General features: G+C 64.5%; 52 protein-coding genes (1 of these 52 only partly in view). 23 read left to right on the forward strand and 29 right to left on the reverse strand.

Going from position 1 to position 56,172, the window contains the following annotated elements:
• Positions 1–1,198, forward strand: a 1,198-nt coding sequence (locus Q0C17_RS13780; RefSeq protein WP_291207454.1) for a hypothetical protein, incomplete at its 5' end; no start/stop codon positions are given.
• A 215-nt stretch (positions 1,199–1,413) separates the two neighbouring features.
• Here the strand turns inward: Q0C17_RS13780 and Q0C17_RS13785 are convergent.
• The 6 genes from Q0C17_RS13785 to pdeM all read right to left on the reverse strand — a co-directional run bounded on the left by Q0C17_RS13785 (position 1,414) and on the right by pdeM (position 6,898).
• Entirely contained in the window at positions 1,414–2,316 is a 903-nt protein-coding gene (locus Q0C17_RS13785) for a LysR family transcriptional regulator (protein ID WP_291207457.1), read from the reverse strand.
• A 57-nt stretch (positions 2,317–2,373) separates the two neighbouring features.
• Complete coding sequence (locus Q0C17_RS13790) at positions 2,374–3,846, reverse strand: pyridoxal-dependent decarboxylase (protein ID WP_291207460.1); 1,473 nt, start codon at positions 3,844–3,846, stop codon at positions 2,374–2,376.
• 19 nt (positions 3,847–3,865) lie between these two features.
• Positions 3,866–4,483 (reverse strand): helix-turn-helix transcriptional regulator, encoded by a 618-nt coding sequence (locus tag Q0C17_RS13795; protein WP_291207463.1) that lies wholly within the window; start codon positions 4,481–4,483, stop codon positions 3,866–3,868.
• 58 nt (positions 4,484–4,541) lie between these two features.
• The gene (locus tag Q0C17_RS13800; RefSeq protein ID WP_291207466.1) at positions 4,542–5,804 is read right to left on the reverse strand and encodes a SulP family inorganic anion transporter; all 1,263 of its coding nucleotides are present in this window, start codon (positions 5,802–5,804) and stop codon (positions 4,542–4,544) included.
• A gap of 98 nt (positions 5,805–5,902) precedes the next feature.
• Positions 5,903–6,112 carry a hypothetical protein gene (locus Q0C17_RS13805; protein ID WP_291207469.1) on the reverse strand — a complete coding sequence of 70 codons (210 nt, stop codon included), beginning with the start codon at positions 6,110–6,112 and terminating at the stop codon, positions 5,903–5,905.
• 57 nt (positions 6,113–6,169) lie between these two features.
• Positions 6,170–6,898 carry a ligase-associated DNA damage response endonuclease PdeM gene (gene pdeM / locus Q0C17_RS13810; RefSeq protein ID WP_291207472.1) on the reverse strand — a complete coding sequence of 243 codons (729 nt, stop codon included), beginning with the start codon at positions 6,896–6,898 and terminating at the stop codon, positions 6,170–6,172.
• 131 nt (positions 6,899–7,029) lie between these two features.
• On the opposite strand from pdeM, the gene Q0C17_RS13815 reads away from it, so the two are divergent.
• Complete coding sequence (locus tag Q0C17_RS13815) at positions 7,030–7,755, forward strand: 2OG-Fe(II) oxygenase family protein (protein WP_291207474.1); 726 nt, start codon at positions 7,030–7,032, stop codon at positions 7,753–7,755.
• Positions 7,756–7,819: 64 nt separating this feature from the next.
• Positions 7,820–8,533 carry a hypothetical protein gene (locus Q0C17_RS13820; RefSeq protein ID WP_291207476.1) on the forward strand — a complete coding sequence of 238 codons (714 nt, stop codon included), beginning with the start codon at positions 7,820–7,822 and terminating at the stop codon, positions 8,531–8,533.
• Here Q0C17_RS13820 and Q0C17_RS13825 read toward each other — a convergent pair whose 3' ends face one another.
• On the reverse strand, positions 8,534–11,041 hold the full coding sequence (locus Q0C17_RS13825) for a ligase-associated DNA damage response DEXH box helicase (protein WP_291207479.1): 2,508 nt from the start codon (positions 11,039–11,041) through the stop codon (positions 8,534–8,536).
• A 98-nt stretch (positions 11,042–11,139) separates the two neighbouring features.
• On the opposite strand from Q0C17_RS13825, the gene Q0C17_RS13830 reads away from it, so the two are divergent.
• Both Q0C17_RS13830 and Q0C17_RS13835 read left to right on the forward strand, forming a co-directional pair.
• Positions 11,140–11,823, forward strand: coding sequence for a hypothetical protein (locus Q0C17_RS13830; RefSeq protein WP_291207482.1), 684 nt, complete (start codon positions 11,140–11,142; stop codon positions 11,821–11,823).
• Positions 11,824–11,927: 104 nt separating this feature from the next.
• Positions 11,928–13,823 (forward strand): hypothetical protein, encoded by a 1,896-nt coding sequence (locus Q0C17_RS13835; RefSeq protein WP_291207485.1) that lies wholly within the window; start codon positions 11,928–11,930, stop codon positions 13,821–13,823.
• A 7-nt stretch (positions 13,824–13,830) separates the two neighbouring features.
• Here the strand turns inward: Q0C17_RS13835 and Q0C17_RS13840 are convergent, their stop codons facing one another.
• On the reverse strand, positions 13,831–15,336 hold the full coding sequence (locus tag Q0C17_RS13840; RefSeq protein ID WP_291207488.1) for a serine hydrolase: 1,506 nt from the start codon (positions 15,334–15,336) through the stop codon (positions 13,831–13,833).
• Positions 15,337–15,492: 156 nt separating this feature from the next.
• Between Q0C17_RS13840 and Q0C17_RS13845 the strand changes: the two genes are divergently transcribed.
• Genes Q0C17_RS13845 through Q0C17_RS13860 form a run of 4 tightly spaced genes read left to right on the forward strand, consistent with a single transcriptional unit; the run spans position 15,493 to position 18,956 of the window.
• The gene (locus Q0C17_RS13845; protein ID WP_291207491.1) at positions 15,493–16,644 is read left to right on the forward strand and encodes a trypsin-like serine protease; all 1,152 of its coding nucleotides are present in this window, start codon (positions 15,493–15,495) and stop codon (positions 16,642–16,644) included.
• A 20-nt stretch (positions 16,645–16,664) separates the two neighbouring features.
• On the forward strand, positions 16,665–17,423 hold the full coding sequence (locus tag Q0C17_RS13850; RefSeq protein WP_291207494.1) for a hypothetical protein: 759 nt from the start codon (positions 16,665–16,667) through the stop codon (positions 17,421–17,423).
• Positions 17,420–18,598: a mechanosensitive ion channel family protein gene (locus Q0C17_RS13855; protein WP_291207497.1), complete on the forward strand. Its 1,179-nt coding sequence runs from the start codon at positions 17,420–17,422 to the stop codon at positions 18,596–18,598. The genes Q0C17_RS13850 and Q0C17_RS13855 overlap by 4 nt, the downstream gene beginning before the upstream one ends.
• Positions 18,591–18,956, forward strand: coding sequence for a hypothetical protein (locus Q0C17_RS13860; protein ID WP_291207500.1), 366 nt, complete (start codon positions 18,591–18,593; stop codon positions 18,954–18,956). The genes Q0C17_RS13855 and Q0C17_RS13860 overlap by 8 nt, the downstream gene beginning before the upstream one ends.
• Before the next feature lies 1 nt (position 18,957).
• Here the strand turns inward: Q0C17_RS13860 and Q0C17_RS13865 are convergent, their stop codons facing one another.
• Together Q0C17_RS13865 and Q0C17_RS13870 are read right to left on the reverse strand one after the other, a co-directional pair.
• Positions 18,958–19,995, reverse strand: coding sequence for an NADP-dependent oxidoreductase (locus tag Q0C17_RS13865; RefSeq protein ID WP_291207503.1), 1,038 nt, complete (start codon positions 19,993–19,995; stop codon positions 18,958–18,960).
• A 64-nt stretch (positions 19,996–20,059) separates the two neighbouring features.
• Positions 20,060–20,476 carry a DUF2147 domain-containing protein gene (locus Q0C17_RS13870; protein WP_291207506.1) on the reverse strand — a complete coding sequence of 139 codons (417 nt, stop codon included), beginning with the start codon at positions 20,474–20,476 and terminating at the stop codon, positions 20,060–20,062.
• A gap of 64 nt (positions 20,477–20,540) precedes the next feature.
• Here Q0C17_RS13870 and Q0C17_RS13875 point away from each other — a divergent pair, with 64 nt between their 5' ends.
• Both Q0C17_RS13875 and Q0C17_RS13880 read left to right on the forward strand, forming a co-directional pair.
• On the forward strand, positions 20,541–21,443 hold the full coding sequence (locus Q0C17_RS13875) for an SDR family oxidoreductase (protein WP_291207509.1): 903 nt from the start codon (positions 20,541–20,543) through the stop codon (positions 21,441–21,443).
• Between the two features lie 58 nt (positions 21,444–21,501).
• A complete protein-coding gene (locus Q0C17_RS13880) occupies positions 21,502–22,503 on the forward strand; it encodes a hypothetical protein (RefSeq protein WP_291207512.1) in 1,002 nt (333 codons plus the stop codon).
• On the opposite strand, the gene Q0C17_RS13885 is transcribed toward Q0C17_RS13880, so the two are convergent.
• From Q0C17_RS13885 to Q0C17_RS13900, 4 genes are all read right to left on the reverse strand, one after another.
• Positions 22,504–23,475, reverse strand: coding sequence for an NADPH:quinone oxidoreductase family protein (locus Q0C17_RS13885; protein ID WP_291207515.1), 972 nt, complete (start codon positions 23,473–23,475; stop codon positions 22,504–22,506).
• Positions 23,472–24,521, reverse strand: coding sequence for an alpha/beta hydrolase (locus tag Q0C17_RS13890; RefSeq protein WP_291207518.1), 1,050 nt, complete (start codon positions 24,519–24,521; stop codon positions 23,472–23,474). Before Q0C17_RS13890 ends, Q0C17_RS13885 begins: the two co-directional genes overlap by 4 nt.
• 97 nt (positions 24,522–24,618) lie before the next feature.
• A complete protein-coding gene (locus Q0C17_RS13895; RefSeq protein WP_291207521.1) occupies positions 24,619–25,242 on the reverse strand; it encodes a TetR/AcrR family transcriptional regulator in 624 nt (207 codons plus the stop codon).
• A 68-nt stretch (positions 25,243–25,310) separates the two neighbouring features.
• Positions 25,311–25,943, reverse strand: a complete 633-nt coding sequence (locus Q0C17_RS13900; RefSeq protein ID WP_291207524.1) for a trimeric intracellular cation channel family protein — start codon at positions 25,941–25,943, stop codon at positions 25,311–25,313.
• Between the two features lie 166 nt (positions 25,944–26,109).
• Between Q0C17_RS13900 and Q0C17_RS13905 the strand changes: the two genes are divergently transcribed.
• Entirely contained in the window at positions 26,110–26,454 is a 345-nt protein-coding gene (locus Q0C17_RS13905; protein ID WP_291207527.1) for a metalloregulator ArsR/SmtB family transcription factor, read from the forward strand.
• A 27-nt stretch (positions 26,455–26,481) separates the two neighbouring features.
• The gene (locus Q0C17_RS13910) at positions 26,482–26,955 is read left to right on the forward strand and encodes an ArsI/CadI family heavy metal resistance metalloenzyme (RefSeq protein ID WP_291207530.1); all 474 of its coding nucleotides are present in this window, start codon (positions 26,482–26,484) and stop codon (positions 26,953–26,955) included.
• 33 nt (positions 26,956–26,988) lie between these two features.
• On the opposite strand, the gene Q0C17_RS13915 is transcribed toward Q0C17_RS13910, so the two are convergent.
• Genes Q0C17_RS13915 through Q0C17_RS13930 form a run of 4 tightly spaced genes read right to left on the reverse strand, consistent with a single transcriptional unit; the run spans position 26,989 to position 30,298 of the window.
• A complete protein-coding gene (locus tag Q0C17_RS13915) occupies positions 26,989–27,681 on the reverse strand; it encodes a DUF6498-containing protein (RefSeq protein ID WP_291207533.1) in 693 nt (230 codons plus the stop codon).
• Positions 27,678–28,268 carry a hypothetical protein gene (locus Q0C17_RS13920; RefSeq protein ID WP_291207536.1) on the reverse strand — a complete coding sequence of 197 codons (591 nt, stop codon included), beginning with the start codon at positions 28,266–28,268 and terminating at the stop codon, positions 27,678–27,680. Before Q0C17_RS13920 ends, Q0C17_RS13915 begins: the two co-directional genes overlap by 4 nt.
• 21 nt (positions 28,269–28,289) lie before the next feature.
• A complete protein-coding gene (locus Q0C17_RS13925) occupies positions 28,290–28,970 on the reverse strand; it encodes a peptidoglycan DD-metalloendopeptidase family protein (protein ID WP_291207539.1) in 681 nt (226 codons plus the stop codon).
• A complete protein-coding gene (locus tag Q0C17_RS13930) occupies positions 28,967–30,298 on the reverse strand; it encodes an NAD(P)-binding domain-containing protein (RefSeq protein ID WP_291207541.1) in 1,332 nt (443 codons plus the stop codon). The genes Q0C17_RS13925 and Q0C17_RS13930 overlap by 4 nt, the downstream gene beginning before the upstream one ends.
• A 99-nt stretch (positions 30,299–30,397) precedes the next feature.
• Between Q0C17_RS13930 and Q0C17_RS13935 the strand changes: the two genes are divergently transcribed.
• Together Q0C17_RS13935 and Q0C17_RS13940 are read left to right on the forward strand one after the other, a co-directional pair.
• Positions 30,398–30,877 carry a PaaI family thioesterase gene (locus Q0C17_RS13935; RefSeq protein ID WP_291207544.1) on the forward strand — a complete coding sequence of 160 codons (480 nt, stop codon included), beginning with the start codon at positions 30,398–30,400 and terminating at the stop codon, positions 30,875–30,877.
• Positions 30,874–31,302 carry a PaaI family thioesterase gene (locus Q0C17_RS13940; protein WP_291207546.1) on the forward strand — a complete coding sequence of 143 codons (429 nt, stop codon included), beginning with the start codon at positions 30,874–30,876 and terminating at the stop codon, positions 31,300–31,302. Before Q0C17_RS13935 ends, Q0C17_RS13940 begins: the two co-directional genes overlap by 4 nt.
• A 270-nt stretch (positions 31,303–31,572) precedes the next feature.
• Here Q0C17_RS13940 and Q0C17_RS13945 read toward each other — a convergent pair whose 3' ends face one another.
• Positions 31,573–32,724 (reverse strand): serine hydrolase, encoded by a 1,152-nt coding sequence (locus Q0C17_RS13945; protein WP_291207549.1) that lies wholly within the window; start codon positions 32,722–32,724, stop codon positions 31,573–31,575.
• A 57-nt stretch (positions 32,725–32,781) separates the two neighbouring features.
• On the opposite strand from Q0C17_RS13945, the gene Q0C17_RS13950 reads away from it, so the two are divergent.
• Positions 32,782–33,099, forward strand: coding sequence for a hypothetical protein (locus tag Q0C17_RS13950; protein WP_291207552.1), 318 nt, complete (start codon positions 32,782–32,784; stop codon positions 33,097–33,099).
• On the forward strand, positions 33,096–33,536 hold the full coding sequence (locus Q0C17_RS13955) for a DUF6265 family protein (RefSeq protein ID WP_291207555.1): 441 nt from the start codon (positions 33,096–33,098) through the stop codon (positions 33,534–33,536). The genes Q0C17_RS13950 and Q0C17_RS13955 overlap by 4 nt, the downstream gene beginning before the upstream one ends.
• Before the next feature lie 9 nt (positions 33,537–33,545).
• On the opposite strand, the gene Q0C17_RS13960 is transcribed toward Q0C17_RS13955, so the two are convergent.
• From Q0C17_RS13960 to Q0C17_RS13970, 3 genes are all read right to left on the reverse strand, one after another.
• A complete protein-coding gene (locus Q0C17_RS13960) occupies positions 33,546–34,436 on the reverse strand; it encodes a DUF3298 and DUF4163 domain-containing protein (RefSeq protein ID WP_291207558.1) in 891 nt (296 codons plus the stop codon).
• A gap of 15 nt (positions 34,437–34,451) precedes the next feature.
• Positions 34,452–37,586 carry a bifunctional proline dehydrogenase/L-glutamate gamma-semialdehyde dehydrogenase PutA gene (gene putA / locus Q0C17_RS13965; protein ID WP_291207561.1) on the reverse strand — a complete coding sequence of 1,045 codons (3,135 nt, stop codon included), beginning with the start codon at positions 37,584–37,586 and terminating at the stop codon, positions 34,452–34,454.
• Positions 37,587–37,716: 130 nt separating this feature from the next.
• Positions 37,717–38,490, reverse strand: a complete 774-nt coding sequence (locus Q0C17_RS13970) for a GGDEF domain-containing protein (RefSeq protein WP_291207564.1) — start codon at positions 38,488–38,490, stop codon at positions 37,717–37,719.
• 260 nt (positions 38,491–38,750) lie between these two features.
• Between Q0C17_RS13970 and Q0C17_RS13975 the strand changes: the two genes are divergently transcribed.
• Positions 38,751–39,860, forward strand: coding sequence for a glycosyltransferase family 1 protein (locus Q0C17_RS13975; RefSeq protein WP_291207567.1), 1,110 nt, complete (start codon positions 38,751–38,753; stop codon positions 39,858–39,860).
• Positions 39,861–39,941: 81 nt separating this feature from the next.
• Here Q0C17_RS13975 and Q0C17_RS13980 read toward each other — a convergent pair whose 3' ends face one another.
• Positions 39,942–41,048 (reverse strand): substrate-binding domain-containing protein, encoded by a 1,107-nt coding sequence (locus Q0C17_RS13980; RefSeq protein ID WP_291207570.1) that lies wholly within the window; start codon positions 41,046–41,048, stop codon positions 39,942–39,944.
• A gap of 266 nt (positions 41,049–41,314) precedes the next feature.
• Between Q0C17_RS13980 and Q0C17_RS13985 the strand changes: the two genes are divergently transcribed.
• On the forward strand, positions 41,315–42,508 hold the full coding sequence (locus Q0C17_RS13985; RefSeq protein WP_291207573.1) for a type III PLP-dependent enzyme: 1,194 nt from the start codon (positions 41,315–41,317) through the stop codon (positions 42,506–42,508).
• Here Q0C17_RS13985 and murI read toward each other — a convergent pair.
• The gene (gene murI, locus Q0C17_RS13990; protein WP_291207576.1) at positions 42,454–43,323 is read right to left on the reverse strand and encodes a glutamate racemase; all 870 of its coding nucleotides are present in this window, start codon (positions 43,321–43,323) and stop codon (positions 42,454–42,456) included. The genes Q0C17_RS13985 and murI overlap by 55 nt on opposite strands.
• Before the next feature lie 124 nt (positions 43,324–43,447).
• Here murI and Q0C17_RS13995 point away from each other — a divergent pair, with 124 nt between their 5' ends.
• The 3 genes from Q0C17_RS13995 to Q0C17_RS14005 all read left to right on the forward strand — a co-directional run bounded on the left by Q0C17_RS13995 (position 43,448) and on the right by Q0C17_RS14005 (position 48,407).
• A complete protein-coding gene (locus Q0C17_RS13995) occupies positions 43,448–43,771 on the forward strand; it encodes a hypothetical protein (RefSeq protein WP_291207579.1) in 324 nt (107 codons plus the stop codon).
• A 49-nt stretch (positions 43,772–43,820) separates the two neighbouring features.
• Positions 43,821–46,205, forward strand: coding sequence for a transketolase (locus Q0C17_RS14000; protein ID WP_291207582.1), 2,385 nt, complete (start codon positions 43,821–43,823; stop codon positions 46,203–46,205).
• Between the two features lie 351 nt (positions 46,206–46,556).
• Positions 46,557–48,407: a diguanylate cyclase gene (locus tag Q0C17_RS14005; protein ID WP_291207585.1), complete on the forward strand. Its 1,851-nt coding sequence runs from the start codon at positions 46,557–46,559 to the stop codon at positions 48,405–48,407.
• Between the two features lie 7 nt (positions 48,408–48,414).
• Here the strand turns inward: Q0C17_RS14005 and aguB are convergent, their stop codons facing one another.
• The 3 genes from aguB to Q0C17_RS14020 all read right to left on the reverse strand — a co-directional run bounded on the left by aguB (position 48,415) and on the right by Q0C17_RS14020 (position 53,556).
• Positions 48,415–49,257 carry an N-carbamoylputrescine amidase gene (gene aguB, locus Q0C17_RS14010; RefSeq protein WP_291207588.1) on the reverse strand — a complete coding sequence of 281 codons (843 nt, stop codon included), beginning with the start codon at positions 49,255–49,257 and terminating at the stop codon, positions 48,415–48,417.
• 13 nt (positions 49,258–49,270) lie between these two features.
• Positions 49,271–50,254 (reverse strand): agmatine deiminase family protein, encoded by a 984-nt coding sequence (locus tag Q0C17_RS14015; RefSeq protein WP_291207591.1) that lies wholly within the window; start codon positions 50,252–50,254, stop codon positions 49,271–49,273.
• A gap of 92 nt (positions 50,255–50,346) precedes the next feature.
• Positions 50,347–53,556, reverse strand: a complete 3,210-nt coding sequence (locus Q0C17_RS14020) for a TonB-dependent receptor (protein WP_291207594.1) — start codon at positions 53,554–53,556, stop codon at positions 50,347–50,349.
• Between the two features lie 355 nt (positions 53,557–53,911).
• Here Q0C17_RS14020 and Q0C17_RS14025 point away from each other — a divergent pair, with 355 nt between their 5' ends.
• Positions 53,912–55,375 carry a glycosyltransferase family 39 protein gene (locus Q0C17_RS14025; protein WP_291207597.1) on the forward strand — a complete coding sequence of 488 codons (1,464 nt, stop codon included), beginning with the start codon at positions 53,912–53,914 and terminating at the stop codon, positions 55,373–55,375.
• A gap of 11 nt (positions 55,376–55,386) precedes the next feature.
• Here Q0C17_RS14025 and msrA read toward each other — a convergent pair whose 3' ends face one another.
• Positions 55,387–56,028, reverse strand: coding sequence for a peptide-methionine (S)-S-oxide reductase MsrA (gene msrA / locus Q0C17_RS14030; RefSeq protein ID WP_291207600.1), 642 nt, complete (start codon positions 56,026–56,028; stop codon positions 55,387–55,389).
• 141 nt (positions 56,029–56,169) lie between these two features.
• Positions 56,170–56,172: the 3' end of a penicillin-binding protein 1C gene (pbpC, locus tag Q0C17_RS14035; RefSeq protein ID WP_291207603.1), read on the reverse strand. It continues 2,094 nt past the right edge of the window; 3 of the gene's 2,097 nt are visible here — the last part of the coding sequence; the start codon falls outside the window, past its right edge — the gene reads right to left on this strand; its stop codon occupies positions 56,170–56,172.

Genomic DNA, 56,172 nt, shown 5'->3' on the forward strand with positions numbered 1-56,172 from the left:
CGAAGTGCCGGGCCTTGTGATGCCGGTCTCGCGCCTCCTCTTCTTCTTCGAAGACAAGACATTCTTCCGCCGGCTCTTGCCGGAGGTTGATCCGGTCACTGAAAAACCGACGCCGCGTTCATTGATGGTTCAGGAAGGCTGTTATGCGCCCTACGAGACCGAGCTGGCCGGCTGCGAGGTCAGCGCGCCGGACGGCGTGCCGCAATTCGAACTGGGCGGGAAGTTTTGGGACTGGGTGATCAACCGCCCGGATTATGACGGGTTTACTGATGCGCAGATTGCCGAGAGGCGCAGGAGTATTCCCGCGATGGAGAGCCGCAAGCGGGAAGACTGCCTGCAATACCTGTTCCTGGCCGGGTTCAACCAGAACATCATCGATTTCATGAACCAGGACCCTTCCGAGATCCTGGATTCGACCGATCCGATCTATCCGTCGACGGAGGAACAGGCCGCCGAACGCAAGTTTGCCCGCTTTGCCAACCCCCGAGCTCTGATCACCTTCGTCGAAAAGGCCCGCAGCCTGGAAGCGGCAAATGATTTCATTGGCACCTGCCCTTATGCCTTCATGATCCACGTCGTCTCAATGCACAACGAGTTCATGACCCGCGAGTACGAGCGCTCGGCCTTCGAGCTGATCGACGAGGTCGAGGCACTCGGCAACAAGGGCAAGCTCAAGAGCGCGGCTGGCAAGTTCTACGCCTTCCGCACAGGCGACTACGCCGCCTATTACCGCGACCGCTATACCAACATCTTCCGGTATGACACTGAACGCGACGTGTTCGAATCGATGATGCAGCTTCGCGGTATCGAACGACGCAATGAATACATCGAGAAGCTGATCTCTAACCTCGAAAGCCAGACGCATGACCGCGAAGCGCGGATCAAGCAGGATGACGAGAAGCTGCTGACGGCGGGCCTCGGCGCGCTGGGCATCTTCGGTTTCTTCCAGGTGGCCTTCGACTGGGCCGAGAAGCTCAAATACTTCGCCGACCCGGCCAACCTGCCAGGCGACGCCGAAGGGCCAGGCGTGCAATTCTCTCTGGTACCGCCCTGGGTGCACCTGTCGCCCAACGCCTGGCGGACGCCCTGGGACGTGTTTTCGGCCGCGATGCTCTACACCTCGCTCGCCGCGACGGTGGCCGGCGCAGTCTTTGTCCTCTACCTGCTCTTGCGGGGCCGGTTCCGGCGCCGCAAGTAGGCCCCGGAAAAAAGAAGGCCCGGCAGCATCTTGCGACGCGCCGGGCTAAAGTGGGGTCCTGTTAGGGGGGAGGAAACGCCCAATCGGAGGAATGATCGGGTTATGCGCAGGACCCATCGCATGAGCCCTACATAGGTGGGTTACGCTGCAATGCAACATGCGGGACAGCAGGTCACACATGCAATTCTGCATGAATTACGCAGAAGTCATGATCGTTAACGCATGGACAGTTTGCGCAGCGGCTCTGTCTCAGTCGTCAGAAAATCGCGGAACGCCGCGACGCGCTTCGAACGACGCAAGTCACTGGGATATATGAAATAAAGATCGAAAGTGGGTCCCGTAATCTCGGGCAGCACGCGCACCAGGCGGGGCAACGCACTGGCCATGTAGTCGGGTACATCGGCGATGCCGAGCCCCGCATCCACGGCGCGCATCATCGCAAACACGTTGTTCACCTTGAGGGTGGCCGGACGGGGAGGTGCGTCATCGCGCCCTACCCGGCAGGCGAAGCTCATTTCCTGCAGCGGGGAGCTATCATCCCCATAGGCGATGATCCGGTGGTTATCGAGGTCCTGCGGGGTGCGGGGCACCCCGTGGATCTTCAGGTATTCGGGCACTGCATAGAGGTTGGTCGCCACGGTACCCAGCTTGCGCTGGATCAGGTCTGCCTTGTCGGCGGCCCAGAGGCGGATGGCGCACTCGGCCTCAAGCTTCAGCAGGTCGTACTCGCGCTGGTCATCAAGGCGAAGGTCCAGATGCAGATCCGGGTGGCGGCGCACGAAGCCGCCGAGGCGGGGCACCAGCCAGACCGATCCAAACGCCACCGGCGCCGAGACGATCAGTTCGCCCTGCGGGGTTTCCTGCTGGTCTTTCAGGGCCGTATTTGCCGAAAGCGCGGCCGTCGCCATATCCATCGTGGAGCGGTAGAGCGTGTGGCCGCTATCGGTCAGCACAAGGCCGCGCGCATGGCGCTGGAACAGGGACACGCCGAGCTGTTCTTCCAGCGCCGCGATCTGGCGCGAGACGGCAGACTGCGAAATTCCAAGCCGTTCGCCCGCGAGCGTCAGGCTCCCGGCTTCGGCGGCGGCGTGAAACGATCTGAGCTTTCCCCAATCCATGGACCCTTGTGGCACGGCCCGGACTCGCGCGGCAAGAGTCTGCTTGGCCAGATTTGGCTAGGTTCGGTTGCGGGCCGCGAACCCGCGCACGTCGGCATCCTCCCCGAGGACGAGAATTTCAGCGAGGAGGAGGTCAAGGTCGCCGGTCGTGGTGCGGTGGTTGGTAAGGTTCACGCGGATCACTGTAGAACCGCGCAGGCGCGTGGTGGAGGGGGCGGCCACTCCACGCTCCTGCAGGCGGATGACGATTTCCTCGTTCAGCGCATCGCGCGCGTTGGCCTCTACGTCCGAGCCGACATAGCGGAAACAACAGATGTTGAGGGCCACTGGCGCCATCAGTTCGAGCCGGTGGTCGGCAGCGACCTTCCCGGCGAGATAAGCGGCTTGCGCGCAGTTCTCGGCGATGGCAGCGCCGAGGCGCCCGGTGCCAAAGCCCGCAATCTGCGACCAGACCTTGAGGGCACGGAAGCTGCGCGAGAGTTCCGGGCCATACTCGACCGGCCAGGGATTGCCCGCCGCGAGGCCGCGGGTGGCGGCCTGCAGGTAGTCTGGCCGATCGGTGAAGGCATGCCGGTGTTGCGTCCCGTCGCGCACAAGCACGCAGCCCGCGTCATAATTTACGTGGAGCCATTTGTGGAAATCGAAGGCGAGCGAGTCGGCACGGGCAATAGCGGAAAATCGCGGCGCAAGGTCTGGTACGAGGATGCCGAGCGCGCCAAACGCGCCGTCGACATGGAACCACAGCTGCTCGGCGGAAGCGATATCGGCAAGCTCCGTGAGCGGATCAGTGGCGCCGGCATTCACCGTCCCGGCCGTGCCGATGATGACGAAGGGCTCGAAGCCCCCTGCGCGGTCCGCCGCGATCGCGGCGCGCAGGGCGGCGGTATCCATCTCGAACCGGTCATTCACCGGAATCTTCCGCAGCGCATCGGCGCCGAGGCCGAGAATATCGAAGGCGCGCGGATTGCACGCGTGCGCTTCGGCGGAGGCGTAGCCGACGAGGCGCGCGCCCGAGAGGCCCGTCTTGCGGGTGGCAAAGCCCAGCCGTACATCACGCGCCACCTTCAGCGCCACCACTGTGGCGAGCGAGGTGCCCGAGACGATAAGGCCGCTGGCGGTTTCCGGAAAGCCGAAGAGTTCGCGGCACCAGCGGATCACCTGCCTCTCGACATGAATCGCGCCATGGTCGCGCCCACCGGCATTTGCGTTGATCGCGGCGCCGGCTATCTCGGCAAGCAGGTTCTGCGGCGTGCCGGAGCCGTGCACCCACCCGAAAAAGCGCGGATGCGTGTTGCCGACCCCGTAAGGCAAAAGCTCGGCAAGGCGGCCGGCGAGGGCGCTGTCATCGAGCCCCTCCGCCGGCAGCGGCTGGTCGAATGCGGCTTTCATGTCGGCCGGGAACGGCGTCCACACCCTGCCTTCGCGTGCCTGCTCCATCTTGTCGATGGCCGCCTCCAGCAGCGCATGCGCCGTCTTGCGGAACGCGGCCCAGTCCTTGGGGTCGAGGCCCGTTTCCGGATCGTCTGACATCGGATTATCTTTCAAGAAGTTACTGGCTAGCCCAGAGGATCCTGGCGACCCAGGCGATTTCGGCAGGTTTGAATTCGCGGGAGGGATCGTCCGGATTAAGCGAGGCAAGCTCAATGACGCGGGTATTCTTCCGGGCAAGAATTTTCGCCATCACTTCACCCTTGGCCGTCTTCGCCACCACCCGGTCGCCCGGTTTCACCTCGGCGCCGGGCGCAACGATGATGCGATCGCCCGCGCGGTAGGCCGGCTCCAGGGAGTCGCCGGAGATCTGCAATGCGTAAACCGTCTCGGTGCTGAGGCCGGGAAAGCGCATCTCGTCCCAGCCCGCACCGACCGGTAAGCCGGCATCATCGAAAAAGCCGTCCTGTTCGGCCTGAGCAAAGCCGATCAGCGGCGCTGAGCCGCCTCGGCGGCCTTCGATCAGCGCGGCGAAATCGTCGAAGCCGGCACCGACGGCGTCCAGGACGCGCGCAAGGCTTTCGGTGGTCGGCCAGCGCGGGCGGCCATCGACGCCTTCACGCTTGGAGGGATTGAAACTCGTGGGATCGAGCCCGGCGCGCCTGGCAAGACCGGAAGCAGACATGCCATGACGGGCGGCCAGCTGGTCGATACCGCGCCAGATGTCCTTGTGCTGCATGGCAGGCCTCGCCGGGGGGGATCGGAAACACTCCCGTACTAGGAATATTCGCCTATCGTCAACGCACCGGCGTTTCCCAGTCATCGGGCGGCCCGGCGCGGCGGCGCAGACGCAGCGCGAGACCGAGGGCGACCCCGACGCCGATGGCGACGGTCAGGTCCGCCGCCACCGTCAGCACCAGCGTCAGGATGAGCAGAACGCGGTCCTCCACCGGCAGCCGGGCATGCTCGCGCCACTTGTGCGGCTCGCTCATGTTCCAGGCCGTCAGCATCAGCAGACCCGCCAGGGCTGGCAGCGCCAGCTGGCCGACCAGCGGCGCGGCCACCAGCAGCATCAAGAGGATTGCAAGCGCGTGGACGAGCCCCGCGACCGGCGTCTTCCCGCCTGCCTTCACATTGGTGGCTGTGCGCGCGATGGCGCCCGTGGCCGGCAGACCACCGAACAGGCTGGAGCCGATATTCGCTGCGCCCTGGGCGATCAGCTCCGCATTCGGACGATGCCTGCCCTCGATCATCCGGTCGGCCACCATGGCTGAGAGAAGCGATTCCACACCCGCCAGGAACGCAATGACCAGCGCGGAGGGTAGCAGCTCCTTCAGCCGCGCAAGCGTGATCTCTGGCAGCGCCGGTATCGGCAGGTGGTCAGGAAGCGCGCCGAAGCGGTCCGCGATCGTCTCGACCGGCAGCGCCAGCAGGAGGGCCGCGGCCGACGTGATCCCCACCGCCACGATCAGCCCCGGCCATTTCGGCGCGAGGCGGCGGAACAGGCTGATGAGGACGATCGTCGTCAGGCCGATGCCGAGCGCCGCAAGGTTCAGCGTCTCGCGCCCCGCCCACAACGCCGGCAGCTTGTGCAAAAAATCCGCCGGGAGGTCCGCGATCTGCAGGCCAAACAGATCCTTAAGCTGGCTGGTCGCGATGATCACCGCGATGCCGATGGTGAAGCCGTTGACGACCGCCTCCGGTATGAACTGGATCAGATTGCCCGCGCGCAGGAAACCTGCGGCCAGAAGGATCAGACCCGCCATCAGCGTCGCCAGCACGAGCCCGTCAAAGCCATGATGCGCGATGACGCCGTAAACCACGACAATGAAGGCGCCGGTCGGCCCGCCGATCTGCACCCGGCTGCCGCCGAGCAGCGAGATCAGGAAGCCGGCGACGATGGCGGTGACGAGACCCGTGGCGGGGTCTGCTCCGGCAGCGATCGCGATGGCGAGGCTGAGCGGCAGCGCGACCATGGCCACGGTTACGCCGGCAAAAACATCCGCTGCGAAGAGCGGCCAGCTGTAGGTTTTCAGCGTGGTCAGAAGCTTGGGTGTCACGGTCGCTGGCGGGCGGGGGCGTTGGGCCGGCGTCCGTACTTGACGTGACCTATTAGCCGATCAGCGCCGCGCCCGCGATGTGACACGGCCCCGCAGCCTCACATCGGGTTCTCGTCCTGCCATTGGTCAATGCTGTCGAGGCAGGCCTCGTCATAGTAAGCGCGGCCGTCATTGCCGGTATCGCTGCTGCGACAGGCGGACTCGGCGGCAAGACCGGCGACGAGGCTCTGGACGAGGGTTGCGCAGCCGCCAAGCGGCAGGATGCCGGCCATCAGGACGGCAGCGGCTGATATGCGGGCGTGTTTCACGGGCTTGTCTCCTTGCGCCCCGCCCGTACCGCTAGCATTGCCGCGACCGGCTGAAAATCAGAGTTTCCAGTGGACGCCGCTGCCCGCCCCGCCATCCGGCAGCAGGTGAGTCTGCGGCACACCGTAAACACGCGCCTCGCCGATGGCGAAGGCCATGCAGCCTTCCGGGAAGACCGGCCGGAACGCGGCATTCAGCACGTTCAGCCCGCCCGCGAAGGCGCCCATCGCCGGCATCACCAGGCGCGCGCCATCCGAGGCAAAACAGCGCCGCCGCACCGAGCGCCCCCGCCCCGCCACTTTCGCGACCGGATGCAGGTGGCCGGAGATCTCGCCCGCCTCGCCCGTCGGCTCATGCCGGAAGACCAGCGGGCCGAGGCGCAGAACTTTTGCCGCGCGCCCTCCGAGATCGGCCGGCGGATCCGGATCGTGGTTACCCTCGACCCAGACCCAGTCATGCCCGCCGGTTAGCGCGCGGATACGCGCCGCATACGGCGCGGGCAGGCGCGACTCCGCACGCCGGTCATGGAAGCTGTCGCCAAGGGAGATCACAGTATGCGGTTTCAGCGCGGCGCAGAGCGCCTCCACCCGCGCCAGCGTGGCCGAGGTGTCATAGGGCGGCAGCATCTGTCCGGCAGCGGCGTAGTTCGAGCCCTTCTCGAGGTGCAGGTCGGAGACCACCAGCACACGCGCTGGCGCCCACCACAGCGCGCCTTCCGGCAGCGGGGTAAGCATCTCACCGGCGAGATGCAGCCAGGTCTGTTTCGGGGAAGCCTGGGCGAGCGACATGATTCCGAGACTTGGGCTGATGTGGACCCGCGGTCAACGCGCGAAATTCGGCATTGATTATCAATATGGAGTCCGCTAACGATCCGTCAGGGGAAAAGTCGGGTACAAGACGTAAATCGGACTCGACGCCCGTGATCTCTCCGCGTGACGATCTCTCCGCGCTGCGCCAGCGTTTCCTTCAGCAGGGCCGCGTCCTCATCCCTGGCATCTTCGAGCCCGCTTTCGCGCAAAGTGTGCTCGATGCCGCCTGTGAGCATGCCGGCTGGCTGCTGGTCACCCGGATCGAGGGTAGGCACCGCGAATTTGACGCCGCGCAGATGGAGCAGGTGCCGAAGGACCGGTTGCAGACCTTTGATGAGCTGGTGGCGCAGGAAGCACGCAAGGGCTTCCAGTACCGGTTCGAGCGTCATCTCCTTTATGACAACCTGCGCGCCGGGGCTCTGGCCGAAGGCCCACTGCGGTCGATGGCGGAGGCGTTGAACTCGGACGCCTTCATCGGCCTGCTTCACACCGTGATGAGCGAGCCCTACGTCCCCGGCGAAACCTTCTGCGACGGCCAGCTGACACGCTACCGCGCGGGCCATTTCCTGACCTCGCATGATGACGGCCTACCCCAGTTCAATCGCATCGCCGCCTTTGTCGTGAACCTCACGCCGGGCTGGTCGGCAGATCTGGGCGGCCTCTTGATGTTTACCGGCGCGGACGGGCACGTGGAGGAGGCGTTCACACCGAAGTTCAACACGCTGTCGCTGTTCCGGGTGCCGCAGCCTCATGCCGTCAGTGCCGTCGCGCCGTTTGCGCGCGGCGCACGCCATGCTGTCACCGGCTGGCTGCGCCGGGGACAGCCTCCGGCGTGAATGGACACGGTTCCGGCTTTCGGTTTTAGTGCGGCGCAGATTCCCGCATCTGGAGGATGAACCGATGACGCTCTACCGGCTTCGCGCCTGCTTGCTCGCCCCAGTCGCCGCGCTGGCTTTTGCCGCCTGCGAACAGGCCGCCCCGCCCGCTGAAACGCCGGCCGCTGAGCCGGCAGAGGTTGTGGATGAGACGGAGCAGGCCGAGGCGCCGCGCGTTCTGCTGCCGGTCATGTCCTGCGGAACCGATGGCTTCATCCGCGCGGACGCGACGCGCGAGAGCCTGGCCGCCACCCACGGCGCGGAAAACCTCACCGAGGAAGAGCTGTCCTGGGTAGACAGTATCGAAACGGCGCTCGTCCTCTTCCCGGCGGCCCCCGCCACGCGCGCAGAACTGTTCTGGCTCGACAAGACAAGCGGCGGGCCACGCCATGTTCGCGTCGGCGGTCCGGAAAGCCAATGGATCGGACCCGGGGGTCTCTTTGTCGGCGCAAGCCTCGCCGATGTCGAAGCGGCAAATGGCGGGCCGTTCGAGCTGATGGGCTTCCAGAATCACAATGCGGGCGAAGTGGTCGACTGGCTGGGCGGCGCACTGGCCGCCAAACCCGGCGAGACCTGCGAGTTCGCCATGACGCTCGGCCTGCCGGAAAACCTGACGGCCGAAGCGATGAAAGCGGTCTCGAACGATCCCGAAAAGGTCTACCGCTCTGACAGCCCGGAGATGCGGGCCGCCAACCCGTCCGTGGACGGACTGGGCCTCAGCTTCTTCGATCCGTCCTGATCAGCCCATCGCGTCGCGTACGAGGTCTTCCTCGGCCTCGCGCAGCACCGCTTCCATCGCAGAGGCACCAAAAACCGGCTCGCGGCCAACTTCCAGCATGACGGGAACGGCAAAGGGACTGATCCGTTCGAGCGCTTGGTGCACGAGGCGGCCCCGGATGCGCGCCAGCATATCTGACAGGCGGCGCACGTCGAGGAGGCCCGTCGCGGCGTCCTGCCGCGCCGCCTGCAGCAGGATGTGGTCCGGCTCGTGGCTGCGCAGCACGTCATAGATGAGATCGGTCGAGAACGTTACCTGGCGCGAGTTCTTTTCCGTGCCCGGAAGGTTGCGATGGATAAGGCCGGAGATGATCGCGCAGTGCGCAAACGTGCGCTTCATCAGTGCGCTCTCTGCCAGCCACTCCTCCAGATCATCACCCAGCATGTCCGGGTGGAACACCGCGTCCATGTCGAGGCCGCGCATGTCTTCGAGCCCCCAGACTGCCATCGCATACTCGCTCGCAACAAAGCCGGCGGGCTTTGCGCCCAGGCGTTCGAGGCGCCGCGTCAGCAGCATGCCGAGGGTCTGGTGCGCGAGGCGCCCCTCGAAGGGATAGCAGACGAGATAGTGGCGGCCGGCGCGCGGGAAAGTTTCGATAAGCAGATGATCCGGTGGCGGGATGGCGGAGCGCAGCGTCTGGATCTCGAACCACTCCCGCACGGGGCCCGGCAGGCCCTTCCACTGTGCGCGATCGTGGATCATCTTCCGGACACGGTCTGCCAGGAAGGTCGTCAGCGGGAACTTGCCGCCATTGTAGGTCGGGATTGCAGGGGAATCCGATTGCGCGCGCATCACCAGCGCGTCCATGCCGTCAATCGCGATCAGCCGCAGGATCTCGCCGCCGAAGAGGAACGTGTCGCCAGGCGTCAGCAGGCTGAGGAAGTATTCTTCCATCTCGCCGAGCTTTCGCCCTGCGCGCAGGGCGCGCTGCTCGCCGCTCTTGGGCAGCCCCGCCTTCGCCGCAAAGCTCGCGAGGCGGACTGACAGCATCGGCGCCTCGACAATCGCGCCGACATTCATCCGGTGCGCCTGCTTGTCGCGCGCCGTGCGAGCTACCCATACCCCGTCGCTGCGTCGCACGATCCGGTGGAACCGGTCGTAGGTCTTCAGTGCATAGCCGCCAGTCGCCACGAAATCGACGATCCGCTCGAACGTCTCCCAATCGAGCCAGACATAGGGCGCCGCGCGCCGCACCTCGTCGAACAGCGCGTCCAGCCGGAAGCCCTCGCCGCAGGCGCGGCCCATCACATGCTGGGCAAGAATGTCGATCGATCCCGTGCGCACGCCCTCACCGTCGATCTCGCCCGCCTCGACGGCAGCTTCCGCCGCGCGGCATTCGAGCACTTCGAAGCGGTTTGTCGGCACAAGGATGGCCTTGCTGGCCTCGTCCATCCGGTGGTTCGCCCGGCCGATACGCTGGATCAACCGCGCAGCACCCTTCGGCGCGCCCATCTGGATCACGAGGTCCACCTCGCCCCAGTCGATGCCGAGATCGAGCGTCGAGGTGCAGACGACCGCCTTCAGCTGCCCGGCGGCCATCGCCGCCTCGACGCGCTGGCGCTGCTCGCGCACCAGCGAGCCGTGATGCAGCGCAATCGGCAGACCGTCCTCGTTGGCATTCCAGAGTTCCTGGAACATCAGTTCCGCCTGGCTGCGCGTGTTGACGAAGACCAGCGTCATCTTGGCGGCTTTGATTGCTTCATAGACTTCAGCGACCGCAAAGCGCCCCGAGTGTCCGGACCATGGAATGCGCTCGCGGGAAATCAGAATGTCGACATCCGCTTTTACACCGCCGGCGGCAGTGATGATGCGGGAGGGGGCAGCCTCGCCCCCGCGCACATCCAGCCAACGCGCAAGCTCCTGTGGGTCGCGCACCGTCGCAGAGAGACCCAGAAACCGGCAGGCCGGAGCCCATTGCGCGAGCGTCGCAAGACCCAGCGACAGGAGGTCTCCGCGCTTCGAAGGGGCCAGCGCGTGGATCTCGTCGATGATCACACACCGCAGGTCTGCGAAAAACGCCGCTGCATGGTCGGAGGCGATCAGCAGCGCGAGCTGTTCCGGCGTGGTCAGCAAAATGTCCGGCGGCGTCTTTCGCTGCTTCTGGCGTATATGGGCGGATGTGTCGCCCGTGCGCGTCTCGATGCGGATGGGCAGGCCCATCTCGGTCACCGGCGTCATCACGTTTCGTTGAACATCCGCTGCCAGCGCCTTCAGGGGCGACACATACAGGGTGTGCAACGCAGGAATGCCTGAATTCGTTGCGCCGCGTTCAGCCAGTTCGACTAGACTGCCCATGAAACCCGCGAGCGTCTTGCCGCCGCCGGTTGGCGCGATCAGCAGGGCGCTCTCTCCCCGGAGGGAGGCCTCTGTGAGCGCCAGCTGGTGGACACGGGGCGCCCAGCCTCGGGCGGCAAACCACGCCTCAAAAGTGGGCGGCAACCGGAACGAAGGAACCTGCGTGTCAGCCATCAGCTACCATTAAACTACAGCAAGCCGCTGCGCCTCCCCCTTTCCTTTTTGTCACGCCGGGAACAGTTTCCTTTCTCGCCCCGTCCAGGAGTACCTTGATGAACCGCCTGCTGATCGCCGGTCTTGCCATTCTGGCTGCAGTCCTTCCGGCTTCGGCCGATACGGTCCTGCAAAAGGCCAAGGCCATGTCCAAGGACGGCCCGCTATATGCGTTCGACCTGTCCTATGATGACGGCAAGGACCGTTTCCAGATGAAGGTCGACCCCAGCCAGCCCAAGGGCAAGCGCGTGGTGGACCTGTCGCCGGCACGCGCAACCCTGTCGGGCGATTCGGCAAAGAAGGCCGACAAGCTGTCCGAGCGCACCGAAGGCGATATCTGGTGCAGCAGCTTTGCCGAGAACATCCCCGCCGATGCCAAGCGCATCTCGGAAACGCCTCAGACCGCGACGTTCAATTTCACGCCCTTGCCGGGCAAGGCGAACGGCCAGATCGCCAGCGCCTACAAGCACCTGAAGGCTACCGCGACAATCGACAAGCTGACCGGCGGCATTCTCGCGTACGAGATGGCGGCGCCGAAGGCTTTCAAGCCGATGGCTGTGGCCAAGGTGGACAAGCTGACCTTGAAGGTCGCCTGCAAGCCGCTGCCAGACGGGCGCACGCATATCGACAGTTTCGCCTTCGACCTGAAAGGTTCAGCGATGATGAAATCGCTGGACCAGGTGGAGACGCGTCGCATCACGAACCTCAAGGCACTTGGCTCCAAAAGTTTCGGCGCGCCCTAGAGCGGCGCTCAGGTTTCGTTCAGAAACGGCAATTCACAACTTGAACCTCATGGCCGATGCCACCTAGAGGTGCGGTCAGGATTGCCGATTTGGGGAGACCAGAAATGTCATTGTCCGCTCGTTTGCGCGCCGCGGCGCTGTCGGCCGTGCTGGCCGTCTCGCCTGCACTTCAGGCAATTGCGCAACCGGCGCCGGTTGCGCCGGCAGAGGTCTCAGCCGAAGCCCTGATGGCGCGCCTCGATCAGCGTCCGCCCCAGTCGACCACCAACCTCGATGTGGAAAGCCTGAACGACGCCCTCGCCGGCAAGCTGAGGCTGACTTATGCCTTCGCGACACAGGAAAGTCTGACTGCGCCGACCCGCCTCACCGACCTGCGTGTCGAGCTTCTCGGCGACGAGCCGATGACGTTGTTTACGGCGGACGAACTGCTGGTCTGGAACGCTGACACACCCGCACTCGTGGCGCGCCTCTCCGGTGAGCGCCTCGGCGAAACTGTCCGCTTGTTCGACCGGCTCGAGTTGTCGGGCGTGAAGCTTGACCTTACGGACTACACCAACGCAGTCGATGACGCGGTAACAGCCGCCCTGCCGGAGACACCCGCGGGGGCTGCCGCTCCCGACATAACCTACGACGACACCTCGGTGTCGATGGGCAGGATGATCTTCAACGGCTTGTCGCTGCATCCCTGGACACATGCCGAAGTCGAAGGCCAGGAAACGGGCCTCGCCGCCATCCGTCTGCTCTCAGCCTTCGCGCGCAGCTTCTCGCTGGAAAGCAGCGCCATTACCGACATGGTGATGAGCCAGTCTATGTCCGACAGCGGTGTCACCGGCACACTGGTCAGCAGCTATCCCGCACAGTTCATGGAGGGGTATCACCGGGGCGATATTGCCCTGACGGTCCAGAGCGGCTCGGCGTTCCAGGGGTCGATCCCGGTTCCCGCGACCGACGCTCCGGCAGATGGAAGTCTGGCTCCTGCGATGGTGACGATGGCGATGGCCGGCAAGGTGGACTACGGCGCCTGGAGCGGCCTGAAGTTCAGCAAGCTGCTGGAATACGGCGAGCGCGGCGAGATGCCCCCGATCACCGAGCGCGATCTCTGGAGCTTCGGTACCTACACCCTCGCCGGCATGAGCTTCGATTTTGGCGGCGAGCCGGTCATGGAGGTTGGCCGCCTCGACATCTCGGCGGACAAGTTCGCCTGGTTCCTGCCGGAACGGATCATGGTGAAGCACGAGGATGCGTCGTTTGATTTTTCCGGGATCATGAAATGGGCGGCAGATATCGACCCGGCCCTGTCGGCGACGGCCGACGGCGAACCGGGCCTTCTGGAAATAGTCGGCATCCTGGATCGCACGGGTCTTGGCAAGCTGTCGGGCGACGGTGCCTTCCTTCTCAGCTGGGACAGCGAAACCGGCAATGCCCTGATCGAAAGCAATAGCGTATCGGATGGTCTCTATACGGACGACATGCGTTTCGACATGCGCCTGCCCGCCTATGCAGATCTCATCCAGACTTTCGGAGTCGATGGCCGCACACCGGACAATGAACTGCTGCGTGATCTCGTCAGCGAGAAGTTCGCCTTCTCCGGTGGCCATTACAGCCTGACCGATATTGGCCTGCTGGATGCCATTGCGAATCTCACCATCGAGATCGCCAAGATCAGCGGGGAGAGCGACCCTATGCTGTCGAACTTCGCGGAATCGACCCCGGAATCGGTGCGGATGTTTGCCTCCGGCATGCTGATGTTCGGCGGCGGCGCCGTTAGCCAGGATATCCCGCAGGCCACCGGCTGGATCAGCAGCCTGTCAAGCTTCATCACCTCGGGCGGCACGTTCACTGTCAAGCTGGCGCCGGAGAGCCCTTTGACCGCAGCCGATTTCGCTCCCGATCCGGAGGCCGGCATGGTCGAAGCGCCGGGCTCCGGTGAACTGGCGGACCTGTTCGGCGTGTCGATGACGCATACCCCGCCGGCCCCCACCGCCGCCGGAACGCCCTGACCTTCGCCTAGCGCTGGATCAGCTTGCGGCGGCCGCGCTCTTCTGCGGCCGCTGCCTCGGCGGCGCTTGCGGCATCTGCGGCCGCCCGTTCCACAGCGCGGGCCGCGTCGGCCGCGTTCAAGGCCGTGACGAGATCTGCCGTGAAGCGACTGATGTCGAACTGCGCGCCTCCGATCACGTCAAAGCCCTGGCGAACAATGACAGTGTTCAGCGCCGGGATGATGACGATGTACTGGCCCCGGTTACCATTCGCATAGAAGGTGCCTTCCGGCACGCCAACCGCATTGCTCATCAACCAGAACTGCGCACCATACCCCGCGCCGCTGGCCGGCTGGGCCGGGGCGGGCGTACGGACGAACTTGACCCAGTCTTCGGGCAGGAGGCGTTCGTTGCCCCACATGCCGTCCTGCAGGTGGAGTTGCCCGATGCGCGCAAGGTCGCGCCCCGTCGCCCAGACCTGGCTCGACGAGATGAAGTCCCCGTTCCAGTCGATCTCGATCGTGGTTCGCATCGCGCCGATCTTGTGCAGCAGCGACTCGTAAGGAAAGCGGTGGAACTTGTTGTCGTCCTTCATCGCCTCGCGCAGGGCGCGCATCGCGATCAGCGTATCGTTGTTGGCATACTTGAACCGTGTGCCGGGCTTGGCCTCCAGCGAATTCTTCGCCGCGCCGTCCACCACCTGGGCACCGGCGAAATACAGCCTGTCCGTGCGCGAACCAGTTGTGCCGCTGTCGAGGCCGCTCGCCATGTGCAGCAGGTTGCGCACCGTGATCGCGCGGCGCGGATCGGCGCCCTTGTTCCATTCGGAGATCACCGCAGGATAGTCGATATCGATCAGGCCCTGGCGGCGCGCTGCGCCGATCAGCGTCGCGGTCAGCGACTTTGCCACAGACCAGGTGCGCACCGGCGTCTCATGGTCAATACCCCTGTCATAGCGTTCGGCCACGATCTGCCCGTCGCGCACCACGATGACCGACGCCGTGCGCGTGCCGCCGCCATAGGTGAACTCGTCGAAGGCCGCCGATACCGGCGCATCGAGGCGTTCAGCCTCCTCGATCTTCAGCTCGATCTTGACATTGGAGCCGATGGCGCTGCCCCGGTCCTGCGTCGGGGGCGCCGGCCAGGAGGCAAAGCGCGGCAGGAAGCCGAGTGCGTTCTCGCCCGCGCCCACCGGCAGCTGTGTGCAACCGAAACCGGGGCGATAGGCGGCCAAGCGCGGCGGCATGTCAGGCGAATAGGTGACCGACACGGTCTTCTTCGCGTCGTCCACGACAGCGTCAGGGAGCGCATCATAGGCGCGCTGGTAGTCCGGGTAGATACCCGACAGTTCGTTGAGCTCGATCTCCGGCAGCGTCTGTCCCGCCACGAACAGGCCGGAGCAGGTGAAGGTGGCCTTCCAGCCAGCCGCCAGGGCCGATTGCATCGCGTCGGTCGTGCCGCCTTCCTGGGTGGAGGCGATCAGGCCGGGCAGGCTGAGGGCAAAAGCAACCGCGGCCGCGCGAAGGGTACGCATCGTGTCATGTCTCCGGTGTTTGCGGTGCAGAATAGGCGCCGCTTCCCTGCGGGCAACCCCGCCGCCACAGTTTCCGAGGCTTAATCGGCGCCGCCTTGACCCCACCCCAACGGCCAGCCTTAATGCGGCGGACTTTCAGAAGGGAAGCTGAGTTCCATGAAACGCATTCATCTGCTGGCGGCGGCCGGTTTTGCAGCCTTTCTGCCCGCCTGCGACATCGTCCGCCTGCCCGGCGCCAGCACGCCCGAACCCGCGCCGCCTGCAGCCGCCGGAGCCGCGGCCCAGGACATCGCGCCGGAAAGCGCCGAGCCGATTGCCGGCACCATCGAGCCGCCCGAAGGGGAAACGCCGACCGTTGACCGTGATGCCCCTGAACCCGGCGCCGCCGACGAAACCGCTCTTGCCGACCCAGCCAGCTTTGCCGCGCTCGGCGCCGCGGTCGCGCGCCCGTCGCTCGCCCTGCTGAACGCGGCCCACTGCGCGTTGCCGGAAGGCGCCGCGCCGACCCCGACGGTCGGCGCCGTTGCCGGCGCCACCGAACTGGAAGAGCCGATGGCCGGCGTCGAGGTCGTCAACGCCCTCGCCGCGTCTCTCTCCGCCTTTCCGGGCATCGTCAAGCTCGAGCCGCGCCGCACCGAAACCAATGGTGCCATCGCCAGCGGCCATTGCAGCGCCGTGCGCATCCGCGCCAACTGGTTCCTGACTGCCGCCCATTGCATCGACCAGCCCTACGATGAGCTGCGCGTGATCGGCGACGCGGCGAACCTGCGCAGCCCCGCTGCCCGCATCACTGCGGCGTCCAGCGCCATCTGCCATGGCGGTTATCTGGGTACGGACAATGCCTATTCGAACGACATCGCGCTCCTTCGCCTCTCGCCCGAGCAAGCCTCGGCCCTCGCGGCCGTCCCGGTGGCCCGCACCGGCGCCACCGCCAAGGCGCTTGCCCCCGCCAACTACGCCACCGGCGAAATGGCGGGATGGGGCCTCACCCGCTATACCGGACAGCTGTCGAACGACCTGATGATGTCCGCCCTCAAGATCACCGCCGTCGGCCCTGCCGCCATCACGGTAGCAAGCCATGGCGGGGCGGGACCGTGCATTGGCGATTCCGGCGGACCGCTCTATGTCTCGGAGGCGGACGGCTCCAAAACCGTCGTGGGCATCCTGTCAGTTGTGGAACAAAACCGCGCGACCGGACGTTTCTGCGACGGTGAATACAATGGCCGCTTCACCAACCTCCAAGGCTATACCGGCTGGATCGACGCGGTCATCGCCTTCTGCGAGGCCCAGCCGGACGCCTGCACCTAGACCAACGTCAAAGGATCACCATGACCCGCGTCCTGCCCTGGCTGATCCTTCTCGTTGGTATCCTGCAGCCCCTGACCGGCGCCCTCGCCGCGCTCGGCATCGGTTCGTCTATCGGCGGTGACACTGCAGGCACAGATGCGCCGGAACAGCCGCTGCCAGCCTTCTTCTCAATCTGGGGCGTCATCTTCTTCGCCTATGCGGGCTTCGGCCTGACAGGGATCCTGCGACCGGCTGCCTGGTTTCCGAAGGTTGCCTGGCCGATGCTGATCGCGGGCGCCTCGAACGTCATCTGGATGCTCAGCGCCCAGCTGATCGGCTTTCAGCCGCTGAACTTCCTGCTCCTGGCACCTATCTTCGCCGCCGCCTGGATCGCTGCCGCGCGGGCAGAGGCCGTTCGCGGCGCAGAGCGCAGCACCCTCACCTTCCGGTTCGCAGACGCCGCCTCAGGGCTACTTGCCGGCTGGATCTCGGTCGCGACCGCTATTTCCGTTCCGCTGACGATCCGAACCTTCACCGGCCTGATGCCAACGGATTTTGTCTGGCCGATGTTCTGGTCCGCCGTCGCGGTCGCAGCGCTCGCCGCTTACCTCTTCGCCACGCACGTCAGCCGCAGCCTCTGGTTCTTTGCAGCGATCGGCTGGGGCCTTACGGGGGTCGCGATCAACAACTGGGTGCGCACCGAGATGCACCTCGTGGCCGCTATGGCCGCCCTCGGCGCCGCGACAATCGTGCTGGTGCGGGTGACGCGGCCGCCGAAGCGTCTTAAATCAGCGGCATGACAGAATTCAGCGTCCCCACCCCAGCCATGCTCCTCCTCAGTCTCGACACGGCCAACTGGCCTCGCTGGCTCGCCGCGATCTGGCCGGACCTTGTAAAATGGGGCCTTGTCCTCGCCTCGGTCGCGCTGATCTGGGTGGTCTCGTCGATCCTGAAGTCAGTGATCCTGTTCGTCGGCAAGCGGCTGACACCGAAGGGGCAGGAGTTCACCAGTACATCCTGGGACCTCGCCGCCTCCACCGCGCGTGTCTTTGCCTTCATTCTGATGATGCCGCTGCCGCTCGGCCTTGCGGGCTATGACTGGCGCAGCCTGATAAATGAACGCGGCCCCGGCGCCATCGGCGCGGTGATGATCCTGATCATCGCCTTCGTGGTCGCCAATGCCGTCTCCCGCTCGCTGCGCCGCTTCGGCGAGCGCGCGCATGCCCATTCCGGCGCCGACGATACGCTGATCGCCTTCTCGGCCTCGCTGATCAAGTACATCATCTTCGCCATCGCCATCGTCTTCGCACTGTCGCAGCTCGGCTTCCCGGCCGCCTCGCTCGCCGCCGTGCTTGGCGCCGCCGGTCTTGCCATCGGCCTCGCCTTGCAGGACACCCTGAAGTCGGTCGCCGCCGGCGTGATGCTCGCCATCTTCCGTCCGTTCCGCATCGGCGATTTCGTGACGCTCGCCGGCCTGGACGGCACGGTCACCGACATCACACCCTTCACCACATCGATGCGCCAGATCGACAACAAGATTGTCTCGATCACCAACGACAAGGTCTGGGGCTCGCCCCTGATCAACCACACGCGTGAACCGCGCCGCCGGCTCGACCTGTTCTTCACGGTCTCCTATGACGACGATCTCGACAAGGCGCTCGACGTGATGATCACGACCGCCGACGCGCACCCGGCTGTCCTCAAGCATCTCGGCACCTGGGCAGGCGTCCACAACCTTGCCGACTGGTCGATCGAACTGCGCCTGCGCTGCTGGGTCGCCACGCCGGATTTCGTGCAGGTGAAGGCGGACCTGATCAAGGCCATCAAGCAGGCCTTCGACCGGGAAGGCGTCACCATCCCATATCCGGTTCAGGTCGCCTACACCTATCCTGGCAAGGAAAAGGCGCCGCCGAAGGACGTTGACTTCAGCCGTCATGGCACAACGCGCGAATACCCGACCAGCGACGATGAGTGATACACCGCGCCCGCCGAAAGAGTTGCCGCAAGCCGCCCCGCCGGTGGCCGTTCCGGCACCGGTGCCGACTACGCCGCCGAAACCCTTCTTTGTGCGCGCCTTCAGCCTGAGCATCGGGCAGGCATTGCGCCTTCTGCTGATCAGCACGCTCGTCGGCTTCTTCGTCCTTGCGTTCGACTATGCGCCGGGCGCCACCACCTTCGATGTCGGCGGCGCGTTCACGGCCATCATCCACCGCGCCTTCACGGCCATCGGCTGGGCGCTGGAAAGCTTCTGGAAGCCGGCCCTTGCGGGCGCGGTCGTTGTACTGCCGATCTGGGCGATCTGGCGCCTCGTGCGGATGCCTTTCCGCAAGTGACCTAGACGACCGGCAGCGGCGGGGCAGTGAGCTTCAAGAGCTGCTTGCCGAGGTTCTTGCCCTCGAACAGGCGGCGCAGCGTGGCCGGACAGTTCTCGAACCCGTGCTGTACATCCTCCAGCGTCTTCAGCTTGCCTTCGGCAATCAGCTTCGACAGCGCGGCCACGCCTTCAGCCCAGCGCGGCGCGTAGTCGAGAATGATGAAGCCCTCCATCCGCGCCCGCATCACGGTCAGCTGCATGTAGCTGCGCAGACCCTGCATCTGGCTCAGGTCTTCGGCATTGTAGGACGAGATACCGCCGCACAGGACGATCCGTGCCCGGAGGGCCAGGTTCATCAGCGCCGCCTCGAGGATATCGCCGCCGACATTCTCGAACACCACGTTCACGCCCTTCGGCGCGTGCGCCTTGATCGCGGCAGCGACATTCTCGCGCTTGTAGTCGATGCAATAGTCTGCGCCCGCGACTTCCGTCACCCAGCGGCACTTGTCCGGCCCGCCAGCAATGCCGATGACCTTGCAGCCGAGTGCCTTGGCCACCTGCACGACAACCGACCCGGTCGCGCCTGCCGCGCCGGACACGAGCACCGTGTCACCCGCCTTTGGCTGGCCGACATCGGTCAGGCCGAACCAGGCCGTCAGCCCGGTCACCCCGAACACGCCGAGCGCCTGCTCCGGCGTGATGCCCTTGCGTACCGGCGCGACCGGGCCTGTCTCGGTCATGCCCTTGGTGATGACATATTCCTGCCAGCCGAAGGTGCCCTGCACCATCTGTCCGGGCTGGAAGCCCGGATGGTTCGACTTGATAACCTGCCCGACCGCCCCTGCGCGCACCGGCGCGCCGATCTTGACCGCGGGCAGGTAAGTGTCCGCCGCGAGCCAGCCGCGCTGCGTGGGATCGAACGACAGGTCGGTTACCCGCACCAGGAACTCGCCCTCGCCCGGTTCTGGGATCGGGCCTTCATCCAGCCGGAAGTCCGTATCCTTGATCATACCCTGCGGCCGCGTCTCCAGCAGCCAGCGGCGGTTCGTGCCTGCCATCATTTCCTCCCGTTTGATTGAACGTCCAAATCGGACCGATCGCGCGGCGGCGCAAGCTGCGCCGCTAGGACACCGGCTTCCAGATCTGCGTCTGGCAGATCGGTCCGATGCAGCCCTTCACTTCGAGGTTGCCGTTGCCCAGACGCCTGAGGCGCGCGTCATAGGTTTGCCCGTCTTCGGGATCTTTGATCCTGCCGCCGCGCCAGTCCTTGGCCTTCTTTGCGAAGCCGTGAAGCAGCCGGTAGCCAAGGATCCGTTCGCCCTTGTCATTCAGGACAGTGTCGGGCGCGACCCCTTCTGGCAATTCGGCCGGGTTCAGCCAGACGATGTGTCCGCATGGGCTGCCGTTGCCGCAGTCCCCGATCTCGACCCGCGAGCGACCATCGGGCAGGGAGAATGTGCCGAATACATTCAGCGTATCGGCTGCCGCCGGACCACCGATTGATGACGCGACGACAGCTGCCAAGACCATTCGTTTCATGGATGCCTCCTCCGAAACACGCAGTATAGTCATCTCAGATAGGGCGACTTCAAGGGAGAAACCAATGGATACTTCGAAACTCATGTTCAAGGACGGCCTGATGAAGGGCGAGCGCATCCTCGTCACGGGCGGCGGTACCGGCCTTGGCAAGGAAATGGCCGAGGGCTTCCTGAAGCTCGGGGCCGAAGTCCACATCTGCGGCCGCCGCGGCGGCGTCTGCGAGGAGACCGCCGCCGAACTGATGAACAAGCATGGCGGCAAGGTCGTGCCCCACGCCTGCGACATCCGCGTCGCACAGGCCATCAGCGACATGAACGACGAGATCTGGGCGAAACACGGGCCTCTGACCGGGCTCATCAACAACGCCGCCGGCAACTTCATCAGCCGCACCGAAGACCTCTCGATCCGCGGCTTCGACGCGATCTCCAACATCGTCTTCCGCGGCACGTTTTACATGACGCAGGATATCGGCAAGCGCTGGATCAAGGGCAAGCAGCGCGGCAGCGTCTGTTCCATCCTCACCACCTGGGTATGGAACGGCGGCCCGTTCGTCGTGCCGTCCGCCATGTCGAAAGCTGCCGTCAATACAATGACGCAATCGCTCGCCGTCGAGTGGGGCCGCTACGGCCTGCGCTTCAACGCTATCGCGCCCGGCCCGTTCCCGACCGAAGGCATGTCGAAACGCCTCTCGCCGGACGCAGACGGCGCCGAACGGATGGAACGGGGCGTCGCCAACCCAATGGGCCGCGTCGGCGAGATGCATGAGCTCGTGAACCTCGCCGTGCTGCTGATGGCACCCGGCGCCGAATACATCAACGGCCAGACCATCGCCATCGACGGCGCCATGTACAACGCTTCCGGCGGCAACTTCGCCATGCTGACCGCCTGGGGCGACGAGCAATGGGAAGCCGCCCGCAACGCGATCGAGGCCACGAACGCACAGGACAAGGCGAAGCGAACCGTATAAGCAGAATGCCGCTCCGCCCTCTGCAAGGGGGCGGCGGCTGGCTTGACGGGGGTAAGGCATGCAGGAACCGAACCGGGATATATTCCCTACGCCGGCGATGCTGGACCGCTTTCCCAACATTACGCCCCTCCTGAAGAACGAAGCCATCGAGACCGCTTTCATGCGCCATGAGGTGCTGTCGGTCTCGGGCAAGAAACGGTTCCACCAGCTTGGCCTCGTGTCGATGGTATTGATCGCGGGCAGTGCGATCTACACAATTGCCGAGGCGCTGCTGTTCAAAGACGCCGGCAACCAGATCATCAGCATCCTCGGTGCCATCTGCGCCGCCGTCGGCATCAGCGCACAGGTCTATTCGCTGGCCGCGCGGGTGAAGAGCCGCTGGCTGGTCAACCGCTTCGCTTGCGAGCGCCTGCGCTCGATCAAGTTCCAGATGTACTCGCTTGCCGCAAGCGCGCGCGACGAGGCCGAGCTCGCCGCCCGCACACGCCAGCTGACGGCGGTGGAGCTCGCCCGGCTCGAAAGTGAACTCAACATGGGCATCTCCATCTTCGAGGCCTTCGTGCCGGAAAAGTGCGTTATCGTGCCCGCGCCCGGCCCAGGCCCCGCCAATGCCGAGATCACCAGCGAAGCGATGACCGCCTTCCGCGAGCTGCGCCTGCTCTACCAGGATCGCTACGCCGCCGCCGAGCTGCACCGCCTGCGCGAGCACCGCCGCGCCTTCCACTCCGCCGCCGACATCCTCTACTTCTCGGGCGCATGCCTGGTGCTGCTGTCGCTGCTCGCCAAGACCGTTCCAGGCGTCGAGATCAGCAACTGGGTCGATTTCCTCGCGACCTCGGCCTTCGTCCTGTCGATCTCGAAGTCCGTGCTCGACAGCACATCTCTGACTGACCCGTCTGCCGCCCGCTTCGTACGCTACCGGGAAGATATCGCGGAAGTCCAACGCCGCATTGAGCATGGCGGCACGCTGGACGAGGTCGTACCGCAAATGGAGCGTATCGCGCTCGGAGAGCTTGAGGAATTCTGCGACGCGTCGAAGTCGATCAACTACCGGCTCTGATCACATCACGATGGCGACCTTGCCAACCACTTCGCGGCTGCGCATCATCTCGAAGGCGCGCCGCCACTCAGCCAGCGGCACCTCGGCATGGATGCGCGGGCGCACCTTGCCTTCCTCTGCCCATTTCCAGATGGCGGCCGTGTTCTCGCGGCCCCGGTCCGGGAATTGCCTGCCGTATTCACCTGCCCGCACGCCGACCACCGAGAAGCCTTTGATCAGCGGCATGTTGACGCTCACGGACGGTATTCGCCCGGATGTGAAGCCAATGATCAGCAGCCGTCCGTCAAAGGCGATACACCGCACGCTTTCGTCGAACACATCGCCGCCGACCGGATCATAGATCACATCCGCGCCGCGCCCGCCGGTCAACGCCTTCACCGTCTCCCGGAAGCCTGTGTCCGGCAGCACATGGTCGGCGCCGTACTCCTTCAGTATGCGGCGTTTGGCTTCTGAGGCCGACGTCGCGATGACCTTCGCGCCAAGCATGCGGCCGACGTCCACGGCAGCGAGGCCCACGCCGCCGCTCGCGCCGTGAACCAGCAATGTCTCGCCGGGCTGCAGGTTGCCGCGCCGCACCAGCGCCACATAAGCGGTGAGATAGGCCGCACCATAGGAAGCGGCGGCGGCAAAGCTGATCGCATCGGGCTTCCTGCGCAGCGCGGCGGCCGGCACGATCGCCGCTTCAGCAAATGCGCCTATCCGGTTGCCGCCAACGACGGCGTCGCCCACCGCAAAGCCGGTCACGCCTTCACCCAGCGCATCGACCAGACCGGAGAATTCCATGCCAAGCACGAAGGGCAGGTCAGGCTTCAGCTGGTACTTGCCTTCGGTCATCAACAGGTCCGGGAAGTTCAGGCTGGACGCCTTGATCCGGACACGGACCTGTCCCGGCCCTGGCTGCGGCAGCTCGCGCTCTTCCAGCGCCACGCCGGCATAATCCGGCGCCAGCGCCGAGCAGACGAGCGCCTTCATGCCGGGACCCGAGCCGCCTTCGCGAACATGTCGTGTACCATCTCGGCGATTTCCTGGCAGGCCGCGCGCGAACCGGGTGAGATATAGGTGAAGGCCGTGAAGGCATGCGCCAGCTCATCATAGCGCTTGTGCATCACCGGGACGCCGGCGGCTTTGAGGCGCGCGGCATACTCGTCGCCCTCGTCCGATAGCGGATCATGCCCGGCCGTGATCACGACCGCCGGCGGCAGGCCGGAAAGATCCGTCTCCTGGCCCGGCGAGACGCGCAGGTCGCGGTGGTCGAAGCCTTCCGGCAGGTATTGCTTCATGAACCACTCCATCGTGTCCTGGCTCAGGGAGAAGGTTTTCGAGAAGGCCTTCTTCGATGGATAATCCTTTGAGATGTCGATGGCCGGATAGATCAGCAGCTGGAAGGCCGGGACGGGGCCGCCCTCGCGTTTCATCTGCTGGCTTATGATGGCCGAAAAATTGCCGCCCATGCTGTCGCCGCCGACCGCCGCTGTGCCCGGCAGCGCGCCGAACTGGGCCGCGCGCTCGACCCCCCAGCGATAGGCTGCGATACAGTCATTGAGGCCCGCCGGGAAAATGTGCTTCGGAGCCAGCCGGTAGTCCACCGACAAGACCGGCGCCTGCGCGCCCTGCGCCAGCATCGAGCACCAGAAATGGCAGGTGTCGAGATCGCCGACCACACCGCCGCCCATGTGGAAATAGACGATCAGCGGATGGCGCGGATCCTGCGAGGAGGGCCGGTACATCCGCGCGGGAATGGTGTTTCCGTCCGGACCCGGAATAATGAAGGTGGAGAAACTGGTGCTGCTGCTCGGAATGTCGGCCAGCAGAGCGAACTGCGCCTTGACACCCTCCTGCACCGCCTCGGCCGGCAGGCTGGACAACGGCGGCGCATTGCGTCCGGTCCATGCGATCAGTTGCAACTGGGGCTCCAGCGTGCGCCCTGCCACAGTCAAAGGCGCGCCCCCGGACATCTTGACGATCAGGCTTCCGGGCAGGTTTGAGAATGTCTTGGCGAGAATGCGCTGCAGGCTCATGTGGCCCAGATTCCTTGAGTCGCGGAGGCGCAATGATGGGCCACTTTTTCAGCGGCGCCAAGGGGTGTCGCCGGGGAGGTCCCCCCGGCGCTGCACGTCAGCGCTGCATCATCGCCCGGCCGCCGGCGAGGACGAGGCTGGCCGCAAAACGGGTCGCACCCTCGACGTCCACCGGACGGCGCTGCAGCATGTAGTCGCCCATCTCCCGCGCAATGCCGATGGCAGCCGCCGTCAGGTATTCCAGGTCCATTCCTGCCGCCGCTTCACCAGATAGCGTCGTCTCGAGGTCAGCGCGGATCTCTTCGGCCACGGCCAGCATCTCGGGTGTGTCGACGCGCACGCCCATCAGCGCCAGATGCGGCGCGCCCGCCTTGATCGCTTCTTCGTTCTCACGGGCAATGAAGCTGAAATAGGCCCGGAAGGCGTGTTCAATATAATCTTCCAGCGAGGTGGTGCGCGCCCGCACTTCCGACAGGTGGGCCCGGAAGCGGTGGGTCGAATCCTCGGCGATCGCCTGGAACACCTCTTCCTTCGACTTGAAGTAATTGTAGAACGTGCCGGAGGCGAGGTTCGTCTCGCGGATGATGTCGCGCACGGTGGTCGCTTCATATCCGATCAACGCGAACACCCGGCGGGCCGCGGTCAGTATCGCCCGCCGGTTGGCAGCCTTGGTGTTTGCGCGCTTGCCGTTGGCGTGCGCGTCTGTTCCGATATCTGCCATGTCTATTGCCCTGTACTCGCTCCGGTTTCGACCCTGCACCCGGCGTCACGAGGCGTCAACTTTGTAATTCAGGGAATGTCTTCCGGCTTCCGGCCCGGGCGGGCCTTATAAGTCGGGAAGGACCAGCCGAAGCGCATTGCCCCGCCCCGGATAGCGAACGCCGCCAACGCCGCGGGCACCGCTGCCGTCATCACGGGAAGACCTGCCATCACCAGGCTGGTATAGGCCGCCGCGCCGACCAGCGCGGCCGTTATATAGATTTCCCGTTGCAGCACGATGCTCGGTTCGCCGGCCATCTGATCGCGCAGGATGCCGCCAAAACTGGCCGTAATCACACCCATCGTCACCGCGATCACCGGCGAACCGGTTACGCTATAGGCCTTCCAGGCGCCGAACACGCAATAGACCGCGAGGCCGATCGCATCGAGCCAGAGCAGCATCTTGTAGCGCGACTCGAACAGGTGGGCCGTGAAATAGACAATCACCGCCGTGACGACGCAGATCAGCAGGTAGTCGGGATTGACGACCCAGAAGACGGGCACGTCGAGGATCAGGTCGCGCACCGTGCCGCCGCCAATGCCGGTGAGGGCGGCAAAGAACATGAAGCCAATGACATCCAGCTGCTTGCGCGAAGCCGCCAGCGCGCCGGTGGCGGCAAAAACGGCGATGCCGGCATAGTCGAGGATCAGGATCGGGTTCATGGCTCGCTCCTCTCATGATCTGCGGCAGGCGTGAAGCTCCAGGGTCGCAGAGGCGCGCTGCGCAGACCTGCCGTGTCTCGGCTGGACCTGCAGGTCAGGACCGCCGGCCTGCCCGGCTCTGAATTCTCCGGTTGACTTCCTGCTATATATCTATAAATCTGGATATATGGAAATTACAACCGCTGTCGCCCAACTCTCCGCCCTCGCCCAGGAAGCCCGCCTGTCAGTCTTCCGCCTCCTCGTCCGCGCCGGCCATGACGGCCTGCCCGCCGGCGAAATCGCCGCCACACTCGGTATCGTGCAGAACACGCTGTCGGCCCAGCTCACGGTCCTCTCCCAGGCGGGCCTCGTGCGCAGCGAGCGTCGCGGGCGATCGATCATCTATTTTGCCAGTTACGAAACCATCAGTCAGCTGATCATCTACCTGATGGAAGACTGTTGCCAGGGTCGCAGCGAAATCCGCGGCCCTGTCCTCACCGCCACCAGCAAGCCGTCTTGCTGCGGCACCTGATCCCCCACCCAAACGGAGTTCCTCCCCATGAAACGCCTGCATGTCCATGTCGCCGTCGAAAATCTTGCTGATGCGACGCGCTTCTACTCGACCCTGTTCGCCGCCGATCCGACGGTGTCGAAGTCCGACTACGCCAAGTGGATGCTCGACGATCCGCGCGTGAACTTTGCGATCAGTGCGCGCGGCGCGGCGCCCGGCGTCGAACATCTCGGTATCCAGGCAGAATCCGATGACGAACTGCGCGAGGTCTATGCCCGCCTGAAGTCCGCCGATGCGCCTTTGCTCGAGGAAGGCGCGACCACCTGCTGCTATGCCCGGTCCGAGAAGAGCTGGGTCAATGACCCCGCCGGCGTGGCGTGGGAAGTCTTCCATACGACCGGCGACAGCGCGACCTATGGCGGCGGTCCAGTTGTGGCGGACGCCCGCCTCGCGTCGACGCCGACCGGCATGGCCATTCCCGCCATTGCCGAAGCGTCGCCCCCGCGCGCCTGCGGCTGCTAGCCCTCCGCGGAGCCGCTTCGGCGGCTCCGCCCCTCACGCATAATCATCAGCCAGGCTTGCAACGGCGGCGACTTTCGCATCCCGCTTACGGCGGCGCTGGAGCGTTTGCATGAAGCCGAACGCGACTCGGATCAGGATCAGCAGGAGGACGCCCGCCAGCGGCTCATTCAACGTGAAGGCAACGCCCGCGCCAAGGATGATCGCAATGTGCAGGGTCACGATACGCCCGTAGGGCGAGAACATCTCCAGCTGCGGATTGCTGGTCTTGTATTCACCGCGTCCAAGGAAGTCGAACACGTAGTAGAGGAGGCTGACACCCGCAATGGCCGCAACGAACCAGGTCATTTCCGGCGCAGTGCCGAGCGCCCACTGGATCAATGAGACAGGTTCCAGATTGTCGCCGCCGCCTTCTCCGCCGGCAAACAGCCGCAGGAATATACCGTGTACGAAGCAGAACATGCCGTAGTGGAAAAAGAAAAACGGCACCATGAACAGCGCCATCGCGAGGCTGACGACGGAGGCAATCGCGGTGCCGATCATCCGGAAGATCGTGAAGGCGCCGATAACAAGGTTCTCGAGCCAGTAAAGGGCGACGAGCGGGGTCGCGCTCCAGCCGAAGGCGAACACGGCCAGGATCGGGAGCAGGTCAACACCGAGGCTCACCCAGGACAGCGGATCGCGATAGGCGCGCGCGACCTCAGACGGGTCGAGGAAGCGTCCCCTCATTCGGCCAGCTTGCCGGTGATCTCAGGAATGTCCGCATCGACCTCCGTATAGACAACATTGCGCCCGGGCGACCATTCCCCCTTGGCGAAGTATTCGGAAGTCATGGTCATGGCGCCCTCGGGCGTCAGACGGCCGGTAGAGCGCACGCGGGTGATCGTGTCATGACCCGTCACCGCTTCCTCGGCCGTCCAGCTGCCATCATTGCCCAGCACGAAGGTGCCGGTGGTATGGAAGCCGGCGCTGGTGACATAGACATAGTCAAGACTGCCGGTCTGGCCGTTCTCATAAACATAGGTGACGCCGCCATAGGAGCCGTCCTCAAGGGCATGCCGGTTTACCAGCACACGGCCGCCGAGATCCCAGCTCCAGGCCGAGACATCCGCCGGGCCGGTCTCGCCCTCAGCCACGGGCTCGCTGCGCCAGGTCTTTCCTGCCAGGCCGGTCAGCGCGCCGAAGCTGCCTTTCTGGGCAGCGGTCGGCGGGCCGAAGCCTGCGGCACCGTCCGGGAAACAGGCACACGCCGCCAGCAGGCAAACCGAGGCGAGCGTCAGGGACAGGCGCCGGGCACCGGCGAGCATGCGGTTCATCGAGAAATCCTCCCCAACGCCTCAATAGCCCAGAAAATTGTAAGCTGGGAAGGCAAAAGGATCGTTCGGCGTCAGGCCCTTTGAGCCGCGCGGGTTGTCGTAATTGCCGGTCAGCAGCTCGAAATGAAGGTGGACAGCCTCGGCATTGCCGGTTGCCCCCATCATGCCGACAGGCTGGCCAAAACCGATCGACGAGCCGAGTTGGATACCCGCATCAAAGTATTCCAGGTGGGCGTAGCGGGTGTAGACACCATGGCCATGGTCGATCAGGACCTGCAGTCCGTATCCGGAGGATTCGCGCGCCTCGATCACGCGGCCGGGGGCGGCGGCGTAGATCATGCTGGCCGGGCGGCTGGTCAGGTCGATACCTTCATGCATGCGGCTCCCGCGCATGCCGAAGCCGGATGACAGGCACACATCATTTACCGGCACCGTGGCGAGCACGACCTGTCCGACGAGGATCACCGGCTTGTAGTCCGAAATCCAGCGCTCGCTGTCATGAGCGGGCGCGTTCGACACGCCCATGCCCGGACACAGGCGCAGGAACGCATTCGGCTGGAACGGCCCTTGCGGCGGATTGCGGGTGTCGCCGGGCGGGCCGTACTCCACGGGGGGGCCATAGACGATCACGGGCGCGGGCTGCGACGCGCAGGCGCCCAGCATCAGGAGCGCAACCATCAGCCCCCAGAGGCGTGTGCTCACACGTTGACCTTTGTCCGTTTGGCGCCGCGCTCGATCTCCTTCATCAGATCCTTGCAATAGGCGAAGAAGTCGACCTGCATGCGGTGACGCGGGCTGTCATAGAAGTGGCCGAGATGGGCCTCCTCGTCTTCCTTGGTGACCCGGTGCATTTCGTCCGCAGGCGGAAAGGCGTACCGGCCGGTCAGCGCGGCGACGACGAGTTTCGATTGCTGCTCGGCAAAGTTCACGAGTGTCGGCAGCGGCTGGGCGAGGCCGAGGAAGAACAGGGTTTCGCGGCCCGGCTGGACCATGCGCTTGTATAGCGGGAAAACATTGTCCTTCGGGGTGAGTTCGTCCTGCTTGAAGAACGGGAAGGTCGTATTGTAACCTGTGGCCCAGACGATGGCGTCCACCTTCTCCCGCGTGCCGTCAGTGAACACGACGAAATCGCCATCGAGACGTTCGATACCGGGCTTTGGCGTGATGTCTCCGCAGCCGACCCGGGTAAGGAATTCTCCGGACACGGAAGGGTGGCCGTCCAGCGGTTCATGGTCCGGTTTCGGCAAGCCGTAGTCTTCCATGTTGCCGATCGTCTTCTTGATGTTCGCCTTGGCCAGCGCCCGGCCGATTTTCGGCGGCATCCAGGGCGGCAGCACGGCCTTGTCGGCCGGCTTGCCAGCCATGTATTTCGGCAGCACCCAGACGCCGCGCCGCATCGAGATGAACAGCTTTTCCGCCAGCGGGCGCTGGGAGAGCTCCGAGGAAATATCCATCGCCGAATTGCCGGCGCCTACGATCATCACGCGCTTGCCGCGGAAGTCATACGGCGTGAACGGGTCACGGTAATGGTGGGAATGGACCTGGTAGCCATTGAACGTGCCGGGATATGTCGGCATCCGCGCGTCCCAATGGTGACCATTGGCGATGCAGACAGCGTCATAGTCGCGCGTCTCACCGGTCGACAGTGTGACGCGGAAGCGCCCGCCCGGAAGGTCAGCGACGTCTTCGACGGCTGTGTTGAACGTGATCGTCCGCCTGAGGTCGAAATGATCGACATAGTCGTTGAAGTACTGGCAGAGCTGGGCGTGATGCGGGAAATCCGGCCAGTCCGACGGTACCGGATAATCCTCGAAGGCAAGGCGCCATTTCGAGGTGTCGATGTGCAGCGACTGGTAGCAGGACGAGACCCCGTTCGGGTTGTTGTAGTACCAGTTGCCGCCGACATTGTCGGATTTCTCGAAACAGTCGTAGGGCAGTCCCTGATCCTTGAGGCGCTTGGCCATCGTGAACCCGGAACAGCCTGCCCCGATGATGCAGGTTTTCGGCTTTGCCGCTGCGTCAAAGGCCATGGTCATATCTCCTTACCTTGCGCGAACCCGTTTCCATGAGTCCCGCGCGATGTTATCCGGCGTTTCAAGGGCGTCAAATCGGAAAGCGAGCCGGGCTGCATGAACGACAAGCCGAAGAAGGAATATGACATCGCCGCCATCATGAACGAGAACATCAACGTGATGCGCGATGTGGTGCCCTGGGCGAACGAGACAAGGTTCCGTGTGACCAAGGTTGACAAGGGCCATGTCTTCGGCGTGCAGCCCTGGGCCGAACACCTGGTGGGCGATCCGGACACCGGCGTCATCCATGGCGGGGTGATCACCACTTTCCTGGACAACCTGTCCGGCATGGCCTGCACGGCTGCGATGACCCAACTGCGTTTCGTGGCGACCATCGACCTGCGCATCGACTATATGCGGCCGGCCGAGAAGGGCCGCGACATCATCGGCGAGGCGGAATGCTACCATCTCACCCGGACCGTCTGCTTTACCCGCGCCTGGGCCTATCATGAAACGCGGGACAAGCTGATCGCAACCTCACAGGGAACCTTTGCCATCAACAAGCCGCGCTTCGGCGACGGGAAGGCCCGCACATGAATCCCGACCTGACCAATCCGCGGGCGGACGAAATCGACGCGATCCTCAAGCGGATCCCATTTGCACAAACGCTCGGCATGCGCTGCGAGGTGCTGGGCGACGAAATGACGGCGATCCTGCCCTATCAGGAAAAGCTGATCGGCAACGTGACGATCCGCGCGCTGCATGGGGGTGCGATAGCATCATTCCTCGAGTTGACCGCAATGCTGCAGGTTTTCCTTGTCTCCGACATGCCGCGCCCGCCCAAGGCGATCAACATCACCATCGACTATCTACGACAGGGTCATGCCAAGGACCTCTATGCGCGCGCTTTCGTAATGAAAATGGGGCGCCGGATGGCTTCGGTACGCGCCGAAGCCTGGCAGGAGAACCGGGCGGACCCGGTCTCGGCGATCGTGGCCCATTTCATGGTGGCGGCGGACTAGGCCTGGAGCAGGCATCAACCGCGGCGGCACAAAGGATGCGGGCTCAACGCTACTCAGGATATGTCCCGCCTGGCGTTCCGGATCACGGTCTTCGGCGATGACGGGATGATGAGGAGGCGTGTTCGGGATAGAAAAGCAAAAGGAGGGGCCTGACATCAGGCGCATCTCGGAAACCGTGCACCAAAAAACCGGTTCTGCGCGGACCTCGCAGACGGGCCATTCGACCAGCTTGCAGCGCATTGAGGCGGGAGAGGCCGACGGGGTATCTGCTTAGTTCACCGGCGGAAAGGCCCGGGCGACGCGCTGGTTCCATTCGTAGAGCGCAGGCCAGTTCTCGCCCTCGTTGGGCATCAGGCCGAGGCGAACGATGACCAGGTCTCGGCTGGGAACGACCCAGATCGTCTGGCCTTCATGTCCCCCAGCGTGAAACGCGTCACGCGGCTCAGAGTCTGCATTCTGTCTGTGCGTCAGCGGACCTTTGTCGGGAATGATCCACCAGCCTGCACCATAGACATTGGTATTGGAGGCCGGGCCGGGCGTGCGCGCAAAATCGACCCATCCTTCCGGCAGAATCTGCGTTCCTTCCCAGACACCATCACGAAGGTAGAGGTAGCCGAACTTTGCAAAGTCGCGCGCGCTGGCCCAGACGAGCGAGCCACCCAGATAGGTGCCCTTGGGATCGAACTCGACAACCGTGTCCATGCCGATCCGGTCAAACAGGATCCGGTCGAACGCTTCCTTTGTCTCTTTCGGCTTGCCTTCAGTTCCCAGGGTGACCTGCAAGGCATGACCGATCATGTGAAAAGCAGGCGTGGAATAGGTCCAGTAGATGCCGGGCGCGTGTACGAGCGGAAAAGCGCGCATCGCATAGCCCAGCGCATCGAACCGACCGTCCCCGTACATCAGCTGCACGACATCGCTCTTGACCGGATTCGGGTCGCCGTCGAGTTCGTGATAGTCGAGCCCGTCCACAGCGTTGAGCCACTGGCGCCAGGTGATTTCGGCTTGCTTGCTGCCCGGCTCATAGGGCGTTGGCATCGGGACATCGAGGTTGATGTCTGCGCCCTCAACGATGGCCGCGCCCACGAGGGCCTGCGTGACGGACTTCGCCATACTCCAGGAGATCTGCCTTGTCTCAGGTGAAAAGTGCCTCCCATAGGCTTCAGCAACAAGCTTGCCGCGCCAGATGATCACGAGGCCGCGCGTCTCGCCCATCAGGTCTTTCGACGTCTTGCCCATGGCTTCGGCCACAAGAGCCTCTACGGCGTCTTTCGATTGCTGCGGCAGCTCGCCGGCCTCCCAGCCGGACGTGGGAAAGGCGAGGCCTTCAGGCTGTGAGGGCAGCGTCGCGAGGCCTTGCGCACCGGCGCTCAAAACCCATGACGCTGCTGCGGTAAGCATTCCAAGAATCTTTAGCTTCACGCTGGCGCACTCCCTCGTTTTGGTTATGCTTTGAAAAAATCTGTTGTGGACCGGGATATGAAGCTCGTCAAAGCCTTCAGTATTGGGATTGTCGTGCTTGGGCTTGCAAGCGGGCTGGCCTGGCAATTCTTCCTGCGGGATCAGATTGCGTTCGCCAGGATAGCGAGCGCTTACGGCGCAAAAATGGTCTGCTCATGCCGTTTCGTTGCAGGACGCCCGATGGAGAGCTGCCTCACGGACTTCACGGCAGACCTCAGTCAGATTACGTTCAAAGAATCCGGAGACACCGTCCGCGCCAGCGTGCTTGGCGGCCTCGTCTCCGCGCAAGCCCGGAACACGGGCCCTGAAACCGGCTGCACAATGGTTGAAAAATGAAACACGTACTTATCGCCTTCTTGTTACTCACAAGCTCGGCTGTACTCGCGCCTGCCGCCCGCGCCGACGAGGGGCTGAAATGGATGACCGGATGCTGGCGCACGAAGGACAAGACTTACAAGGAAGTCTGGTCGAAACCGGAATCGGGATTCCTCTTCGGCTATTCAATGACCTATGACGAGACAGGCGCACTCACCTTTTTCGAGCAGAGCCGCATCGATGGCGGCGCGCCGGCCGTGTTCAACGCCTACCCCAGCGGGTTCGGTCCATCGGAGTTCACAGAGGAGAGCCGCGGCAAGACTACCGTAACCTTCTCCAACTCGGCGCACGACTATCCGCAGCGGATCGTGTACGCGCGCAAGGGTAGCCGGATGAGCGCCACCATCTCGCTGATGAATGGTGCGCGCTCGGTGACCTGGGAATTCCGGAAGTGCTGACCTGAGAGCTTACGGCTCTTCGATCACGAGTTCGTCTTCCTGTGAAACCGGCAAACCGCCGAATCGGCCGGCCCAGGCTTCGGTCAGGATCGGCGTGAGGGCATCGGCCGGGATCGTCACCTCATATGAGCCTTCTGCGTAAGCGCCGATGTCATAGGGCGAGAAAACGACAGTGATGCCGCCGGCCTTGCCGGGCTCGGTCGAGGCGGCGAGCAGGAGATTGTGGGTGTAGACATCAGGAGCCTCTGCTGACGGAACAAGCAGTTCGCGCAGGCTGGCTTCGACCGAGGCCGATTCCATAGGCTCGTAGCCGCGTTCGATCTTTTCCTCGACCAGCGCCTTGATGACGAGGTCATTGAACGCGGCTGCATCGGTGACGAAGGCAGAGAGCGGCAGGGCAGCCTCCTCGCCTTTCCGGTAGATGCCGCCGCCGAGAAAGTAGTTCGGGTGGGCGCCGCCGGTATAGGTGCCGACCATATCGCTGACCGAGATGACATCCTCGAGGACGACGGTCGCCTTGTGCGTGATGTCGAGCGTATAGCCCATGAACCAGGACGGGTTGCCGGTGGCGGCCGCATCTTCGTCCGCCATTCTGCGGCCTTCATCGGCGGAGACGGCAAGCTCGTTGAGCTGCGCGTCCGCGTTCTTCCACAGGCGCCAGGCGAGCGGCGGATCGAAGGCGAGGATGGCAGGGTCAATCTCGGCAGTGACCTTGTAGTTTTCGCTCTCGCGCTCGGTGGACAACTCGAAGCCTTCCGGCGCAGTAGCGGCCTCGGCGGCCGCAGCCTCGACGGCCGCCTCGACGCCGGCCTCGTCGACGGGGTCCGTCGCCGGCGCTACGGGGGAGCAGGCGGCCACCAGCAGGACACAGACGCAGGCGGAAGCAAGAAGTCGGATCATGATACGTTCGGCTTTCTAGAGACTGAGGAGTTCGGCGTCGCCGCCTTGCGCGGTAATGTTGACACTTACCACGCGCTCAGTGGCGAAACGATGGAGATAATGCGGGCCGCCCGCCTTGGGGCCGGTGCCGGAGAGGCCTTCGCCGCCGAAGGGCTGGACGCCGACGACGGCGCCGATCATCGAGCGGTTCACATAGATGTTGCCGGCGGGCATGGCGGCCTTCACCGCGGTGTGGAAACTTTCGAGGCGCGAGTGAATGCCGAGGGTAAGGCCATAGCCCTTGGCGTGCAGCGCGGCGCCGGTGGCGGCAATGGTGTCCGGGTCATAGCGCAGCACGTGCAGGACCGGACCGAAAGTTTCCTCCGTGATCTGATCAAGCGAGGAAAGCTCGACCAGGGCTGGGCCGAAGCCTGTTCCGGCGGCGGCGAGGGCGCCGGCGTCCACCTGGTGCAGCACCTTCGCCTCGGCGCGCATACGGGCGAGGTGCTTCTCGAGGAGGCCTCGTGCCTCGGCATCAATGACCGGACCGGTGTCGGTGTCCGGGCGGGCGGGATCACCGAGTTTAAGCTCGTTCATCGCGCCGATCAGGCCGTCGATCAGGCTGTCGGCGGTGGCGTTCGGCAGGAACGCGATACGCAGGGCCGAGCAGCGCTGGCCGGCGGAGCCGAATGCAGAGGTGATCATGTCGTCGATCACCTGTTCGCGCAGAGCGGTTGTGTCGACAAAGAGGCCGTTGAGGCCGCCGGTTTCGGCGATCAGCGGAATGATCGGGCCGTCCCTGCCCGCCAGCGTGCGGTTGATGAGGCGCGCAGTCGACGTGCCGCCGGTAAAGCAGACGCCGGAGACGCGCAGGTCAGCGGTTAGTTTTGCGCCGACGGTTTCGCCGCGGCCGGGCAGCAGGTGGAGCGCATCTGCGGGCAGGCCCGCCTTGTGGAAGAGGCGGACGGCCTCGAAGGCGATGAGCGGCGTCTGCTCGGCCGGCTTGGCGGCAACCGTGTTGCCGGCCGCGAGAGCGGCGGCAATCTGGCCGGTGAAGATGGCGAGAGGGAAGTTCCACGGACTGATGCAGCAGAAGACGCCGCGTCCGTGAAGGGAGAGGTGGTTGGTCTCCCCGGTGGGCCCAGGCAGACGAACAGGGGCGGCGAAATCCTCCGCGGCCTGATGCGCATAGTAGCGGCAGAAATCGACCGCTTCGCGCACTTCGGCGATGCCGTCGGGCAGCGTCTTGCCCGCCTCGCGCGCCATGAGTGCGATGAGGCGGGGCGCTTCGGCCTCCATCGCATCGGCCATGGCATGCAGGTATTCGGCGCGCTTGGCGCCGCCGAGACGGTCCCATTCGGGCTGGTAGGCAGCGGCGGCATCAAGGGCCGCGTTGAGGGCTATGTCATCAGCTTCCAGCACCGCGCCGAGGGCGCGGGTATGGTCGGCAGGGGAACGCACTATCTCGCCGCCGCCTGTGATGGGCCCGCCCGAGACGATGGGGCCCGCGGCGATGGCAGGGCCGTCATCGAGAGCCTTGAGAGCGGAGGCAAAGCCGCTGCGCACGCCCAGCTGACTGAGATCGTGGCCGAGGGAATTCCTCCGTGCACTGCCATAAAGGCGAGGCGGGGTCGGGATGCGCGGATGGCGGCGCGGGCCCATCTCAACCTTGGCGATGGGGTCGGCAACAACCTGTTCGGGCGGCACACTGTCATCGAGGAAGGAGTGGACGAAGCTGGTGTTGGCGCCGTTCTCGAGAAGGCGCCGAACGAGATAGGGCAAGAGGTCTTCGTGCGCACCGACAGGGGCGTAGACGCGCACGCGGGTGCCGGCTTCGGCGGCCTCGTACAGCGGCTCGCCCATGCCGTGGAGGCGCTGGTACTCGAAGCCCGTGACACCGGCGGCGCCGGCGAGCAGGTCGACGGCAGCGAGCGTGTGGGCATTGTGGGTGGCGAAGCAGGGATAGATGGCGGGCGAGGCGGCGAGCATGGCGCGGGCGCAGGCGAGGTAGTGAACGTCCGTACCCTGCTTTGTCGTGAAGACCGGGAAGTTCGGATAGCCTTCGACCTGGGCGTTCTTGATTTCCGAATCCCAGTAGGCGCCCTTGACGAGGCGGACCATGAAGCGGCGGCCGGTGACATTCGCCAGCGTGCCGAGGCGTTCGATGACGGCCAGGGCGCGCTTCTGGTAGGCCTGCACGGCCAGGCCGAGGCCGGTCCAGCCTTCAAGGGACGGCTCGCGCGCGAGCTTTTCGAATATCTTGAGGCTGATGACGAGGCGGTGGGCTTCCTCCGCATCGAGGCAGAGGCCAATGTTGGCTTTCGCAGCCTGCTGGCAGAGGGTGAGGACTTTCGGATACATCTCGGCCATCACGCGCGCTTCCTTCACGGCGAGGTAGCGCGGATGGAGGGCAGAGAGCTTGACCGAGACACCATTGGCGGATTCGGGCGGGAGCTTTGCGTCCTTGTCGGCGGAAACCGCGGAGATGGCGGCTTCATAGGCCTTGAAGTAGCGTTCGGCATCAGCGGCAGTGCGGGCGCCCTCGCCCAGCATGTCGAAGGAGAAATGGGCGGCTTCGCCGGACTTCACCATACGGCGGCCGCGCTTCAGGGCCTCCTCGACCGTCCGTCCAAGAACGAATTGCTCGCCCATGATGCGCATGGCCTGCATCATGGCGGTGCGGATGACCGGTTCGCCGCTCTGGCGGATCAGGCTGCCGACGAAGGCGGCGGGCCCCTTCTTCGCGGTTTCCGGCGCGCCGATAACGCGCCCGGTGAGCATCAGGCCCCAGGTTGACGCGTTGACGAGCCAGGAGTCCGACTGGCCCTGGTGGGCGCCCCAGTTGCCAGAGCGGATCTTCTCGGCGATCAGGTCGTCCCGTGTGGCAGCGTCCGGCACCCGCAGCAGCGCCTCGGCAAGGCACATCAAGGCAAGGCCTTCGGAATTCGTCAGGCCGAATTCCTCGAGGAAGCTTTCCATCATGCCTTTTCGCCGGCCGCGCGAGCGGGCGATGACAACGAGTTCCCTGCCCCGGCGCACGGCGGCTTCGCGAATGGGGCCGGGCAGTACGCTTTGCCGGATCAGACCCTCCAGCAGGGCTTCCTCATCGGCGAATTTCAGGGCGTCGAGCGCGTCCCAGTCGACCGGGAGCGAGGCGAGTGTATCAGGCATGGGAACAGGTCAACTCATCAGGAAAGAGGCATGAACTTGCGGCCGCTGGAGCGGACGAAGCATGAAGATACCTGCGGAGTCGGCGGCCTGCGAGCGGAAATTCCAAGAAAACTGGTGCAGGCAGACCAGGCTAGTGCAGGACGGCGCGGGGGCTGGTGTTGTCCTGGAGCCGGAATTCGACCCGGTTGCGGCCATTGTGCTTGGCGGCGTAGAGGCGTTCATCGGCGGTGCGGTAAAGGTCGCTGAAGGGCGAGACGTCTTCGAAGGCGACGCCGCCGACGCTGACCGACAGCGCGTGGCGCGCGCCGCCGGGCGCAAACTCCGTCTCGGTGACCGCGATGCGGATTCGTTCGGCGGCCGCTTCGGCGCTTTCCCGGCCCTGTCCCGGCATGAACACACAGAACTCCTCACCGCCGACGCGGCCCACGAGATCGGCCTGGCGCACCGTATCGCGGATCGTCTGGGCGATGAGTTTGAGGGCTTCGTCGCCGCTTGTGTGTCCGAACTTGTCGTTGACCGCCTTGAAGTGGTCCACGTCGATGACAAGGAGCGCGCCGCCGATGCGCCTGTCAGATTCTTCGACGCGTTTGAGGTATCCGTCGACCAGCTCGGTGAAGGCCCGGCGGTTGAGCAGCGAGGTCAGGCTGTCGGTGGACGCAACGGTCATCAGCTCGGTATGAGCGACGGCCAGCTGGCGCATCTTGTCGAGCAGCAGGAAGAAGAAGGGCGGGGCCAGCAGGACCGGGATGACGAAATTGTTCACAGGATCGCTGCCCCAGCGCCAGCGGCCGGTCGCGACATCGAAACTGTCAATCGCAAAGGCAAACGCAACGCAGATCAGGGTGCCCAGCGCCATCAGCAGCCACACCCGCGCCCGTCCGCGCGCCGACCAGTCCAGTTTCATCCTGGGGCCTGCATGTTCCATAACGGGCAGGGTAGAAGAAGTTTCTTAAGGATTGGCTGATGGTGAAGGCCCCGCGTCTGCCAGGTATGTCGCAGTGGCTGCAGGGCCCGGGAATGCGGCTACTGGCTTCACAGGGTTTCACGCTGCGCCTATACCGCCAGCCGGGCGGGACTGAACGAGGGGTTGCGGCGGCGGAGCCTTTACGGTCCGTATCAAGCCCGCAATGCAGTGTTCAGCCACGCGGCGATGATGGAGTCCTGATGCGGATCTTGCTCGTGACAGACGCCTGGGACCCCCAGGTCAACGGCGTCGTGCGCACGATGAAGCGCATCATCGCCGAGACCGAGGCGATGGGCCATGTTTGGGAAATCGTGCATCCCGGCGCGGGCTTCATGACCATGCCGCTGCCGACCTATCCCGAGATCAAGATGGGCCTGCTTGGCCGGCCGCGGATAAGCGAGATTTTTCACGAGTTCGAACCGGACGCGGTGCATATCGCGACCGAAGGCACTCTGGGCATGGCGGCGCGGGCCGTGTGCCTGACCGAGAAACACCCCTTCTCGACGGCTTACCACACGCGCTTTCCGGAATATGTGTCGGCGCGCCTGCCCGTGCCGGTTAGCTGGGGCTACTCCTTTGTGCGCTGGTTCCACAAGTATTCCGGCAAGGTGATGGTCGCGACGCCGTCGCTGATGGAAGAGCTGAAGGGGCACGGCTTCTCGAACCTCGTGGCGTGGAGCCGGGGCGTCGATACGGAGACCTTCTCGCCTTTGAAGCGGATCGAGGAAGGCCAGCCGGATGATCCGTTCGCGGGCCTGGCGCGGCCGATCTTCCTGAATGTAGGACGCGTAGCGGTCGAGAAGAATATCGAAGCGTTCGTCGAGCTGGAGCTGCCGGGCACGAAGGTGATCGTGGGAGACGGGCCGCAACTGGAAGAGCTGAAGCGGAAGTACAAGGACGTCGTGTTCCTCGGCGCAAAGTTCGGCGACGAACTGGCAGCCTGCTATGCCAGCGCGGACGTGTTCGTGTTCCCGAGCCTGACGGATACGTTCGGACTGGTTGTGCTGGAGGCGATGGCGGCGGGCACGCCGGTGGCCGCGTTTGATGCAACAGGGCCGCGCGACGTGATCCCAGGCTCCGGCGCGGGCACGATCACGCCGCTGGACGGTGACCTTGCCAAGGGCGCGGTCGATTGCCTCTCGCTCAACCGCGAGGCAGCGCGCGCGCATGCCGAGACGTATAGCTGGCGGGCGTGTGCGGAAGTGTTCCTGGAGAACCTTCAGCCGCTGCCGCCGCCGCTGCGCCGGCGTTTCTGGCACAAGATCCGTATACGGAGGCGCAGGCCGAAGGCGGAGGGTGTCGAGGGGTAGATTTGCGGACCGGAATGTCTGGTTTTACCCGAAGCCCCCAGGCCCCTCTCCCGTTTGACGGGAGAGAGGTGGTAGCAGAGCTTACGGCGTTGCCGTGGCTTTCAGCGAGGCGGCGATTTCCTGTGCTTTGCCGAGTTCGGCTTCATGCAGCGGGATCAGGCCTTTCTCGATCATGTAGCCATCTTCGCCGCCGGCGCCGTCACTGACCGATTCGACAACGAACTCGGCGAGGCCGGGGACGAGCGGGATGTTCTGGTCCTTGACATAGAAGTACATCACCCGCGCAAGGCCGTACTGGCCATTGGTGATGTTCTCGAAGGTCGGCTCGATGCCGCCAAGGTTGGCGCCCTTCACGCGGTCACCGTTCTGCTCGAGGAAGGAGAATCCGAGCACACCGATGGCATCCGGCGACTTCACGAGCGACTGGACGATGGCAGTGTCATTCTCGCCGAAATCGACCCAGACGCCGTCGGTGCGCACGGTGTGGGCGCGCGCCTTGAAGGCTTCCGAATCAGTTTCCTTGAGCGCGGCGAGTTCCGGGATTTCGGCGGCGCCGAGTTCCATACCGAGTTCAACAAAAGCATCGCGCGTGCCGGAGGTGGGCGGCGGGCCGAGGACGAGGATCGGCTTTGCGGGAAGGTTCGGGGCAACTTCGTTCCACATCTTGTAAGGGTTCGGCTTGAAGCCGCCCTGCCCGTCCGGAATATCCTTGGCGAGGGCGAGAAAGAGTTCCTGCTTGGTCAGGTCAAACAGCGGGCCGGCCTTGGCATTGGCGACGACGATGCCATCATATCCGAGCGGGATTTCGGTGATCGCGGTGACGCCGGCGGCGTTGCAGAGTTCGCGCTCAGATTCCTTGATCGGGCGCGAGGCGTTGATGATCGACGGCTCGGTCGCGCCGACGCCGGCGCAGAACGCCTTGAAACCGCCGCCGGTGCCGGTTGATTCGACGATCGGCGTGGAGAAGGAGGTGGTGGCGCCGAAGCGTTCGGCGATGGTGCGCGAGAACGGGGCGACCGTGGAGGAGCCGACGATCTTGATCTTCTGGTCAGCAGAAGCGGTGCCGGCGACCGGGGCGGCGCCGGAAGCCGAATCATCTTCCAGTTTCGACAGGTCGCTCTGTCCGCAGGCGGCGGCCGCCAACATTACAACGGCCGGCAGGGCCGATTTTAGAAATCTGGTGAACATCCGTGTCTCTCCGCTTGATTCTGCCCGCAATAGCGGGGGATTCGAGCGATCGCCATACGCCTCTCATGTGACAGTTGCTGCGAAAAAAAGTGACAGTTTTGCGACAGTGGGCTGGAGGTTAAAAAAACTGCTTGCAGGCCCGGGCTTTACCCACTACATGCACGTTCGAAATTGATGTGGCGGACATCTGGGCTAACCCGACAAAAAGGGGGGCCCCCTGTACTAACGCCCAAAGCTGGTTTGAAGCCCTTTGGAGGTTAGGTGTCATGCACACTTACGCTACCCCGTATAATATTGTGCGCAATCTGCAGCCGGAACTCCCGGTCTACTGCTTCCGTCCGGAGCGCGTGACGGCTGCTGCACGCTGGTTCGTGGAGAAGTTCCCGGCCCAGGCCTTCTATGCCGTGAAAGCCAACCCTGCCCCCCACGTGCTCGACGCACTCTGGGAAGGCGGTGTGCGCAGCTTCGACGCGGCCTCCGAGAAGGAAATCCAGCTCATCCACGGCCGCTTCCCTGGCGCGCGGATCGCGTTCCTGCACCCGGTGAAGCCGCGTCACGCGATCAAACGGGCTTACGAGAACTATGGCGTGCGCATCTTCGTGACCGACACGGTGGCGGAGCTGAACAAGATTCTCGAGGCCACCGGCCACGCGAAGGATCTGACGATCCTGGTGCGCATTGCCGTGTCCTGTGAAGGCTCCGCCCTGCCGCTGGCGAACAAGTTCGGCGCGGGTCCGGAAGAAGCTGCGGAAATCCTCCGTCTTGCCCGCCGTCATGCGGACGAGGTCGGCGTGTCGTTCCATGTCGGCAGCCAGGCGATGAAGCCTTCGGCCTGGGCGCAGGCCATGTCGGATGCAAGCCGCGTGATCATCGAGGCCGGCGTGACCGTGGACATCGTGGATGTCGGCGGCGGCTTCCCCGCGATCTATGGCGACCAGTCGCCGCCGGAAATGGACGCCTATGTGGCCATGGTGATGCGTTCGTTTGAGAACATGTTCGTTCTCGAGAATGCGGAGCTTTGGTGCGAGCCGGGCCGTGCGCTGGTCGCCGAAGCCGAGAGCCTCCTGGTGCGCGTGGACCTTGCGAAAGGCAACACGCTCTACATCAACGACGGCTCGTATGGTTCGCTCTACGACGCGGTGCACGAACGCTGGAACTTCCCGATCCGTGCCATCCCGGGCGATGCCCGCAAGATGGGCCGGATGGTGGAATACACGGTGTACGGCCCGACCTGCGATTCGACCGACATGCTGGCCGAGAAGGTCTGGCTGCCGGCCGGCATGACCGAAGGCGACTATATCGAGTTCGGCAACATCGGGGCCTATGGTCGGTCGATGGCGACCCGCTTCAACGGCTTCGGTGAAGCCGAAACGCTGGTCGTGCAGGATGCGCCCTGGCCGAGCCTTTACGGCGCGGCATCGGCCGAAGTCGTCGCGTTCGGCTCGCAAGCCACGAACTGAACGTCCGGAAATCCGTAACGTCTGAGGACGCGCGTAATGCCGTCCGTCTCGTCCGGCGGGCGGGTGAGGAGGCTTGTCCCTCCCTGCCCGCCGGATTGAGTATTTTCCGGCAGCACACGGATGGTCTGGCGCGCGATGGCGGCGCCTGAATCGATATAGGAAACGGGCCGCGGCGCGGTGGCGATGAGCTGGCCGCGCACCAGCGGGAAATGGGTACAGGCAAGCACGATCGTGTCGATCTCATCTCCGCCTTCGGCATTGAAGAGCGGGGCCTGGGCGGCAGCAAAGGCTTCGGGCGGGATGTCTTCTCCGCGGGCATGGGCTTCGGCGAGTTTCACCAGTTCGAGGCTGCCGTGCAGGATGACGCGCTTGCCGGCCGCGAACTCCTCAATCAGGCGGGCCGTGTAGGCGCGCCGGATGGTGCCGGGCGTGGCGAGGAGGCCGATAGTGCCAGTCTCGGTGAGCCGGGCGGCCGGCTTGATGGCGGGAACGGTGCCGACAACAGGGATCGAAAGCGCGGCGCGCACTTCGGCGAGTGCCAGCGTGCTGGCCGTGTTGCAGGCGATGACGAAGACATCCGGCCGGACCGCATCAACCAGGGCGCGGGCGACCTTCGGCAGGCGCTCGCGCAGGGCTTCGTCAGATTTGTCCCCGTACGGGAAAAAGCCGGTATCGGCGGCGTAGTGGACCGTGAGCCGGGGGCCGAGGGCACGGATCTCGCCGGCAACGGTGAGCCCGCCGACGCCCGAATCAAAGACCAGGACACGGCCCCGGGCGGGCGACGGCTCGAACGGATAGGGCGCGGCATCAGGCATGGCAGGGAATCTAAGCGCATTCCGGCGCGGCGCAATCGGGGCACTGGCGCAGCGTAAACGGGGCGTTTGGCACGAAACTTGTTGTGCAGCGCACAATCGAGGCCTAGCGTGAGGAGGTTAACCCATGGGGAAACAGGAAATGATGGATTTCTGGCTGAATTCCTGGCGCGCCTACACAACGATGACCGCCGCCTCGCTCGACACGCTGCTGACGATGCAGAAGAGCATGATGAACCTTTCCTCAATCACGCTGTCGGACGGCTTTGATGGCGCCGACGAGAACTACATGCGCGAGGCTTTCCAGCGAGCCGCCGACGCGAACGTACGGCGCTGGTCCGACACCGCCGACATGCTGAAGGGCATGCCGACCTGGGTGCAGAAGATGAATTCGGTGCCCGGCACGACGCTGGTGGACCTGTTCGACAAGGCGCAGCGCGGGCGCGGCTGACGCCCCGCTCCCGTGTGGACTTGGACGGCGCCCTGATTTACCTCGGGGCATGAACCTTCCTCTTGATCACCTGAAGTCACTCGAACAGCGCCTGCTCTGGCTGGCGGCCTGGACCGTGCACAACGCCAATCACCTGCGCGAGAAAGAGGATGACGACGTCAAGGTCGGCGGCCACCAGGCCTCCTGCGCCTCGATGGTGTCGATCCTCACGGCGCTCTATTTTCATGTGCTGCGGCCCGAAGACCGCGTGGCCGTGAAGCCGCATGCGGCGCCGCTGTTTCATGCGATGCACTACCTGATGGGCAACCAGACGCGCGAGAAGCTTGAAAACTTCCGCGGCTATGGCGGCGCGCAGTCCTATCCCTCGCGGACCAAGGACATTGACGATGTCGACTTCTCCACAGGATCGGTCGGCCTCGGCGTGGCGGAGACGGCGTTTGCCTCGATCATCCAGGACTACCTGATCGCCCGTCCGTGGACGGAGCTGGGCAGCGGCGCACGCAAGGCCGGGCGCATGGTGGCGCTGGTGGGCGACGCGGAGCTGGACGAGGGCAACGTGTACGAGTGCCTTCAGGAAGGCTGGAAGCACGGACTGCGCAATACCTGGTGGATCATCGACTATAACCGCCAGAGCCTTGACGGCGTGGTGCACGAGGGCCTGTGGGCGCGGGTGGAGGCGATCTTCAAGGCCTTTGGCTGGCGCGTGGACGTGCTGCGCTTCGGCGCGAAGCAGCGTGCGGCGTTTGAGGAGCCGGGCGGCGGGCGCCTCAAGGCCTGGATCGAGGCCTGCCCGAACTCGCTCTATTCGGCGCTGACCTATCTGGGCGGCGCGGCCTGGCGCAAGCGTATCCTCGACGATATCGGCGACCAGGGCGATGTGTCGGCCCTGATCGGGAGGCGCACCGATACAGAGCTCAGTGAGCTGATGAACAATCTCGGCGGCCAGTGCCTCGAGACGCTGTGCGAAGCCTTCGGCCGGGCCCGCGACGAGACGCCGACCGTGTTCCTCGCCTACACGATCAAGGGCTGGGGCACGCCGCTGGCCGGCCACAAGGACAACCATGCCGGCCTGATGACCAAGGCGCAGATGGCCGAGTTCCAGACGCTGATGGGCATCCAGGCCGGCGAGGAATGGGAGCCCATGGCGGGCGTTGAAAACACGCCTGCGCTCAAGGACTTCCTGCGGGAAGTTCCATTCTTTGCAGCCGGGCCGCGGCGGTATCATTCACCGGCTGTGCCCTCGCCCGGGCCGGTCTTCCTCGAAGACGAGATGCTGTCCACGCAGCAGGGTTTCGGCAAGATCCTCGACGCGCATGCGAAGGCGGATACGGAACTCTCCCGCCGTATCCTGACAACCTCGCCGGACGTGACCGTCTCGACGAACCTTGGCCCCTGGGTGAACCGGCGCGGCCTGTTTGCGCGCGAGAAGGTGGCCGACACGTTCCGGGACGAGAAGATCCCGTCCGCGCAGAAATGGAGCTTCTCCCCGGAAGGCCAGCATATCGAACTCGGCATTGCGGAAATGAACCTGTTCCTGCTGCTGGGCGCAGCCGGCCTGTCGCATTCGCTGTTCGGCGAGCGGCTCATCCCCATCGGCACCGTGTATGATCCATTCATTGCGCGCGGGCTCGATGCGCTGAACTATGCCTGTTACCAGGATGCGCGCTTTATTATCGCCGGCACACCGAGCGGCGTGACGCTGGCGCCGGAAGGCGGGGCGCACCAGTCCATCGGCGCGCAGCTGATAGGCATGAGCCAGGACGGGCTCGTCTCGTTCGAGCCGGCCTTCCTCGATGAACTCTCGATCATCATGGACTGGAGCCTCGATTACCTGCAGCGCGACGGCGAAGGCGACCCCGACGAGCGCACCTGGCTGCGGGACGAGACGGGCGGCTCGGTCTACCTGCGCCTTTCGACACGGCCGCTCGAACAGGTGCGCGTGTGGAAACGTGACGACGCGGCGTTCCGGCAGGGCGTGATCGATGGCGGCTACTGGCTGCGCCAGCCGGGGCCGAACTGCGAGGTGGTGATCGCCTACCAGGGCGTGATTGCCCCGGAAGCGATCAAGGCCGCGGCGCGCATCGGCGAAGGGCGCCGCGATATCGGCGTGCTCGCGGTAACGTCCGCAGACAGACTGAATTCGGGATGGACCGCCGCGCGGCGCGCCCGCGCGCGCGGGCAGCGCAATGCGAAAAGCCAGATCGAGCGCCTGATGGAGGGCGTGCCGCCCCACTGCCAGCTGATCACGGTGACCGATGGCCACCCGGCGACGCTCGCCTGGATCGGCGGCGTGAAGGGCCACGCCGTGACACCGCTGGGCGTCGAGCATTTCGGCCAGACCGGCACGATCCGCGACCTCTACCGGCACTTCCAGATCGATGCGGATGCGATTGTCGGCGCGGCGAGCCACCTGTCGCCCGGGCGTATACTCTGATCTCAAACTGCCTGCCCGAGCCCGGCGGCGAGGTAGCGTTGCGTACATCAGGCCAGGGGGACACTCGGATATCCGGAGCGAGGCTGCTGATACTTGCCGTATCCGGACTATTTCTGGGAGTGTAGTCAGACGTAGGGCGCGCGGCTGGTTGAGACCTTCGGGCGGGACGATGGCCGGGGCTGGTGCCTCTCGGCCGACCCGAACGACGTCAACGCTGCGTGGGCGGCCCCTGTATCGAGTTGTCCGGCGGCGCATGAGTACATGCCGAAAGGGCAGTGATCAGAACCTTTTCGGGATGAATTGGCGCTGCAGTCTCAACCGGGAGTTTACTTCCTTGGAGTAGACAGGGACATGTTTCGTCGCCTGCTATCCTGCCTGAACCTGGCGCCCGGTCACAAGGCCCTGTGCCTGGTGGTGTTTGCGGGCCTGCTGACGGCAGTCGCCCCGGCAGCGCTGGCGGCGCCTCCGGCGTTTGATCTGGCAGACCTGAACCGCACAAGCGCGCTGCCCATCGCCACCGAAATCGCTTCCGGTGCCGACCCGGCGCTTGATCCTCAGGCGGTCACGTCCGGCGCGGCCGCCCTGCCCTTCCAGCGGCCTGCGGCGCGCGTGCCGCAGATGCAGAGCCCGTCAGGCGACGTCTGGATCCGCTACCAGCTGACCAATTCAGCGGATGATCCGCGCTCGGGAAATTTTATCATCAATTTCTCGTATCTGGAGCGGGTCGACCTCTTCGAGGTGCTGCCCGACGGCAAGCTGCGGCACTCCACGGCGGGTTCTGCAACGCCTGCCTCCGGCGCAGCCGTGGCCGCCGCCTATCCGACGTTCCAGATGGTGCTCGCGCCGGGTGAGACGCGGGACTATTATGTCCGGGTACGCAGCAATTCAATTCTTTTCTTCCCGATGCGGATGGTTTCCGAGAGCCGGTTCTCGCATGCGGTCACACGCGACACGATGATCTGGAGCCTGATTGCCGGAACCGTGCTGGCACTGGCGCTCTATGCCGCATCCATGTCCTTGGGCGCAGGGCGGGGCGTCTACCGCGCCTATCTCTGCTTCAGCCTTGCAGCGGTCGGCTATATCCTGCTTTCGTCGGGCCTTGTGAAGGCGCTGGTCGCCTCCGGCCTTTCGATCAATCTCAACACGCTGCTGTGCGCGGCGCAGGCGCTGGCGATCGCTTGCGGCACGCTGTTCGTCACGCGCTTCCTCGACATGCGTCACACCGCGCCGCGCCTCTATTGCGTGTTTATCGGGCTGGCCGGATTTGCGGCGCTGACAGGTGTCAGCTTCCTTCTGCCGCAATGGATAGCGCAGTTGAGCTATCTCGTGGCAGCGGTACTTGGCCCGGTGATCCTGATGCTGGGCCTGGGCTGGCTGACCTGGCGACGCGTCGCTGGCGCTCGCGCTCTGCTGGCGGCCTGGGCACCGTGCTTCCTGGCGACGATCTGGATGTGCCTGCGCCTGTTCAACGTGACACCCTACCTGCCGATCAATCACTTCCTCCTGCCGCTGTCGTTTGCGTTCACCCTTGCACACCTGTCGGCGATCCTTGCCGGCCGGGCGCGCGAGGCAGAGCTTTGGGCGAACAATGACATGCTGACCGGACTCGGCAACCGGCGCCTGCTGACGGCGATCATGGAGTTGGAAGCGCGCGAGCCGACACGCCGGTATGGCGCGGCGATTGCCATCGACCTTGACGACTTCAAGCCGGTCAATGACCGGCACGGACATGCGGCGGGCGACGCCGTTCTGGTGGCTGTCGGCGAACGCCTGCGCGCCACGTTCAAAGGCAAGGGCGACGTCTTCCGTCTCGGCGGCGACGAGTTCCTGATCCTGACTTACGACGCGCTGAGCCGGATGGAGGTGGTCAACCTTGCCGGCGATTATCTGAGCCTCAACCGTCAACCGGTGCGGTTCGATGACCTGACGCTGACGATAGATGCCAGCATGGGCATTGCGTTCCGGGATGATCATGCTGGCCTTGACGCCATGATGAAGCAGGCCGACCAGCAGCTCTACGCCGTGAAACAGGCCGGTCGCGGCATGGTGCGCATTGCCGACCAACGCGCGCAGGAGCGGCGCAAGACACGCCGGACGGTCGGCTCACTTCCCGACGCGGCCGGCATCTTCTTTGCGCGCGGCAAAGATCCAGGCCCGGCGCCAGCGAACGACACGGCGGAGCCGGAACGCGCAAAGCGCTGATCCACGACTAGATCAGGATTTCGTACAGGTCGGTTCTGCGGTCGCGGAAGAAACCCCAGGCGGCGCGCGCCTGGTCAATCTTGTCGAGATCGAAGCTGGCCACGAGGACGCCTTCCTCCTGGCGGCCGAGATCGCCGACGATCTCGCCGGTCTCGTCAGTGATGAAGCTCGTGCCGTAGAAGACCTGCCCGCCTTCATCACCCACGCGGTTGGCGGCGACGACCGGGATGACATTGGATACCGCATGGCCCTGCATCGCGCGGCGCCAGCGGGCCGCTGTGTCGAGGCCGGCATCCTGCGGCTCGGCGCCGATCGCGGTGGGATAGAGAAGCGCATCGGCGCCCATCAGCGCCATCGCGCGGGCCGCCTCAGGAAACCACTGGTCCCAGCAGATGCCGACGCCGATACGGCCCTTGAGGGTCGACCAGGTGCGAAAGCCGGTGTCGCCGGGGCGGAAGTAGAACTTTTCCTGATAGCCCGGGCCATCCGGAATGTGGCTCTTGCGATAGACACCAAGCAGGGCGCCGTCGGCATCAATGATGACGATGGAGTTGAAATAAAGCGGGCCATCCTTCTCGTAAATCGACACCGGGATGACGACGCCGAGTTCCGCAGCAAGCTCCGAGTACTGACGAACGGCGGGGTGGTCCTGCCACTCCATGGCGCGCGCGAAGTGTTCCTCTTCCTGTGTCTTGCAGAAATAGTGGCCGCAGAAGAGTTCTGGCGGCAGGATCACGTCGGCGCCTTTCGCGGCGGCTTCGCGGATGAAGCCGGCGACGCGGGTGATATTGTCCTGCACGTCATCGGACGGCGAGAACTGGATCGCGGCGAGGGTCAGCGTGCGGGCCATGGGGCGCCTCCTGTCAGACGGGAATTTCGCGGGTCATGCAATGGAAACTGCCGCCGCCGGCGAGGATGCCGCGCGCGGGCAGGCCGATCACCTCGCGGCCGGGCATCAGGGCTTTCAGCTCGGCAAGCGCGACGGCACTGTAACGGTCTTCGTAGATGGGCACGAGCACGGCGCCGTTGGTGATTGTAAAGTTCATGTGGCTCGCGGGAACGGGCGCGCCGTCGCCGAAGTGGATGAGACCCGGCGACGGGATGGTGGAGACCATAAGGCCGGCCGCCGCGAGGCTGCGCTCGATGTCGCTGAGCACATCCATGTTCGGATCATCCTGGCCGGCCGGATGCTGGCAGAGGACATGGCCGGGGCCGATGAAGCGGGCAATGTTGTCGACATGGCCGTCGGTGTGATCGTTGGCGAGCCCGTCGCCGAGCCAGAGGATTTCCTCGACACCGAGCGCGGCGCGCAGGTGGCCCTCGATCTGGTCCTGGTTGAGGGCCGGATTGCGGTTCGGATTGAGAAGGCACTGGCGCGTGGTGAGCAGGCGGCCTTCGCCGTCCACGTCGATCCCGCCGCCCTCCAGGACGAAATCATGGGCACGTGCGGGGATCTGCTCGATGGCGGCCATCGCAGAAGCGGTGCCGGCATCGCCGTCCATCAGGTATTTGCCGCCCCAGCCGTTGAAGCGGAAGACCTGACTGACGCGCCCTGCCCCTGCCCCGGTGATGATCGGGCCGGTATCGCGCAGCCAGATGTCGCCGGTGGGTATGCGGACAAGTTCGGCAACGCCTCCGAGCGCGGCCTGGGCGGAGGTCATCGCCTCCTCGGAGCCAATCGCGACCTTAACCTTCACATGGCCTGCCGCCGCGCGGATGAAGCCGGCAATGTCGGCGCGGGCAGCGGTCAGGTCGCCGCCCCACTCCTCGGCAAGGCGCGGCCAGCCGGCCCAGAGGGCGGCCTGCGGCGCCCATTCGGGGGCGAGGAAGGGTTTCGTCATCGTCATGTCAGCGCGCGCCTTGCCATAGCTGGCCCCAAAGGAAAAGGGCGGCCCCGCAAGGCCGCCCCTCATATAGTGTCCGTAGGCCGGAATACAGCTTAGAACTTGTACTTCACGCCAAGCCGGATCTGCCAGAGCGAGGCCGAGTTGATCGGCTGCGCACGGTCAACCGTCGGGTTGAACGAGGTGATCACGAGGCGGCCCTGCGCATCGAGGCCGCTGATGCCGTAGAGTTCGGCGTTGCCCGGGAAGCCGTGCTCTTTCATCACGCCCCACTCGTCGTTCAGCAGGTTGCCGACGTTACGGATAACCATGAACGCCTCGGTGCGATGATCCCCCATCAAGCCAGGCAGCTCCTGGGCGATGCGGATATCGAAGCGGGTGCGCCACGGATCGGACTCGGAGTTACGGTCGATGATGCTACCGGCGGCATCGCGAAGGCTGCTGTTGCCGTTGATGAAGTCAACAAGAGCGGCAACCGCGCCGGGGCTCGACGTGGGCGCGATGACCGGATCGGTGATGCCGGTCGGAATGTAGGCCAGCTCGCGGCGGCTGTTGGTGAACGGCGTGAAGGCGCTGTTCGAGCCGATCGTGTAGCTGTAGGGCGCGCCCTCGTTTGCGGTGGCGAACAGCGAGAACTTCGAAGCGTAGTTCTCGACGAACTCCTTGCGGACGTTCAGGTTGAACGTGAACCGGTGCGGGATCACGTAGTCACTGGTCGCCAGTTCAGGATTGGTCGGATCGAAGGTCTGGAAGTTCGAGAAGTTCGAGAAGGCCACCGACGAGGTCATCGGGTTGGCGTCTTCCGCCTGGGTGAAGGCATAGCCAGCAGCCCAGTCGATGCCGTTGTTATAGTCTTTCGACAGGCCGACGGAAACCGTGCGGGCCCAGCCTTTTTCTTCCGCATTGGTGAGCAGGAAGTCGTTGGTGTTGCCAGCAAAACGCGGGCGGCCATCAGCAGCGCGCGGGCCAACGCCGGTGGTCGCGGGGACCCACGAAATCGGCAGGATATAGGCGGCTTCGTTCGTCTTGGAGACGAGGAAGTCGAGCATCAGGCGCCAGTCATCGCCGTACCAGGCTTCCGGCGAACCGAAGTCAATGACGGTGCCGAAGGCCGCTTTCCATTCCGACGGGATTTCGAAATCGGGGTCGAGCGCGTTGACCGGACCGCCGCCGTTGGCTGCGCCGACAGCTGCAATGGCCTGATCCGGCACATCGAAGAACGGACGGCCCGAACCGCCGCCATAAATGTACTCGCTGACGTTCGACACCGTGCCGCCGAGCGCGGGCAAGCAGTCGGTCGTCGAAGCGGCGCCGGGGCGCTCGCGGCATTCGAACAGGGTTACGCCATTGTTGGAGTAGTTGTTCGAGAGCCAGACGTTCGGGTTGCCGCCGGAGTAGAGGCCAAGGCCGCCATGGAAGCGGATGTCGTCCGAAAAGTCGTATTTCAGGCCAAGGCGCGGCTGAAGCAGGTCGCGGCCATCCATCGTGGCGTCGTTGCGAATGCCGTAGTTGGCGAGGAAGGTCGGGTTGAACGACGGCTTGGAGTCCGAGGTGTAGTAGTCGTAGCGAAGGCCGGCCGTGACCTGCAGGTCCGGGGTAACCTGCCACTTGTCCTGCAGGTAGGCGGTATTGATTTCGTAGCCGAACGTGGCGGCACCATCGTCTTCGTTGTTGGTGCGTGCGGCGTTCTCATAGCGGAAGTCGTTGAAGTTTCCGGCTGCAAAATCGGCGACGGTGCTGAACACCCACTCGCCCTGCACTTCCTGAATGAACTTGTTGAACACTTCGAGTTCTTCGCGCTCTCCGCCGAAGGTGACGAGGTGGTCGCCGATCGTCCAGTTGGCTTTCGCCTTGTAGACGTCCGAGGTGTAGATCAGGTCGTTGGCGTGACGGCTGTCGTCTGCGCCGAGGTAGATGGTCGAGGTGCCCGAGCTGCCGACACGCGGCACGATCACCTGCACTTCGCCCCAGCCATCTTCACCGGACACAGGGTCCTGGACAGCGTCGAATTCAACGCGGGTCCAGCGCAGCTCGGTGTTGAAGTTCTCCGTCCAGTCGGAGTTCAGCGAGACCGAGTAGTTCTCGAGCTTGCCACCGCGCTTGTAGAAGTGGTTGCCGTCGGCGACTTCCGTCGTGCTGGAGTCGGACGGGTTGAAGTTGAAGGATTCGTTGAAGGTGTAAGAAGCGGCTGCACGGTGCTGGTCGTTGATGTTCCAGTCGAGCTTGGCGAAGATCTTCTCGTCTTCAACCGGGATCGAAGTCGGCAAGCCGCCCGAGACGTAGCCGTACTGGTTTACGGCAATGTCGATGACCTGCTGGTAGACAGCCGGATCGATGCTGGCGCGCTGCGGCGAGTTGTCGAACAGGTTTACGGCGTCGTTCTTCTCGTAAGAGCCAAAGAAGAACAGGGTGTTCGGGATGATCGGGCCGCCGACATTGAAGCCGTAGCGCTCGTCCTCGAAGTCACCGATCGGGATCTTGGTGCCATTGATAGAATCGCCGCGCAGGTCGTTGCTGGTGTAGTCGTAGAACGCCCCGCCATGGAACTCGTTGGTGCCGGACTTGGTGACGGCGTTGACGTTACAGGCAGTGAACAGGCCGTACTCGACGTCGAACGGGGCCAGTTCAACGGAAACCTGCTGGATCGAGTCGTAGCCGAAGGGGATGCTTTCGGTCGGGTAGCCGTTGGAGTTCAGGCCGAAGCTGTCCGAGAGGCGGGCGCCATCAACGGTCAGTGAGTTGAAGCGCGGGTTGGCGCCGGCGCACGAGATCGAGTCGTTGAAGCCGTCATCGATGTAGACGCGCGGGTCGAGGCGCAGGGCGTCCTTCAGGTCGCGCGAGATGGCGGGGATGTTCTCGAGGGTGTCGAGACCGTAGGACGACGACGGGCCGGTGGCGACGTTGGCGACGACGGCGGCGCCGGTCACGACAACGGTGTCGAGGCGCGCGGTTGCGTCGGCAGCAGCGGTCACGATGTTGACGACCGAGGTTTCGCCGAGGCCGGTGTAGACGTTCTCGACGCGGCTGGCGGTGACGCCTTCACCCGAAACGGTGAAGCTGAACGGGCCGCCGATGCGGAGGTTCTGGCTGGAGTAGGCGCCGTTCAGGCCGGTCGTGGCCGTGGTGACGGTGCCGGTGGGCTCATGGACGATCGTAACCGTGGCGCCTGCGACCGGCTGGCCGGCGGAGTCGGTCACGACGCCGCGGGCGTCAGACGTGGTAACTTGTGCGTAAACCGCTGCGACCGGCGCGAGCGCCGCGATGGCGGCGATGGACGCGCTGCGTGCAAAGAAATTCTTGATCATGGTGTCTTCCCCGAAGTTATAGACCCTACCGGAGCGCCCTTGTGCCGTCCCGGTTTCCGCTCGGCCTTAGCCCCGCTACATGACAGTTAAGTGACAGACAATTGAAGGTTCTGCTGCACCGCCCAAACAGGGTGTTGTTTTTTCGTTGCGATGCAAAAATGACACGCCTGTAAGCAGTGTCTGCCTGTTTAAGCCGCAAACTGAGCTGTATTTGTGCGCGGCCGCCCGCCATAAGGAGCGCGTTCAACCCGAATCGATGATGCGCCCGGCCATTTCCCTCCCCAGAAGCCCTGAATCCCGGCTGGTGCTGGGCGTGCTGATGCTCCTGCTGCTGTTGCGGACAGGGGCGATTCTCGTGTCGCCCCTTAATCTGTATGCGGACGAGGCCCAGTACTGGCGCTGGGCGCAGGAGCTGGCCTGGGGCTATTATTCCAAGCCGCCGATGATCGCCTGGGTGATCCACGGGGCGACCGCCATTTTCGGCGATTCAGAAGCCGCCGTGCGGATCGCTGCGCCCTTCCTGCATACTGCCGCCGCAGGCTTCCTCTTCCTCGCCGGGCGGGCAATGTTTTCAGCAAAGACAGGTGCTTACGCCGCACTCCTCTACGCGCTGATGCCGGCGGTGACGCTGTCGTCCAGCGTGCTGTCGACCGACGGCGTGCTGATGCCCTTCTGGTGCGCGGCGCTGTGGCTGGCCTGGCGGCTGCGCGGCGGCGCGGGCCTCGTGACTGCTGCCGGGCTCGGCATCGTGATGGGGCTGGGCATCCTTTCAAAATACGCGATGCTCTACTTCCTGATCGGGCTGGTGCTGACGGCGGTGCTGGATGCGCCGATGCGGCGCGCCCTTCTGTCGAAAGGCGGGGCGCTGGCCCTGGCGGTGACGGCGCTGATCATCGCGCCGCACTTTGCCTGGAACGCGGCCAATGAATTCCAGACCGTTGGCCACACGGTGGACAATGCGAACCTCGGCGGGGAACTCTTCAACCCTGAAAATGCGGGAACTTTTTTCGTCGACCAGTTGGGCGTGTTTGGTCCGTTAAGTTTTCTGGCCCTGCTGGCAGGCTTCGCGGGATGGCGCGAGACGCCGGAGGGCGAAGGCGGGGCGGTGCGGTGGCTGCTGTGTTTCGTCCTGCCGGTGCTGATCTTTATTCTCGGCCAGGCCGTGCTGAGCCGGGCCCATGCGAACTGGGCGGCAACGGCCTATCCGGGCGCGAGCCTGCTCGTGGCGGCATGGTTTGCCGGCCGAAAGGGCGTGCTGTGGAGCAGCCTTGGTGTGAACGCGCTGATCGCAGCCATCTTCCTGACGGTGCCGGCGCTGCCCGCTTCGGTGACGCACGACATCGGCATCGACAATGCGCTGAAGCGGACCCGGGGATGGGATGCCTCCGCGGCGCAGCTGTTTGCCGAGGCAGAACGGCTGGGAGCAACCGCGGTGCTCGTGGACGAGCGCGAGGCCTGGCACGGGCTGGACTATTACGGGCAGGACCGGACCGTGCCGCTGATTTCCTGGCGGCGCTATGCGGGCCCGAAAAGCTTTGCAGAGCGCGCAGTGCTGGAAAATGGCAAGGATGACAGGGTACTGGTCGCCTCGATTCATCCCCGCCTGCGGCCGATGCTGCGGGATGATTTCGTGACCTTCGAGCCTGCAGGCCAGATCCGGATCGACCTGGGCCGCCGCAGCAATGGCTGCCCGATCACGCGGGTGTTCCAGCTGTATGTGGCGACAGGCTTCGCGCCGCCAAAGCGGACAGCGAACCGGGCGTCAGTGTACGAGGGCCGGGAAGAGTTTCCTGAGCCGCCCTGCCCGGCGAAGGACTAAGCGGCAGCAGCTTAGGAACCCTTGGGCGCCTTGCCCCAGAGTTCCTGAATGCGGGCGTCGCGGCCACAGGCCTTGCGATAATAGCCGTACTTTACGGCGCTGCGGATGTAGTAATCCTGGTGGTAGTCCTCGGCCGGCCAGAAGGTGGCCGCCGGAAGGACTTTGGTGACGACGCCCTGGCCCAGGGTTTCGGCGGCGCCATCGAGAGCGGCCTGCGCGACATCGCGTTCAGCCTGCCCCGAGACGAAGATGGCCGAACGGTAGCTGTCGCCCTTGTCGCAGAACTGGCCCTTGTCATCGGTAGGGTCGATGTGGCGGACGAAGTGGCTGGCGAGTTCGTCATACGAAACCTTGGACGGATCGTAAGTGACTTTCACAGCCTCATAGTGTCCGGTACCGCCTTGCGTGACTTTCCGGTAGCTGGGGTTCTCGAGCGTTCCGCCGGTATAACCGGAGACGGTTTCGACAACGCCGTCCACCTTGTCGAAGTCGGCTTCCACGCACCAGAAGCAGCCGCCGGCAAACACCGCCGTGGCCACGCGGGCCGGCGGATCTACCAGGCGGCGGTCTTCTGCTCCGGCGCTGGAAAAGAAAGCCAGGCCGGAGGCTACGGTCCCTGCAGTGAGGGCGATGACGAGGGCGGGACGCTGCATGGGAACTCGTAACTCTTCTCGGCGCTTGGCAGACGGGAATACGCTGCTGAGCCGCCAGATAGATGCCGAGTCTGTCTGAAAGAAGACCGAACAGGCAAATATTGCCTATTTGTCACGCCGTTGTGACCAAAATGCGCACGTTTA

Origin of the sequence: Hyphomonas sp., from assembly GCF_022844445.1 — a bacterium.
In the GTDB taxonomy this organism is placed as follows: Bacteria; Pseudomonadota; Alphaproteobacteria; order Caulobacterales; family Hyphomonadaceae; genus Hyphomonas.

Bases quoted from the DNA above. Each gene is read 5' to 3' on its own strand.
- Q0C17_RS13785 (WP_291207457.1), bottom strand. From the start codon at position 2,316: ATGGATTGGGGAAAGCTCAGATCGTTTCACGCCGCCGCCGAAGCCGGG.
- Q0C17_RS13790 (WP_291207460.1), bottom strand. From the start codon at position 3,846: ATGTCAGACGATCCGGAAACGGGCCTCGACCCCAAGGACTGGGCCGCG.
- Q0C17_RS13795 (WP_291207463.1), bottom strand. From the start codon at position 4,483: ATGCAGCACAAGGACATCTGGCGCGGTATCGACCAGCTGGCCGCCCGT.
- pdeM (WP_291207472.1), bottom strand. From the start codon at position 6,898: ATGTCGCTCGCCCAGGCTTCCCCGAAACAGACCTGGCTGCATCTCGCC.
- Q0C17_RS13820 (WP_291207476.1), top strand. From the start codon at position 7,820: ATGACGCTCTACCGGCTTCGCGCCTGCTTGCTCGCCCCAGTCGCCGCG.
- Q0C17_RS13825 (WP_291207479.1), bottom strand. From the start codon at position 11,041: ATGGCTGACACGCAGGTTCCTTCGTTCCGGTTGCCGCCCACTTTTGAG.
- Q0C17_RS13830 (WP_291207482.1), top strand. From the start codon at position 11,140: ATGAACCGCCTGCTGATCGCCGGTCTTGCCATTCTGGCTGCAGTCCTT.
- Q0C17_RS13835 (WP_291207485.1), top strand. From the start codon at position 11,928: ATGTCATTGTCCGCTCGTTTGCGCGCCGCGGCGCTGTCGGCCGTGCTG.
- Q0C17_RS13840 (WP_291207488.1), bottom strand. From the start codon at position 15,336: ATGCGTACCCTTCGCGCGGCCGCGGTTGCTTTTGCCCTCAGCCTGCCC.
- Q0C17_RS13845 (WP_291207491.1), top strand. From the start codon at position 15,493: ATGAAACGCATTCATCTGCTGGCGGCGGCCGGTTTTGCAGCCTTTCTG.
- Q0C17_RS13850 (WP_291207494.1), top strand. From the start codon at position 16,665: ATGACCCGCGTCCTGCCCTGGCTGATCCTTCTCGTTGGTATCCTGCAG.
- Q0C17_RS13855 (WP_291207497.1), top strand. From the start codon at position 17,420: ATGACAGAATTCAGCGTCCCCACCCCAGCCATGCTCCTCCTCAGTCTC.
- Q0C17_RS13860 (WP_291207500.1), top strand. From the start codon at position 18,591: ATGAGTGATACACCGCGCCCGCCGAAAGAGTTGCCGCAAGCCGCCCCG.
- Q0C17_RS13865 (WP_291207503.1), bottom strand. From the start codon at position 19,995: ATGGCAGGCACGAACCGCCGCTGGCTGCTGGAGACGCGGCCGCAGGGT.
- Q0C17_RS13870 (WP_291207506.1), bottom strand. From the start codon at position 20,476: ATGAAACGAATGGTCTTGGCAGCTGTCGTCGCGTCATCAATCGGTGGT.
- Q0C17_RS13875 (WP_291207509.1), top strand. From the start codon at position 20,541: ATGGATACTTCGAAACTCATGTTCAAGGACGGCCTGATGAAGGGCGAG.
- Q0C17_RS13880 (WP_291207512.1), top strand. From the start codon at position 21,502: ATGCAGGAACCGAACCGGGATATATTCCCTACGCCGGCGATGCTGGAC.
- Q0C17_RS13885 (WP_291207515.1), bottom strand. From the start codon at position 23,475: ATGAAGGCGCTCGTCTGCTCGGCGCTGGCGCCGGATTATGCCGGCGTG.
- Q0C17_RS13890 (WP_291207518.1), bottom strand. From the start codon at position 24,521: ATGAGCCTGCAGCGCATTCTCGCCAAGACATTCTCAAACCTGCCCGGA.
- Q0C17_RS13895 (WP_291207521.1), bottom strand. From the start codon at position 25,242: ATGGCAGATATCGGAACAGACGCGCACGCCAACGGCAAGCGCGCAAAC.
- Q0C17_RS13900 (WP_291207524.1), bottom strand. From the start codon at position 25,943: ATGAACCCGATCCTGATCCTCGACTATGCCGGCATCGCCGTTTTTGCC.
- Q0C17_RS13905 (WP_291207527.1), top strand. From the start codon at position 26,110: ATGGAAATTACAACCGCTGTCGCCCAACTCTCCGCCCTCGCCCAGGAA.
- Q0C17_RS13910 (WP_291207530.1), top strand. From the start codon at position 26,482: ATGAAACGCCTGCATGTCCATGTCGCCGTCGAAAATCTTGCTGATGCG.
- Q0C17_RS13915 (WP_291207533.1), bottom strand. From the start codon at position 27,681: ATGAGGGGACGCTTCCTCGACCCGTCTGAGGTCGCGCGCGCCTATCGC.
- Q0C17_RS13920 (WP_291207536.1), bottom strand. From the start codon at position 28,268: ATGAACCGCATGCTCGCCGGTGCCCGGCGCCTGTCCCTGACGCTCGCC.
- Q0C17_RS13930 (WP_291207541.1), bottom strand. From the start codon at position 30,298: ATGGCCTTTGACGCAGCGGCAAAGCCGAAAACCTGCATCATCGGGGCA.
- Q0C17_RS13935 (WP_291207544.1), top strand. From the start codon at position 30,398: ATGAACGACAAGCCGAAGAAGGAATATGACATCGCCGCCATCATGAAC.
- Q0C17_RS13940 (WP_291207546.1), top strand. From the start codon at position 30,874: ATGAATCCCGACCTGACCAATCCGCGGGCGGACGAAATCGACGCGATC.
- Q0C17_RS13950 (WP_291207552.1), top strand. From the start codon at position 32,782: ATGAAGCTCGTCAAAGCCTTCAGTATTGGGATTGTCGTGCTTGGGCTT.
- Q0C17_RS13955 (WP_291207555.1), top strand. From the start codon at position 33,096: ATGAAACACGTACTTATCGCCTTCTTGTTACTCACAAGCTCGGCTGTA.
- Q0C17_RS13960 (WP_291207558.1), bottom strand. From the start codon at position 34,436: ATGATCCGACTTCTTGCTTCCGCCTGCGTCTGTGTCCTGCTGGTGGCC.
- putA (WP_291207561.1), bottom strand. From the start codon at position 37,586: ATGCCTGATACACTCGCCTCGCTCCCGGTCGACTGGGACGCGCTCGAC.
- Q0C17_RS13970 (WP_291207564.1), bottom strand. From the start codon at position 38,490: ATGAAACTGGACTGGTCGGCGCGCGGACGGGCGCGGGTGTGGCTGCTG.
- Q0C17_RS13975 (WP_291207567.1), top strand. From the start codon at position 38,751: ATGCGGATCTTGCTCGTGACAGACGCCTGGGACCCCCAGGTCAACGGC.
- Q0C17_RS13980 (WP_291207570.1), bottom strand. From the start codon at position 41,048: ATGTTCACCAGATTTCTAAAATCGGCCCTGCCGGCCGTTGTAATGTTG.
- Q0C17_RS13985 (WP_291207573.1), top strand. From the start codon at position 41,315: ATGCACACTTACGCTACCCCGTATAATATTGTGCGCAATCTGCAGCCG.
- murI (WP_291207576.1), bottom strand. From the start codon at position 43,323: ATGCCTGATGCCGCGCCCTATCCGTTCGAGCCGTCGCCCGCCCGGGGC.
- Q0C17_RS13995 (WP_291207579.1), top strand. From the start codon at position 43,448: ATGGGGAAACAGGAAATGATGGATTTCTGGCTGAATTCCTGGCGCGCC.
- Q0C17_RS14000 (WP_291207582.1), top strand. From the start codon at position 43,821: ATGAACCTTCCTCTTGATCACCTGAAGTCACTCGAACAGCGCCTGCTC.
- Q0C17_RS14005 (WP_291207585.1), top strand. From the start codon at position 46,557: ATGTTTCGTCGCCTGCTATCCTGCCTGAACCTGGCGCCCGGTCACAAG.
- aguB (WP_291207588.1), bottom strand. From the start codon at position 49,257: ATGGCCCGCACGCTGACCCTCGCCGCGATCCAGTTCTCGCCGTCCGAT.
- Q0C17_RS14015 (WP_291207591.1), bottom strand. From the start codon at position 50,254: ATGACGATGACGAAACCCTTCCTCGCCCCCGAATGGGCGCCGCAGGCC.
- Q0C17_RS14020 (WP_291207594.1), bottom strand. From the start codon at position 53,556: ATGATCAAGAATTTCTTTGCACGCAGCGCGTCCATCGCCGCCATCGCG.
- msrA (WP_291207600.1), bottom strand. From the start codon at position 56,028: ATGCAGCGTCCCGCCCTCGTCATCGCCCTCACTGCAGGGACCGTAGCC.